The organism is Pseudomonas sp. SORGH_AS_0199, from assembly GCF_031453735.1.
GTDB classification, from domain to species: Bacteria; Pseudomonadota; Gammaproteobacteria; order Pseudomonadales; family Pseudomonadaceae; genus Chryseomonas; species Chryseomonas aestiva.
Genome location: NZ_JAVJAE010000001.1, coordinates 3,229,559 through 3,285,263 on the forward strand (window position 1 = coordinate 3,229,559; position 55,705 = coordinate 3,285,263).

General features: G+C 68.4%; 54 protein-coding genes and 2 pseudogenes (2 of these 56 cut by a window edge). 41 read left to right on the forward strand and 15 right to left on the reverse strand.

Annotation, left to right across the window (positions count from 1 at the left end; all coding sequences use genetic code 11):
• From QE444_RS15220 to QE444_RS15235, 4 genes are all read left to right on the forward strand, one after another.
• Nucleotides 1-456 carry the 3' portion of an alpha/beta fold hydrolase gene (locus QE444_RS15220; RefSeq protein ID WP_187979411.1) on the forward strand. Its footprint begins 384 nt before the window's first position, so only the last 456 of its 840 coding nucleotides appear in the window; the start codon falls outside the window, past its left edge; the stop codon is at nt 454-456.
• Nucleotides 453-1,934 (forward strand): aldehyde dehydrogenase, encoded by a 1,482-nt coding sequence (locus QE444_RS15225; RefSeq protein ID WP_187979412.1) that lies wholly within the window; start codon nt 453-455, stop codon nt 1,932-1,934. Before QE444_RS15220 ends, QE444_RS15225 begins: the two co-directional genes overlap by 4 nt.
• 15 nt (nt 1,935-1,949) lie before the next feature.
• Entirely contained in the window at nt 1,950-2,435 is a 486-nt protein-coding gene (locus QE444_RS15230) for a flavin reductase family protein (protein WP_059315038.1), read from the forward strand.
• A gap of 128 nt (nt 2,436-2,563) precedes the next feature.
• A complete protein-coding gene (locus QE444_RS15235) occupies nt 2,564-3,319 on the forward strand; it encodes a GntR family transcriptional regulator (protein ID WP_133860693.1) in 756 nt (251 codons plus the stop codon).
• Between the two features lie 44 nt (nt 3,320-3,363).
• On the opposite strand, the gene QE444_RS15240 is transcribed toward QE444_RS15235, so the two are convergent.
• Nucleotides 3,364-3,651, reverse strand: coding sequence for a DUF1330 domain-containing protein (locus QE444_RS15240; RefSeq protein WP_059315040.1), 288 nt, complete (start codon nt 3,649-3,651; stop codon nt 3,364-3,366).
• A gap of 78 nt (nt 3,652-3,729) precedes the next feature.
• Between QE444_RS15240 and ribBA the strand changes: the two genes are divergently transcribed.
• From ribBA to QE444_RS15265, 5 genes are all read left to right on the forward strand, one after another.
• A complete protein-coding gene (gene ribBA / locus QE444_RS15245) occupies nt 3,730-4,839 on the forward strand; it encodes a bifunctional 3,4-dihydroxy-2-butanone-4-phosphate synthase/GTP cyclohydrolase II (protein WP_309739539.1) in 1,110 nt (369 codons plus the stop codon).
• A 194-nt stretch (nt 4,840-5,033) separates the two neighbouring features.
• Entirely contained in the window at nt 5,034-6,056 is a 1,023-nt protein-coding gene (locus tag QE444_RS15250) for an ABC transporter substrate-binding protein (RefSeq protein WP_309739541.1), read from the forward strand.
• 1 nt (nt 6,057) lies between these two features.
• The gene (locus QE444_RS15255) at nt 6,058-6,984 is read left to right on the forward strand and encodes an ABC transporter permease (protein ID WP_309739543.1); all 927 of its coding nucleotides are present in this window, start codon (nt 6,058-6,060) and stop codon (nt 6,982-6,984) included.
• A 4-nt stretch (nt 6,985-6,988) separates the two neighbouring features.
• Nucleotides 6,989-7,798, forward strand: coding sequence for an ABC transporter permease (locus QE444_RS15260; protein ID WP_133860698.1), 810 nt, complete (start codon nt 6,989-6,991; stop codon nt 7,796-7,798).
• 16 nt (nt 7,799-7,814) lie between these two features.
• The gene (locus tag QE444_RS15265) at nt 7,815-8,957 is read left to right on the forward strand and encodes an ABC transporter ATP-binding protein (protein WP_133860699.1); all 1,143 of its coding nucleotides are present in this window, start codon (nt 7,815-7,817) and stop codon (nt 8,955-8,957) included.
• A 282-nt stretch (nt 8,958-9,239) separates the two neighbouring features.
• Here the strand turns inward: QE444_RS15265 and QE444_RS23645 are convergent, their stop codons facing one another.
• The 3 genes and pseudogenes from QE444_RS23645 to QE444_RS15275 all read right to left on the reverse strand — a co-directional run bounded on the left by QE444_RS23645 (nt 9,240) and on the right by QE444_RS15275 (nt 12,248).
• Complete coding sequence (locus tag QE444_RS23645) at nt 9,240-10,112, reverse strand: methyl-accepting chemotaxis protein (protein WP_405046474.1); 873 nt, start codon at nt 10,110-10,112, stop codon at nt 9,240-9,242.
• Nucleotides 10,095-11,291 (reverse strand): annotated as a pseudogene (locus QE444_RS23650) (methyl-accepting chemotaxis protein); the annotation flags it as partial. The pseudogene QE444_RS23650 and the gene QE444_RS23645, both read right to left, overlap by 18 nt.
• Before the next feature lie 33 nt (nt 11,292-11,324).
• Entirely contained in the window at nt 11,325-12,248 is a 924-nt protein-coding gene (locus QE444_RS15275; protein WP_187979418.1) for a LysR family transcriptional regulator, read from the reverse strand.
• Nucleotides 12,249-12,615: 367 nt separating this feature from the next.
• Here QE444_RS15275 and QE444_RS15280 point away from each other — a divergent pair, with 367 nt between their 5' ends.
• The 18 genes from QE444_RS15280 to madM all read left to right on the forward strand — a co-directional run bounded on the left by QE444_RS15280 (nt 12,616) and on the right by madM (nt 31,533).
• Entirely contained in the window at nt 12,616-13,779 is a 1,164-nt protein-coding gene (locus QE444_RS15280; RefSeq protein WP_309739548.1) for an isovaleryl-CoA dehydrogenase, read from the forward strand.
• 10 nt (nt 13,780-13,789) lie between these two features.
• Entirely contained in the window at nt 13,790-15,397 is a 1,608-nt protein-coding gene (locus QE444_RS15285; protein ID WP_187979420.1) for a carboxyl transferase domain-containing protein, read from the forward strand.
• Between the two features lie 3 nt (nt 15,398-15,400).
• Nucleotides 15,401-16,201 (forward strand): enoyl-CoA hydratase-related protein, encoded by an 801-nt coding sequence (locus tag QE444_RS15290; RefSeq protein WP_187979421.1) that lies wholly within the window; start codon nt 15,401-15,403, stop codon nt 16,199-16,201.
• The gene (locus QE444_RS15295) at nt 16,198-18,132 is read left to right on the forward strand and encodes an acetyl/propionyl/methylcrotonyl-CoA carboxylase subunit alpha (RefSeq protein ID WP_309739552.1); all 1,935 of its coding nucleotides are present in this window, start codon (nt 16,198-16,200) and stop codon (nt 18,130-18,132) included. The genes QE444_RS15290 and QE444_RS15295 overlap by 4 nt, the downstream gene beginning before the upstream one ends.
• On the forward strand, nt 18,129-19,043 hold the full coding sequence (locus QE444_RS15300) for a hydroxymethylglutaryl-CoA lyase (protein WP_309739554.1): 915 nt from the start codon (nt 18,129-18,131) through the stop codon (nt 19,041-19,043). The genes QE444_RS15295 and QE444_RS15300 overlap by 4 nt, the downstream gene beginning before the upstream one ends.
• A gap of 79 nt (nt 19,044-19,122) precedes the next feature.
• Nucleotides 19,123-20,157, forward strand: coding sequence for a LacI family DNA-binding transcriptional regulator (locus QE444_RS15305; protein WP_309739556.1), 1,035 nt, complete (start codon nt 19,123-19,125; stop codon nt 20,155-20,157).
• Nucleotides 20,158-20,305: 148 nt separating this feature from the next.
• Nucleotides 20,306-21,661, forward strand: a complete 1,356-nt coding sequence (locus tag QE444_RS15310; RefSeq protein WP_133860710.1) for an MFS transporter — start codon at nt 20,306-20,308, stop codon at nt 21,659-21,661.
• An 18-nt stretch (nt 21,662-21,679) separates the two neighbouring features.
• Nucleotides 21,680-23,038 carry a glucarate dehydratase gene (gudD, locus tag QE444_RS15315; RefSeq protein WP_187979425.1) on the forward strand — a complete coding sequence of 453 codons (1,359 nt, stop codon included), beginning with the start codon at nt 21,680-21,682 and terminating at the stop codon, nt 23,036-23,038.
• A 205-nt stretch (nt 23,039-23,243) separates the two neighbouring features.
• Complete coding sequence (locus QE444_RS15320; protein WP_285388985.1) at nt 23,244-23,954, forward strand: YfdX family protein; 711 nt, start codon at nt 23,244-23,246, stop codon at nt 23,952-23,954.
• Nucleotides 23,955-24,083: 129 nt separating this feature from the next.
• Nucleotides 24,084-25,760, forward strand: coding sequence for a malonate decarboxylase subunit alpha (gene mdcA / locus QE444_RS15325; RefSeq protein ID WP_158896446.1), 1,677 nt, complete (start codon nt 24,084-24,086; stop codon nt 25,758-25,760).
• Entirely contained in the window at nt 25,760-26,617 is an 858-nt protein-coding gene (locus tag QE444_RS15330) for a triphosphoribosyl-dephospho-CoA synthase (RefSeq protein ID WP_273862057.1), read from the forward strand. Before mdcA ends, QE444_RS15330 begins: the two co-directional genes overlap by 1 nt.
• The gene (locus QE444_RS15335) at nt 26,617-26,931 is read left to right on the forward strand and encodes a malonate decarboxylase subunit delta (RefSeq protein ID WP_133860715.1); all 315 of its coding nucleotides are present in this window, start codon (nt 26,617-26,619) and stop codon (nt 26,929-26,931) included. Before QE444_RS15330 ends, QE444_RS15335 begins: the two co-directional genes overlap by 1 nt.
• Nucleotides 26,924-27,790, forward strand: a complete 867-nt coding sequence (locus QE444_RS15340; protein ID WP_309739562.1) for a biotin-independent malonate decarboxylase subunit beta — start codon at nt 26,924-26,926, stop codon at nt 27,788-27,790. Before QE444_RS15335 ends, QE444_RS15340 begins: the two co-directional genes overlap by 8 nt.
• Nucleotides 27,787-28,602 (forward strand): biotin-independent malonate decarboxylase subunit gamma, encoded by an 816-nt coding sequence (gene mdcE / locus QE444_RS15345; protein WP_280307615.1) that lies wholly within the window; start codon nt 27,787-27,789, stop codon nt 28,600-28,602. The genes QE444_RS15340 and mdcE overlap by 4 nt, the downstream gene beginning before the upstream one ends.
• A gap of 11 nt (nt 28,603-28,613) precedes the next feature.
• Nucleotides 28,614-29,303, forward strand: coding sequence for a malonate decarboxylase holo-ACP synthase (locus QE444_RS15350; protein WP_309739566.1), 690 nt, complete (start codon nt 28,614-28,616; stop codon nt 29,301-29,303).
• Nucleotides 29,300-30,235, forward strand: coding sequence for a malonate decarboxylase subunit epsilon (mdcH, locus tag QE444_RS15355; protein ID WP_309739568.1), 936 nt, complete (start codon nt 29,300-29,302; stop codon nt 30,233-30,235). Before QE444_RS15350 ends, mdcH begins: the two co-directional genes overlap by 4 nt.
• Before the next feature lie 117 nt (nt 30,236-30,352).
• The gene (gene madL / locus QE444_RS15360) at nt 30,353-30,757 is read left to right on the forward strand and encodes a malonate transporter subunit MadL (RefSeq protein WP_187979432.1); all 405 of its coding nucleotides are present in this window, start codon (nt 30,353-30,355) and stop codon (nt 30,755-30,757) included.
• A gap of 8 nt (nt 30,758-30,765) precedes the next feature.
• Nucleotides 30,766-31,533: a malonate transporter subunit MadM gene (gene madM / locus QE444_RS15365; protein WP_187981361.1), complete on the forward strand. Its 768-nt coding sequence runs from the start codon at nt 30,766-30,768 to the stop codon at nt 31,531-31,533.
• Nucleotides 31,534-31,542: 9 nt separating this feature from the next.
• Here madM and QE444_RS15370 read toward each other — a convergent pair whose 3' ends face one another.
• Nucleotides 31,543-32,451, reverse strand: coding sequence for a LysR family transcriptional regulator (locus QE444_RS15370; protein WP_158891024.1), 909 nt, complete (start codon nt 32,449-32,451; stop codon nt 31,543-31,545).
• 133 nt (nt 32,452-32,584) lie between these two features.
• Here QE444_RS15370 and QE444_RS15375 point away from each other — a divergent pair, with 133 nt between their 5' ends.
• The 3 genes from QE444_RS15375 (at nt 32,585) to QE444_RS15385 (ending at nt 36,035) form a co-directional block, all read left to right on the forward strand.
• The gene (locus tag QE444_RS15375; RefSeq protein ID WP_309739572.1) at nt 32,585-33,484 is read left to right on the forward strand and encodes a LysR substrate-binding domain-containing protein; all 900 of its coding nucleotides are present in this window, start codon (nt 32,585-32,587) and stop codon (nt 33,482-33,484) included.
• Nucleotides 33,485-33,672: 188 nt separating this feature from the next.
• On the forward strand, nt 33,673-34,989 hold the full coding sequence (locus tag QE444_RS15380) for an MFS transporter (protein WP_285388274.1): 1,317 nt from the start codon (nt 33,673-33,675) through the stop codon (nt 34,987-34,989).
• Nucleotides 34,990-35,036: 47 nt separating this feature from the next.
• Entirely contained in the window at nt 35,037-36,035 is a 999-nt protein-coding gene (locus tag QE444_RS15385) for a succinylglutamate desuccinylase/aspartoacylase family protein (RefSeq protein ID WP_309739575.1), read from the forward strand.
• A 54-nt stretch (nt 36,036-36,089) separates the two neighbouring features.
• On the opposite strand, the gene QE444_RS15390 is transcribed toward QE444_RS15385, so the two are convergent.
• The 4 genes from QE444_RS15390 to QE444_RS15405 form a co-directional block, all read right to left on the reverse strand.
• Nucleotides 36,090-37,088 (reverse strand): transketolase family protein, encoded by a 999-nt coding sequence (locus tag QE444_RS15390; RefSeq protein WP_133860726.1) that lies wholly within the window; start codon nt 37,086-37,088, stop codon nt 36,090-36,092.
• Nucleotides 37,088-37,936, reverse strand: a complete 849-nt coding sequence (locus QE444_RS15395) for a transketolase (RefSeq protein WP_309739579.1) — start codon at nt 37,934-37,936, stop codon at nt 37,088-37,090. Before QE444_RS15395 ends, QE444_RS15390 begins: the two co-directional genes overlap by 1 nt.
• A gap of 14 nt (nt 37,937-37,950) precedes the next feature.
• Entirely contained in the window at nt 37,951-39,249 is a 1,299-nt protein-coding gene (locus tag QE444_RS15400) for an MFS transporter (RefSeq protein WP_187979434.1), read from the reverse strand.
• Nucleotides 39,250-39,327: 78 nt separating this feature from the next.
• Nucleotides 39,328-40,077, reverse strand: a complete 750-nt coding sequence (locus QE444_RS15405; RefSeq protein ID WP_187981362.1) for an SDR family NAD(P)-dependent oxidoreductase — start codon at nt 40,075-40,077, stop codon at nt 39,328-39,330.
• 194 nt (nt 40,078-40,271) lie between these two features.
• On the opposite strand from QE444_RS15405, the gene QE444_RS15410 reads away from it, so the two are divergent.
• Nucleotides 40,272-41,183, forward strand: coding sequence for a LysR substrate-binding domain-containing protein (locus QE444_RS15410; protein ID WP_273862061.1), 912 nt, complete (start codon nt 40,272-40,274; stop codon nt 41,181-41,183).
• On the opposite strand, the gene QE444_RS15415 is transcribed toward QE444_RS15410, so the two are convergent.
• Entirely contained in the window at nt 41,180-42,061 is an 882-nt protein-coding gene (locus QE444_RS15415) for a LysR family transcriptional regulator (RefSeq protein ID WP_309739581.1), read from the reverse strand. The two genes, QE444_RS15410 and QE444_RS15415, sit on opposite strands and share 4 nt — an antisense overlap.
• Nucleotides 42,062-42,189: 128 nt before the next feature.
• On the opposite strand from QE444_RS15415, the gene QE444_RS15420 reads away from it, so the two are divergent.
• Genes QE444_RS15420 through QE444_RS15430 form a run of 3 tightly spaced genes read left to right on the forward strand, consistent with a single transcriptional unit; the run spans nt 42,190 to nt 45,164 of the window.
• Entirely contained in the window at nt 42,190-43,500 is a 1,311-nt protein-coding gene (locus tag QE444_RS15420) for a citrate:proton symporter (protein ID WP_309739583.1), read from the forward strand.
• The gene (locus QE444_RS15425) at nt 43,501-44,853 is read left to right on the forward strand and encodes an acyclic terpene utilization AtuA family protein (RefSeq protein ID WP_309739585.1); all 1,353 of its coding nucleotides are present in this window, start codon (nt 43,501-43,503) and stop codon (nt 44,851-44,853) included.
• A complete protein-coding gene (locus QE444_RS15430) occupies nt 44,850-45,164 on the forward strand; it encodes a hypothetical protein (RefSeq protein ID WP_309739588.1) in 315 nt (104 codons plus the stop codon). Before QE444_RS15425 ends, QE444_RS15430 begins: the two co-directional genes overlap by 4 nt.
• On the opposite strand, the gene QE444_RS15435 is transcribed toward QE444_RS15430, so the two are convergent.
• Nucleotides 45,161-45,454 (reverse strand): hypothetical protein, encoded by a 294-nt coding sequence (locus QE444_RS15435; protein ID WP_187979439.1) that lies wholly within the window; start codon nt 45,452-45,454, stop codon nt 45,161-45,163. The two genes, QE444_RS15430 and QE444_RS15435, sit on opposite strands and share 4 nt — an antisense overlap.
• 263 nt (nt 45,455-45,717) lie before the next feature.
• Here QE444_RS15435 and QE444_RS15440 point away from each other — a divergent pair, with 263 nt between their 5' ends.
• Nucleotides 45,718-46,113 (forward strand): hypothetical protein, encoded by a 396-nt coding sequence (locus QE444_RS15440; protein ID WP_309739590.1) that lies wholly within the window; start codon nt 45,718-45,720, stop codon nt 46,111-46,113.
• Nucleotides 46,114-46,129: 16 nt separating this feature from the next.
• On the opposite strand, the gene QE444_RS15445 is transcribed toward QE444_RS15440, so the two are convergent.
• Nucleotides 46,130-47,101 carry an SDR family NAD(P)-dependent oxidoreductase gene (locus QE444_RS15445; protein ID WP_309739593.1) on the reverse strand — a complete coding sequence of 324 codons (972 nt, stop codon included), beginning with the start codon at nt 47,099-47,101 and terminating at the stop codon, nt 46,130-46,132.
• A 169-nt stretch (nt 47,102-47,270) separates the two neighbouring features.
• Nucleotides 47,271-49,155, reverse strand: a pseudogene (locus QE444_RS15450) (sigma-54-dependent Fis family transcriptional regulator).
• Nucleotides 49,156-49,520: 365 nt separating this feature from the next.
• Here QE444_RS15450 and QE444_RS15455 point away from each other — a divergent pair.
• Genes QE444_RS15455 through QE444_RS15480 form a run of 6 tightly spaced genes read left to right on the forward strand, consistent with a single transcriptional unit; the run spans nt 49,521 to nt 54,789 of the window.
• The gene (locus tag QE444_RS15455) at nt 49,521-50,570 is read left to right on the forward strand and encodes an ATP-NAD kinase family protein (protein WP_273862069.1); all 1,050 of its coding nucleotides are present in this window, start codon (nt 49,521-49,523) and stop codon (nt 50,568-50,570) included.
• A 1-nt stretch (nt 50,571) separates the two neighbouring features.
• On the forward strand, nt 50,572-51,549 hold the full coding sequence (locus tag QE444_RS15460) for a thiamine pyrophosphate-dependent dehydrogenase E1 component subunit alpha (RefSeq protein ID WP_133860739.1): 978 nt from the start codon (nt 50,572-50,574) through the stop codon (nt 51,547-51,549).
• Between the two features lie 25 nt (nt 51,550-51,574).
• Nucleotides 51,575-52,594: an alpha-ketoacid dehydrogenase subunit beta gene (locus QE444_RS15465; protein ID WP_059229698.1), complete on the forward strand. Its 1,020-nt coding sequence runs from the start codon at nt 51,575-51,577 to the stop codon at nt 52,592-52,594.
• Complete coding sequence (locus QE444_RS15470) at nt 52,591-53,712, forward strand: acetoin dehydrogenase dihydrolipoyllysine-residue acetyltransferase subunit (RefSeq protein ID WP_285388246.1); 1,122 nt, start codon at nt 52,591-52,593, stop codon at nt 53,710-53,712. The genes QE444_RS15465 and QE444_RS15470 overlap by 4 nt, the downstream gene beginning before the upstream one ends.
• 12 nt (nt 53,713-53,724) lie before the next feature.
• Nucleotides 53,725-54,645 carry a zinc-binding dehydrogenase gene (locus tag QE444_RS15475; protein ID WP_309739602.1) on the forward strand — a complete coding sequence of 307 codons (921 nt, stop codon included), beginning with the start codon at nt 53,725-53,727 and terminating at the stop codon, nt 54,643-54,645.
• Nucleotides 54,646-54,789: a hypothetical protein gene (locus QE444_RS15480; RefSeq protein ID WP_309739604.1), complete on the forward strand. Its 144-nt coding sequence runs from the start codon at nt 54,646-54,648 to the stop codon at nt 54,787-54,789.
• Nucleotides 54,790-54,835: 46 nt separating this feature from the next.
• Here the strand turns inward: QE444_RS15480 and QE444_RS15485 are convergent, their stop codons facing one another.
• Nucleotides 54,836-55,414, reverse strand: a complete 579-nt coding sequence (locus QE444_RS15485; protein WP_309739606.1) for a glutathione S-transferase N-terminal domain-containing protein — start codon at nt 55,412-55,414, stop codon at nt 54,836-54,838.
• Nucleotides 55,415-55,478: 64 nt separating this feature from the next.
• Nucleotides 55,479-55,705, reverse strand: partial view of a class I SAM-dependent methyltransferase gene (locus QE444_RS15490; protein WP_309739608.1) — the 3' end only. The gene runs 745 nt beyond the window's last position; 227 of the gene's 972 nt are visible here — the last part of the coding sequence; the start codon falls outside the window, past its right edge; its stop codon occupies nt 55,479-55,481.

The window sequence follows — 55,705 nt, forward strand, 5'->3', positions numbered from 1 at the left end:
CGTAGCGGGGTCCTGGAGCGAACCCGCCAGGCCGAACTCGAAGGCCCTGACGCTAACCTGGATAGCGCCCTGGCGCGCTGGTTCAGCCGCGAGTACCAGGGCGCCAACCCGGCGCAGATCCAGGCGCTGCGGCAGGCCTTCGCCAGCAATGACCCCCAGGGCTATCTGACCACCTATGCCCTGTTCGCCACCCAGGACCGCTATGGCGCCGAGCGCCTGGACAGCATCCAGGTGCCCACCCTGGTGGCCACTGGCGAACTGGACAGCGGCTCGACCCCGGAGATGGCGCGCCAGCTGGCCGCCCGGATTCCGCGCGCGCGCACTGCCGTGCTGGCCGACCAGCGCCATATGATGCCGGTCGAGTCACCCAAGCTGGTCAACGCCCTGCTACTGGACTTCCTCGACGAAGCCCTGGCCAAGGCCCCTTCCACTTCCATCAAGGGATACGTGGCATGACCCTGCAACGTTTTCAGATGTGCATCGACGGCGAATGGACCGCGGCCCAGTCGGGCCGTACCTTCGCCAGTCTCGATCCGGCCACCGCGACCGCCTGGGCGGAATTGCCCGACGCCGATGCCGACGACGTCGACCGCGCGGTCCAGGCCGCCCAGCGGGCCTTCGAGGCGCCGGCCTGGCGTGGCCTGACCGCCAGCGCCCGCGGCAAGCTCCTGCGCCGGCTGGGCGATCTCATCGCCGCCAACAAGGAAGCCCTGGCCCAGCTGGAAAGCCGCGACAACGGCAAGCTGATCCGCGAGACCCGCGGCCAGGTCGGCTACCTGCCGGAATTCTTCCACTACACGGCGGGCCTCGCCGACAAGCTCGAAGGCGGCACCCTGCCCCTCGACAAGACCGACCTCTTCGCCTACACCGTGCACGAACCGCTGGGCGTGATCGCCGGCATCGTGCCCTGGAACAGCCCGCTGTACCTGACCGCCATCAAGGTCGCCCCGGCCCTGGCCGCCGGCAACACCGTGGTGATCAAGCCGTCCGAGCATGCCTCGGCCACCATCCTGGAGCTGGCGCGACTGGCCCTGGAAGCCGGCATTCCGCCGGGCGTGTTCAACGTGGTGACCGGTTATGGTCCGGGCGCCGGCGCGGCCCTCACCCGCCATCCGCTGGTGCGCAAGATCGCCTTTACCGGCGGTGCCGCCACGGCCCGCCATGTGGTCCGCGCCAGCGCCGAGAACTTCGCCAAGCTGAGCCTGGAGCTGGGCGGCAAGTCGCCCAACATCATCTTCGCCGACGCCGACCTCGATAGCGCGGTCAACGGCGCGGTGGCCGGTATCTATGCCGCCTCCGGGCAGAGTTGCGTGGCCGGCTCGCGGCTGCTGGTGCAGGACGAGATCTACGACGAATTCGTCACCCGACTGGTGGAGCGTGCCCAGCGCATCCGCATCGGCAATCCCCAGGACGACGCCAGCGAGATGGGCCCCATGGCCACCGAGCAGCAGCTCGCCATCGTCGAGCGGCTGGTGGAGGCGGCCCTGGCCGAAGGCGCCACCCTGCGCCTGGGCGGCAAGCGACCCGACACCGGCAGCGCCGGCTGGTACTACGAACCCACCCTGCTGGAATGCGACCGGCACTCGCTGCGCATCATGCAGGAGGAAGTCTTCGGCCCGGTGGCCGCGGTGATCCGCTTCAAGGACGAGGCCGAGGCCCTGCGCCTGGCCAACGACAGCGAGCTGGGACTCGCCGCCGGTATCTGGACCCGCGACCTGGGTCGTGCCCATCGCCTGGCGCGGGATATCCGCTCCGGCATCATCTGGGTCAACACCTATCGCGCGGTCTCGGCCATGGCGCCGATCGGCGGTTTCAAGAACAGCGGCTACGGCCGCGAGAGCGGCATCGACTCGGTTCTGGCCTATACCGAAACCAAAACGGTATGGATCAATCTGTCCCAGGCGCCGATGCCCGATCCCTTTGTAATGCGTTAAACGAGGTTGGCAGTCATGATCGATCCCGCAATCTACAAGCAAGTGATGGGCGCCTTTCCGTCCGGCGTCACCGTGGTCACCACGCTGGACGCCGAGGGCAACCTCGCCGGCCTGACCGCCAGCGCCTTCAGCGCCCTGTCGCTGGACCCGGCGCTGGTGCTCTTCTGCCCCAACTACAGCTCCGACACCTATCCCCTGCTGCGTGACGGCAAGGGCTTCGCCATCCACCTGCTGAGCGCCGAACAGCAGCGTATCGCCTACGCCTTCGCCAGCAAGGGCAAGGACAAGACCCAGGGTATCGAATGGACGCGCAGCGCCCTGGGCAATCCGCTGCTGGCGGACGCCACCGCGGTGATCGAGTGCGAGCTGTGGCGCGAGTACGACGGCGGCGACCACGCCATCATCGTCGGGGCGGTGAAGAATCTCATCGTGCCGGACCAGGAGGTGATCCCGATGCTCTATCACCGGGGCCGGATGGGCGCCGCACCGATCTATGCCTGAGCGGACGGGCCCATGAACGCCTGCAGGGGGCATGCTAGACTTGCCCTCTTCCGCCCTGGCGAGCACGCAGGCCCCATGTAGTCGCGTGCCTCGTCGTCGCCTGTAGAACCGGTCCGCCAGAGAGCCCCATGAGACGCGCGCAACTAGACGACAGCTTCAAGATCACCCGCAGCCCGGTCACCCTGCGTGAAATGGTGTGCAATCGCCTGCGCCAGGCGATCCTGAACTTCCAGTTGCTGCCGGGCGATCGCCTGGTGGAGCGCGATCTCTGCGACCGCCTGGGCGTCAGCCGCACCTCGGTGCGCGAGGCCCTGCGTCATCTCGAATCCGAAGGCCTGGTGGAGTTCGCCGATGCCCGTGGGCCGCGCGTCGCCATCATCACCCTGGAGGATGCCTGCGACCTCTATGAGCTGCGCTGCGTGCTGGAAGGCCTGATCGTGCAACTCTTCACCTTGCGCGCCGGCCCCAAGGAGATCGCCGCGCTGGAACAGGCCCTGGCGGAAAACCGCGAGGCCCTGGAGGGCGCCGAACTGCCGGAGGTGATCGAGACCGTGCAGAATTTCTACGACGTGCTCATGGAAGGCTGCGGCAACCGCGTCGCCGCCACCCAGCTGCGCCAGTTGCAGGCGCGGGTCAGCTACCTGAGAGCCACCTCGGTCTCCCAGGCCAATCGCCGTCAGGCGAGCAATGCCGAGATGGAGCGCATGGTCGCGGCGATCCGCAGCGGTGATGCCCTGGCCGCCCACCAGGCATCGGTGGATCACGTGCGCGCCGCCGCCAAGGTGGCCCTCGACTACCTGCAGCGGCAGCAGGAGCACCAGGGCGAACAGGCGCGCGAGCTGTTCATCCCCCGCGTGCAGGACGAGCCGCGCATCGAACGCTAGCCGTCTTCGGCCAGACGCGGCAGTGCCGTGCCTGGCCGCCTCTCTCAGAGTCCTTCGACGATGAAGATCTCGGCCCGAGCCGCCGTCTGCCGGTGCCCGCAGGCGTCCTGATACTCCGCCGAGCGATAGCAGGCCAGGGCCTGTTCGTAGGAATCGAATTCGATCACCACCCGGCGCGTCGCCCAGCCTTCGCCTTCCAGCTGCTCGGCGCGTCCGCCCCGGGCGAGGAAGCGACCGCCATAGCGGGCGAAGGCCGCCGGGGCGCGCTCCGTATAGCCGCGATAAGCCTCGGGATCGGTCACATCGACCTCTGCAATCCAATAACCTTTCATGGCACCTTGCCTCTTTCGCTGCGATTTGTCTCATGGTATACCAGATTACATAGCAATCCAGAACCCTGAGAGGTTGTCGTGGCCATCCATCCCATCGAAGCGATCATCGAGGATTTCCGTGCCGGCAAGATGGTCATCCTGGTCGATGACGAAGACCGCGAGAACGAGGGCGACATCCTGCTCGCCGCCGATGCCTGCACCCCGGCGGCGATCAGCTTCATGGCGCGCGAAGCCCGCGGCCTGATCTGCCTGACGCTGACCGAAGAACGCTGCCGCCAGCTCAACCTGATGCAGATGGTCAGCGACAACGGCACCGTCCACGGCACCGCCTTCACCGTGTCCATCGAAGCCGCCACGGGCGTCACCACCGGTATCTCGGCGGCGGACCGAGCGCGCACCATCGAAGCGGCGGTGGCGCCGGATGCCACCCCGCGCGATCTGGTCCAGCCCGGCCACATCTTTCCCCTGCGCGCTCGCGACGGCGGCGTGCTGACTCGCGCCGGCCATACCGAGGCCGGGTGCGACCTGGCACGGCTGGCCGGTCGCGATCCTTCGGCCGTGATCGTCGAGGTGATGAACGACGATGGCAGCATGGCCCGCCGACCGGACCTGGAGCGCTTCGGCGAACGCCACGGCATCAAGCTGGGCACCATCGCCGACCTCATCCATTACCGACTGCGCCATGAACACACCGTCACCCGCATCGGCGAAAGCGAATTGCCGACGGTGCACGGCACCTTCCGCCTGCTGACCTACGAGGACCGTATCGAGGGCGGCGTGCACCTGGCCATGGTGATGGGCGACATCGACCGCGAGACCCCCACCCTGGTCCGCGTCCATGCCCTGGACCCGTTGCGCGACCTGGTCGGCGCCGAATACAGCGGCCCGCCGAGCTGGACCCTGTGGGCTGCCCTGGAACGCGTCGCCCAGGAAGGCCACGGCATCGTGGTGGTGCTCGCCAACCATGAATCCTCCCAGGCATTGCTGGCCAGGGTGCCCTCGCTGACCCAACCCAAGCGGCTGTTCGAGCGCTCCCAGTCGCGCATCTATGCCGAGGTGGGCACCGGGGCGCAAATCCTGCAAGACCTGGGCATCGGGCGTATCCGCCACCTGGGTCTGCCGCTGCGCTATGCCGGCCTGACCGGGTACGAACTGGAGATCGTCGAGACCCTGCCGTTCCCTGGCTGAAGCGCCTTTCAGAGGCCTTTGACAGGCTTGTAAAAAGTTTGGAATACCATAATATCGGATTATGCCAGGGCTCGTGACAAACGGGCCCGATAGAACAAGTCCAAGGCCTCCCTATTCTGGCCCCTGGCCGCACTGCTCTTAGAACGGACGAGGCATCCCTGCCGCGTCGATCCAATAACAGAGAGGGCATCAAGATGTTGCTGAAGCGCAAAGTCGTATCCATTGCCGTCGCCGGCCTGCTCGCCACCCTGGGCGTCCAGGCCCAGGCGGAAAGCCTCAACTTCACCAGCTGGGGCGGCACTACCCAGGACGCTCAGAAGAAAGCCTGGGCCGGCCCCTTCACCCAGCAGACCGGCATCCAGGTGGTGCAGGACGGCCCCACCGACTACGGCAAGCTGCAGGCCATGGTGCAGAGTGGCAATGTGCAATGGGACGTGGTCGACGTGGAGGCGGACTTCGCCCTGCGCGCCGCCCAGCAGGGCCTGCTGGAGCCGCTGGACTTCAAGACCATCGACCGCAGCAGGATCGATCCGCGCTTCGTCAACGATCATGCCGTGGGCTCCTTCTTCTTCTCCTTCGTGCTCGGCTACAACCAGGGCAAGCTGGGCAGCAAGCAGCCACAGGACTGGTCGGCGCTGTTCGACACCACCACCTACCCCGGCAAGCGGGCACTCTACAAATGGCCGAGCCCCGGCGTGCTGGAACTGGCCCTGCTGGCCGATGGGGTGCCCAAGGACAAGCTCTATCCGCTGGACCTGGATCGCGCCTTCAAGAAGCTCGACACCATCAAGAAGGACATCGTCTGGTGGGGCGGCGGCGCCCAGTCGCAGCAGCTGCTCGCCTCTGGTGAAGCGACCCTGGGGCAGTTCTGGAACGGCCGGGTCTATGCCCTGCAGCAGGACGGCGCGCCGGTGGGCGTGAGCTGGAAGCAGAATCTGGTCATGGCCGACATGCTGGTGGTGCCCAAGGGGGCCAAGAACAAGGAGGCGGCGATGAAATTTCTCGCCGAGGCCAGCGGTGCCCGCGGTCAGGCCGAGTTCGCCAACCTCACCGCCTACGCGCCGGTCAACCTCGACAGCGTCGCCAAACTGACCCCGGACCTGGCCAAGAATTTGCCCACCGCCTACGGCAGCGAGCAGGTCACTCTGGACTTCGCCTATTGGGCCCAGCATGGCGGCGAGATCGCCAGTCGCTGGAACGAATGGCTGGTGAAATGACATGTCCGCCTCCAGCTCCAGCCGGGCGGTGCTCGGCTCCGCCAAGGGCACCCCGCGTCCGCTGAGCGACCCGGCGCGGACCCGGGGTGAACGCGCCGTACGCTGGAAGGGGGCGAGTCACCTCGTCCCTGCCCTGCTGTTCCTCGGGCTGTTCTTCCTGGTGCCGTTGATCGGTCTGCTGCTGCGCGGGTTCCTCGAACCCGTGCCGGGCCTCGGCAACTACCAGACGCTGTTCGCCAACGGTGCCTATGCCCAGGTGTTGCTCAACACCTTCGGCGTCGCCGCGCTGGTGACCTTCTTCAGCGTGCTGATCGGCTTTCCGCTGGCCTGGACCATTACCCTGATGCCACGCGGCTGGGGCCGCTGGCTGTTCAACATCGTGCTGCTGTCGATGTGGACCAGCCTGCTGGCCCGCACCTACGCCTGGCTGGTGCTGCTGCAGGGTTCCGGCGTGATCAACAAGCTGCTCATGGCGATGGGGCTGATCGACGAGCCTTTGGCCATGGTCAACAACCTGACCGGGGTGGTGATCGGCATGATCTACATCATGATCCCCTTCATCGTGCTGCCCTTGCAGGCGACCCTGCAGGCCATGGACCCCATGGTGCTGCAGGCCGGCGCCATCTGCGGCGCCAGTCCCTGGACCAACTTCCGCAAGGTGTTCCTGCCGATGTGCCGTTCCGGCCTGGGCTCGGGTGCGCTGATGGTGTTCGTCATGTCGCTCGGCTACTACGTCACCCCCGCACTGCTGGGTGGGGCGCAGAACATGATGCTGCCGGAATTCATCATCCAGCAGGTGCAGTCGTTCCTCAACTGGGGCCTGGCCAGCGCCGCCGCGGCGTTGCTCATCGTCATCGCCCTGGTGCTGTTCGCCCTCTATCTCAGGCTGCAACCGGAATCCCCGGTCGACCCCCAGAACGCGAGGTAACCCCATGCTGCTCACTCCAAGTGCCCTCGGCTGGCGGCTGCGCGGTGGCCTGCTGCTGGTCACCGGCGCCATCGCCGCGGTGCTCCTGCTGCCCATCGTCTTCATCGTGCTGCTGTCGTTCGGCTCCTCCCAGTGGCTGGTCTTCCCGCCACCGGGCTGGACGCTGAAGTGGTACCAGCAATTCTTCGCCAACCCGGAATGGATGCAGGCGGCGCTGGCCAGCCTCAAGGTGGCGCTGCTGACCACCCTGGTCTCGGTGGCCCTGGCGGTACCCTGCGCCTTCGCCCTGGTACGCGGCAAATTTCCCGGGCGCAAGACGCTCTATGCGGTCTTCACCCTGCCGATGATCGTGCCGCTGGTGGTGATCGCCGTGGCCATCTATGCGCTGTTCCTGCGTCTGGGCTACACCGGCACCCTGCTGGCCTTCGTGGTCAGCCACGTGATCGTCGCCCTGCCCTTCGCGCTGATCGCCGTCATCAATTCGCTCAAGCTGTTCGATCAGTCCATCGAGGATGCCGCGGTGATCTGCGGTGCCTCGCGCCTGCAGGCGATCTACCGGGTGACCCTGCCTGGCATCTGGCCGGGGGTGTTCGCCGGGGCTCTATTTGCCTTCCTGGTGTCCTGGGACGAGGTGGTGCTGAGCGTGATGATGGCCAGCCCCAACCTGCAGACCCTGCCGGTGAAGATGTGGGCGACCCTGCGCCAGGACCTGACGCCGGTGATCGCCGTGGCCTCCACCGTGCTGATCGGCCTTTCCCTGCTGGTGATGCTCGCGGCTGCCCTGCTGCGCCGCCGCCAACCCCTTTCCCGCTGAGCTCCCGGAGCCTGCCATGAGCGCCGTACTCCAGAACCACACCCCCGCGGCCCCGCTGGTCCGCCTGCAGAACCTCAACAAGCACTACGGCGACTTCACCGCCGTGGACGATCTCACGCTGGACATCCAGGAGGGTGAATTCCTCACCTTCCTCGGCTCCAGCGGTTCCGGCAAGTCCACCACCCTGTCGATGCTGGCCGGCTTCGAGACCCCCAGCTCCGGTGCCATCAGCGTCGCCGGTCGCTCGCTGCTGCGGGTGCCGCCGCACCAGCGCGACATCGGCATGGTGTTCCAGCGCTATTCGCTGTTTCCGCACCTCTCGGTACGCGACAACATCGGTTTCCCCCTGGACATCCGCAAGGTCGGTGCGGCCGAGCGCAACCAGCGGGTCGACGCCATGCTGCGCCTGGTGCAGCTGGATGCCTTCGCCCATCGGCGGCCGGCGCAGCTCTCCGGCGGCCAGCAGCAGCGGGTGGCCATCGCCCGGGCGCTGGTCTATGAACCGCGCATCCTGCTGATGGACGAACCCCTCGGCGCCCTGGACAAGAAGCTCCGCGAAGACCTGCAGGACGAATTGCGCCAGTTGCACCGGCGACTGGGAATCACCATCGTCTACGTGACCCACGACCAGGAAGAAGCCCTGCGGCTGTCGCAGCGCATCGCCATCTTCAGTCACGGGCGCATCGTCGGCCTGGGCAGTGGCTACGACCTCTACCAGAATCCGCCGAATGCCTTCGTCGCGGCCTTCCTCGGCAACTCCAACTTTCTCAAGGTCACCGCCCGGGCCCAGGCCCATTGCACCTTCGAAGGTCAGGAGCTGGCGATGCGCCCGACCGCCGGCGTCAGACCGGAACAGGCGTTGCTGCTGATGCTGCGGCCGGAAAAGCTGCAGCTGCTGACTACCGAACAGGCCGCGACCCTGCCCATGCCGGCGGGCTGGAACGAGATCCCGGCACGGGTCGGCGAGGCGCTGTTCCTGGGCGAGAGCCAGAGCTGCATGCTGCAGACCGCGGGGGGCGCCCAGCTGATGGTCAAGTCGCTGGCCCATGCCCAGGGCCTGCAGCCTGGCCAGGTGGTACGGCTGCGCTGGGCGGCCAGCGATGCCTGCGTCTATACCGAGTGGAACGAAGCTGACCTGAGCAAGGCCGCCGCGCACTGAAGTCCCTGCAGGGCAGCGCGGATCGCCGCCCTGCCTTCGTTACCCGCCGAGCGCGATCCGACCGGCCAGGTCAGCGGCCTCACCTCCCAGCGCGCGGCGTTCCTCCCTGCATGACCCACCTCGCGCGTCCGGATCCGGGCGCGCGCAGCACGCCGGATCGCCGGCAGCGGGTTGGCGAAGGCCAGGACCCGCACTGACGTTCGCGAGGAGAGCGCTCGCCGCAGCCGCCTTCGCCCGGCGAGCCTCATCCGCCCCTGTGGAGGGTCGAGGCCTTTGACGTGCCTACAGGCGGAAGCGACTGATCCGGGCGGTCAATTCCGCACCCAGCTGTCCCAGTTCCGCGCTGGCCGCGGACATCTCCTGGCTGGAACTGACACTGGCTTCCGCCAGGGCCTCGACGACGGCGACGCTCTGCCCGACCTCACCGGCGACCCGGCTCTGCTCTTCGGCGGCGGCCGCGATCTGCAGGTTCATCGCCTGCATGCTCGTGACCTGGCTGCCGATGAGTTGCAACGCCTCGCCAGCGTGCTGGATCAGGGTCACCGCCTGGCCGGTCTGCGAACGACTGGCGTCCATGCGCGCCGCGGCCTGAGCGGCGCGGCCACGCAGATCGGCGACGCTGCGCTCGATCTCGGTGACCGACTGCTGGGTGCTACGAGCCAGGTTGCGCACCTCGTCCGCCACCACCGCGAAGCCACGTCCGGCCTCCCCGGCGCGGGCCGCCTCGATGGCCGCGTTGAGCGCCAGCAGGTTGGTCTGCTCGGCGACCGCCTTGATGACCCCGGTGACCGCGCCGATACGCTCGCTCTCGCGCAACAGCGCATCCATCGCCGTGGCGGCCTGCACCATCTCCTGCACCAGCGCGTCAACCGCGGTGATCGCCTGGCGTACCCGTGCATCGCCATCGTCCGCCGCGCGCTCGACCTGCCGAGAGGTCTGGGACGCCATTTCGGCATGGGTGGCCACCTCCTGGGCACTGGCGGTCAACTGCACGATGGCGGTAGCCACCAGGCGCGTTTCCTGGCCCTGGCGTTCCACTCCGTCACGCGTCCGCTCGGCGCTGCCGGTGAGCCCCTGAGCCGCGCCTTGCAGCTGCGTGGTGCTCTCCCGGACCTGGCCGACCAGCTCGCGCAAGCCGGCGGTCATCTCGCCCATGCTGGCCTGCAACTGACCGAGTTCGTCCCGCCGCGTCACCGGCGGCACGGACGACAGATCACCACCGGCGATGCGCCGGGCCTGCTGCAGCGAGGCGCGCAGCGGCTGCATCAGTTGGCGGGTGATGAGCCAGCCGGCCAGCAGACCGGCCAGCAACGCCAGCACGCTGATCAGCGCCAGCCAGCGATAGGCCTGCTCGCTGGCCGCCTCGCGCTGGACGATGGTCTGGCGCACCAGCTGGCGCCCGGTGTCGAGCAGGCGGTCTTCCAGGCCGCGCAGTGCCTCGGCGGCCTGGGCGGCCTGCTGGTTGGCCTGCTGGAAGGTGCCGATGGAGTCCTGGTAATGCAGCAGTGCCTCTTCGGCCCGCCGCAGGATGGGCGCGTCGCGGCTGGAGGCACTGGCCAGGCGGCGTTGCAGTTCGGCGACCGTGGCCGTCATGTCGGCATTCGCCTTGGCCTCCTGGGCGGGATCGCCACCGAGCAGGTAGCGCTGCAGGCTGTACCTCACCTCGCGCAGGCGGCGCTCCAGTACGCCGATGGCCCGGAATTGGCCGAGTCGCTGGCCGGGATAGAGTTCGGGTGCTTCGTTGGTGGCCAGGTTCTGCTCGATCTCACCCACGCCCTGCAACGCTTCGTCGGCACGGGTGCCGAGCAGGGTCGCCGCTTCACCGCGCCGCTTATAGGCGCTCACCTGAGCGGTAAAGGTCTGCGCATAGGCAGCGGCCAATTCGCTCTGCGCGTCGAGCAGGTGCTGGCTGGCGGCGTCCAGGCCCAGCCGCTGCAATGCCGCCTGCTGCTCGCGCAAGGCGGCCAGACGCGCCGTCACAGGCTGGGCCACGGCTTCGCCGACCGCCTGGGCATCGGCCTGCCGGGCGATGCCCAGGTCCTTCGCCGCCTCGGTGAGTTCACCGATGGCCGCCAGGCGGTCGCCGCTGCGCGCCAGCAGGCCGATGGTGCTCCACCCGGTCGCGGCGATGGTCAGGGTCAGCAGCAGGACGCTGCCAAAACCCAGGGCCAGCTTGAGGGTCGTCTTCAGATCCTTGAACCAGGTGCGCATACGCATCTCCTTATCGAAGCGAGGCTCTTGGCAAGCCCCGGCTGAACCGCCCAATAGATGGATTATGGTATACCAGCCGACATTCAAGACGTTTTCCTTCGTCTCCGCCAGCGCCACGTTCATCCGGTCCGGCGGAAGCCCTGTTGCGGGGTGCGCCTAACGTTCACGGGCCTCGCCACTCGCCGACACCAGGAACTGGCGAAACGCCTGGGCACCGGCCCCCAGGCGGTCTTCGGGACTCCAGATCAGGCCCAGCTCCATGGGCGGGATGGCGTCGGCCACCGGCCGGGCTTCCAGTTTGCGGCCTTCCAGCGACCAGCCGCGATAGAGCATGTCGGAGAGGATGGTCACGCCGAAGCCATGGGCGACCAGGCCGCGCAGGGACTCCATGGACGAAGTCTTGAACACCACGTTGGGCGCAAGACCCGCCGCGTGCCAGTAGCGCAGGGTCGAGGTCTCCCCTTCGTCCACCGTGGCGAGGATGTAGGGATAGGGAGCGATGTCGGCCAGGGTGACGCGCTCCGCTGCCAGCAGCGGATGGGCGATGGGCAGCCAGAGCTGGCGCGGCGAGCGCATCAGCAGGTGGCGCTCGAAGGGCTGGGTGGCGTCGACGTTGGAGATGACGGTGAGGCCCAGCTCCAGGGTGCCATCGGTGATGCCGGCCTCGATGCTGGGCCGGTCCATGTCGCGCAGGTCGATGTCGATCTGCGGATAGCTGCGCTTGAAGCGCGCCAGCAGGGTCGGCAGGTAGTAGCCGAGCACCGCATAGGAGGCGCCGACGCGCGCCTGGCCGGTCAGGGCATGGCTCTGGAACAGCGGCTGGCTGACGGCGTCCTGCAGGGTATCGAGGATATGCCGGGCATGGTGATAGAACTGATGCCCCTCGGCCGTGAGCTTGACGCCGTGGGGCAGGCGCTCGAATAGCCGCACGGCGAGCAGCGCCTCCAGCTGGCTGACCGCCGTGGTGACCGCCGACTGGCTGACGTTGACCGCGCTGGCGGCCAGGGAAAACTGGCTGTTCTCGGCGGCGGCGACGAAGTAGCGCAGCTGCCGCATCGAAATGTCCTTGAGCACTGCCATCTGATTTTCCAATACCTGGATTCTATTTTTATCGTTTCACGATAGCGCATTTCCTCTCCTAGACTCAGAGGCACAGGCGCGCCGCCTTCCTCTCGCGGTCGCCATGACAAGAATAATGAACAGGAGGACGGACCATGCGCGCCCTGGCGCCCGCGTTCCTCAGCCGCGCTCCGCGCGCACCCTTGTCCTGCCGTCGGCCGCCCTGCCCGACGGTTTTCCAGCGTCCACCTGCGCGCCACGCCCGCGCCTGGCCATCAGCGCTGCCCCGTCCTGTTTCTTTCAGCTCCGCGCCGTACCGGGTGGCCGCCCCATGCGCGCCCGATCGGCCGACCGCTCTCACCCGACAATCCCAACAACAGGTGACCCCATGAGCTACCCGAGTCTCAACTTCGCCCTGGGCGAGACCCTCGATCTGCTGCGCGATCAGGTGCGCACCCTGGTCGCCCGCGAGGTAGCGCCTCGCGCGGGCGAGATCGATGCCAGCAACAGCTTTCCCATGGACCTGTGGCGCACCTTTGGTGACCTGGGCTTGCTCGGCATCACCGTGGGCGAGGAATACGGCGGCGCAGGACTCGGCTATCTGGCCCATGCGGTGGCCATGGAGGAGATCAGCCGCGGCTCCGCCTCGGTCGCCCTGTCCTATGGCGCTCACTCCAATCTCTGTGTCAACCAGATCCACCGCAACGGCAGCGCCGAGCAGAAGGCGCGCTACCTGCCCCGGCTGGTCAGCGGCGAGCACATTGGCGCCCTGGCCATGAGCGAACCCAATGCCGGCTCGGACGTGGTCTCCATGAAGCTGCGCGCCGACCGCCGCGGCGATCGCTTCGTGCTCAACGGCAGCAAGACCTGGATCACCAACGGGCCCGATGCCCACACCTATGTCATCTATGCCAAGACCGAGCCGGAGAAGGCTGCCCATGGCATCACCACCTTCATCGTCGAGCGTGACTGGACCGGTTTCAGCCGCGGCAGCAAGTTCGACAAGCTGGGCATGCGCGGCTCCAACACCTGCGAGCTGTTCTTCGACGACGTGGAGGTGCCGGAGGAAAACGTGCTGGGCCAGGTCAATGGCGGGGTCAGGGTGCTGATGAGCGGCCTGGACTACGAGCGCGTGGTCCTCGCCGGCGGCCCGGTGGGCATCATGCAGGCCTGCCTGGACGTGGTCCTGCCCTACGTCCATGACCGCAAGCAATTCGGCCAGAGCATCGGCGAATTCCAGCTGATCCAGGGTAAGGTGGCCGACCTCTATACCGGCCTCGCCGCCAGCCGCGCCTATCTCTATGCGGTGGCTCAGGCCTGCGACCGCGGCGAGACCACCCGCAAGGACGCTGCCGGGGTGATCCTCTATACCGCCGAGAAGGCTACCCAGATGGCGCTGGAAGCCATCCAGATCCTGGGTGGCAACGGCTATATCAACGAATACCCCACCGGCCGCCTGCTGCGCGACGCCAAGCTCTACGAGATCGGCGCCGGCACCAGCGAGATTCGCCGCATGCTGATCGGCCGCGAGCTGTTCAACGAAACCCGGTGAGGACGCCTTAATGACCGTGCTGACCTCCACGCTGAACCGGCGCACCCCGGACTACCAGCGCAACGCCGCCGCCATGGCCGCGCAGCTGGCCCGGCTCGACCAATTGCTGGCGCGCATCCGCGAAGGCGGCGGTGCCAAGGCCCAGGCGCGCCATACCGCGCGCGGCAAGCTGCTGCCCCGCCAGCGCATCGATCTCCTGCTGGACCCGGGCTCGCCCTTCCTGGAGATCGGCGCCCTGGCCGCCCTCGACGTCTACGAGGAAGAGGTACCGGCCGCCGGGGTGGTGGCCGGCATCGGCCGCATCGAGGGCGTCGAGTGCATGATCATCGCCAACGACGCCACCGTGAAAGGCGGCTCCTACTATCCGCTGACGGTGAAGAAGCACCTGCGCGCCCAGGCCATCGCCCTGCAGAATCGCCTGCCCTGCCTTTATCTGGTGGATTCCGGCGGCGCCAACCTGCCCCGCCAGGAAGACGTCTTCCCCGACCGGGAGCACTTCGGGCGGATCTTCTTCAACCAGGCGACCATGAGCGCCCAGGGCATCCCGCAGATCGCCGTGGTCATGGGCTCCTGCACCGCCGGCGGCGCCTATGTGCCGGCCATGAGCGACGAGACCATCATGGTGCGCCAGCAGGCCACCATCTTTCTCGCCGGCCCGCCACTGGTGAAGGCCGCCACCGGCGAGGTGGTCAGCGCCGAGGAACTAGGCGGCGCCGATGTCCACTGCCGTACCTCCGGCGTGGCCGATCACTACGCCGAGAACGACGCCCATGCCCTGGCCCTGGCGCGGCGCTGCATCGCCAACCTCAACTGGCGCAAGCTGGGCGAGCTGCAACTGAAGACGCCCAGCGCACCGCTGTATCCGGCCGAGGAGCTGCACGGCCTGGTCCCGGTCGACCCCAAGCAGCCGCTGGAGGTGCGCGAGGTGATCGCGCGGCTGGTGGACGGCAGCGTCTTCGATGAATTCAAGGCGCAATTCGGTACCACCCTGGTCTGCGGCTTCGCTCATCTGCACGGCCATCCGGTGGCCATCCTCGGCAACAACGGCATCCTCTTCGCCGAATCGGCGCAGAAAGGCGCGCACTTCATCGAACTGGCCTGCCAGAGACGCATCCCGCTGCTGTTCCTGCAGAACATCACCGGCTTCATGGTCGGCAAGAAATATGAAGAAGGCGGCATCGCCAAGCACGGCGCCAAGCTGGTTACCGCGGTGGCCTGCGCCCGGGTGCCCAAGTTCACCGTGATCATCGGCGGCAGCTTTGGCGCCGGCAACTACGGCATGTGCGGTCGCGCCTACGATCCACGCTTCCTGTGGATGTGGCCCAACGCGCGTATCGGCGTGATGGGCGCCGAGCAGGCGGCCGGGGTGCTGGTGCAGGTCAAGCGCGAGCAGGCCGAACGTGCCGGCGAGGTCTTCGACGACGAAGAGGCGGCGCGCATCAAGGGCCCCATCGTCGAGCAGTACGAGCGCCAGGCCCATGCCCATTACTCCAGCGCGCGGTTGTGGGATGACGGGGTGATCGACCCGGCCCAGACCCGCGAGGTCCTCGCCCTGGCCCTGTCGGCCAGTCTCAACGCCCCGCTCGAGCCGACGACCTTCGGCATCTTCCGGATGTAGGCCATGACTGACTTCCACACCCTGGAACTGATCCGCGATCCGCGCGGCTTCGCCACCCTCTGGCTCGACCGTCCGGATCGCCACAATGCCCTGGATGCGCAGCTGATCGCCGAGCTGGGCACCGTGCTGGCCGAGATCGCCAGCGATCAGGAACTGCGCTTCCTGCTCCTGCGCGGCCGCGGGCGGCACTTCTGCGCCGGCGCCGACCTGGCCTGGATGCAGGCCTCGGCCAATCTGGACGCCGCCGCCAACCGCGCCGACAGCGAGCGGCTGGCCGAGGTTATGTATCGCCTGCAGGCCCTGCCGCTGCCCACCCTGGCGGTGGTCCAAGGCGCGGCCTTTGGCGGCGCCGTGGGCCTGGTCAGCTGCTGCGACCTGGCCCTGGCCGCCAGTGACGCTACCTTCTGCCTGTCGGAGGTGCGCATCGGCCTGGTGCCGGCGGTCATCGGCCCCTTCGTGATCCGCGCCCTGGGCGAGCGGGCAGCGCGGCGCTACATGCTCGGCGCCGAGCGCTTCTCCGGCGAACGCGCCGCCGAGCTGGGCCTGGTGGCCGAGACCGCCGCGGCCGCCGACCTGGAGGCACTGGTCGAGGCCTGGATCGCCCGACTGCTGGACAACGGCCCCCAGGCATTGCGCGCCTGCAAGCGGCTGCTGGACGGCGCTGGCGAAGGCACACCCAGCGCCCAGGTGCGCTCGTTCACCGAGAGCCTGATCGCCGCCGTGCGTGTCACCCCCGAAGCCCAGGAAGGCCTGCAGGCCTTCCTGGAAAAACGTCGCCCCGCCTGGCAGGAGAACTCGCCATGACCTTCGACCGTCTGCTGGTCGCCAACCGCGGCGAGATCGCCTGTCGGGTGATGCGCACCGCCAAGGCCCTCGGCCTGGGCACCGTCGCCGTGCACAGCGCCATCGATGCTGGCGCCCGTCACGTGCGCCAGGCCGACCAGGCGGTGGACCTGGGCGGGACCAAGCCGGCCGACAGCTATCTGCTGGGCGAGCGCATCATCGCCGCTGCCCTGACCACCGGCGCCCAGGCGATCCATCCCGGCTACGGCTTTCTCTCCGAGAACGCCGCCTTCGCCGAGGCGGTGGCCGCGGCCGGGCTGGTCTTCGTCGGGCCACCCGCGGCAGCGATCCGCGCCATGGGCAGCAAGTCCGCGGCCAAGGCGCTGATGACCGACGCCGGAGTGCCCCTGGTGCCGGGGTATCACGGCGAGGACCAGTCCCTGGCCAGCTTTCGCGACGCCGCGGCGCGCATCGGCTATCCGGTGCTGCTCAAGGCCACCGCCGGCGGCGGCGGCAAGGGCATGAAGATCGTCGAGCGCGAAGCCGACCTGGCCGAAGGCCTCGCCTCGGCCCAGCGCGAAGCGCGCGCCGCCTTTGGCGATGCGCGGATGCTGGTGGAGAAATACGTGCTGCAACCGCGCCACGTGGAGATCCAGGTCTTCGCCGACGGGCACGGCCACTGCCTCTATCTCAACGAACGCGACTGTTCCATCCAGCGCCGTCACCAGAAGGTGATCGAGGAAGCCCCCGCGCCGGGTCTTACGCCCGCGTTGCGCCGGGCTATGGGCGAGGCGGCGGTGCAGGCGGCCCAGGCCATCGGCTACGTCGGCGCCGGCACCGTGGAATTCCTGCTCGACGCCCGCGGCGACTTCTTCTTCATGGAGATGAATACCCGGTTGCAGGTGGAGCACCCGGTCACCGAGGCCATCACCGGTCTGGACCTGGTGGCCTGGCAGCTGCGCGTGGCCGCTGGCGAGCCCCTGCCCCTCACCCAGGCCCAGGTGCCGCTGCACGGCCATGCCATCGAGGTACGGCTCTATGCCGAGGACACCGACCAGGGCTTCCTGCCGGCCTCGGGCACCCTGCAGCTCTATCGCGAGCCGGCGGCCGGTCCGGGGCGGCGGGTGGACAGCGGCGTGGAGGAAGGCGACGAGGTGTCGCCCTTCTACGATCCCATGCTGGCCAAGCTGATCGCCTGGGGCGACAACCGCGAACAGGCGCGCAAGCGCTTGCTGGCCATGCTCGACGACACCGCGGTGGGCGGCTTCGCCACCAACCTCGCCTTCCTGCAGCGCCTGCTCGCCCATCCGGCCTTTGCCGCGGCCGAGCTGGACACCGGCTTCATCGAGCGTCACCGGGATGCCTTGCTGCCCGCACCCGGAGAGCTGACCGACGCCTTCTGGACATTGGCGGCCCAGGCCTGGCTGGCAACGCTGCCGGCCCATGCCGATTCGACGTCACCCTGGGCTTCCCGCCAGGGCTGGCGCCTGGGTGGGCCATCACTTGTCTCGCTACGCCTGGCCTGTCGCGGAGAGGTGCGCGCCGTCGCCCTGCCCGGTTCGGCGGCGGTCGAGCTGAATGGTGATCGCCTCCACTGGCAGGCCGAGGGCATCCGTCAGAGCACACACCTCCATCGCCGTGGGCAAACGCTGTTTATGGAGTGGCAGAACCGCCTCGAAGTCGTCACCTGGGCCGATCCGCTGGCCGAGGTCAAGCGCCAGGCCGATGCAGGCGGACTCACGGCACCGATGAACGCCAGCGTGGTCGCCGTACCGGTGGCCGTCGGCGACACCGTGGAAGCCGGTACCCCGCTGGTGATACTGGAGGCGATGAAGATGGAGCACAGCATCCGCGCGCCCCGTGCGGGCGTCGTGGCCGCGCTGTTCTGCAGCCCTGGCGAACTGGTGGCCGAGGGCACTGCCCTGGTGGAACTGGAGGAGGCCGCACCATGAGCGAGGGCCTGCCGTCCCGGGTGCGGGTGGTCGAGGTCGGGCCACGCGATGGCCTGCAGAACGAACCCCAGGCGCTGGACGTCGCCGAGCGCATCCAGCTGTGCAAGGCGCTGATCGCTAGCGGCGTGCAGCATCTGGAGGTGGGCAGCTTCGTCTCGCCCCGCTGGGTGCCGCAGATGGCCGGGACCGCCGAGGTACTGGCGGGACTCGGGCGGCCGCCGGGCGTGGTCCGTTCGGTGCTGGTGCCCAATATGCAGGGCTTCGAGGCCGCCCTGGCTACGGGAGTGGATGAGATCGCCGTCTTCGCCGCTGCCTCGGAGGGCTTCTCCGAGCGCAATATCAATTGCTCCATCGCCGAGAGCCTGGCGCGCTTCGTGCCCGTGGTCGAGGGCGCGCGGGCGGCGGGCATCCGGGTCCGCGGCTATGTGTCCTGTGTGCTGGGCTGCCCCTACGACGGCGCGATCGCCCCGGACCAGGTGGCCACCGTGACCCGCGAGCTGCTGGAGCTGGGCTGCGCCGAGGTCTCCCTGGGCGATACCATCGGCGTCGGCACCCCGGGCCGCACCCGGGCGCTCTGGCAGCGAGTCGGTCGGGAGGTGCCGCTCGGCCGCCTGGCCGGGCATTTCCACGACACCTATGGCCAGGCCCTGGCCAACGTCTACGCCAGCCTGCTCGAAGGCATCGCGGTGTTCGACAGCTCCATCGCCGGGCTGGGCGGCTGTCCCTATGCCCGGGGCGCCAGCGGCAATGTCGCCAGCGAAGACCTGGTCTATCTGCTGGATGGGCTGGGCCTGGCGACCGGCGTCGACCTCGCCAGACTGGTCGAGGCCGGGCAGGACGTCTCCGCCCTGCTGGGTCGATCCAATCAGTCGCGGGTCGGCCGCGCCCGGGCGGCGCGAGCGGTCGACTAGCAGGGGCACTGGCGAGCGCCCATGGCAACCGCCGGGGCTTGCTCCCATAATGGCGGCCTCTCTCACCCAAGGACCCGCTTTGGCCAGGAAGTCCCGACGCGAACTTGCCCAGCTCGATGGCACCACCGAGCTGCCCCTCACCGTGCGCGAGGTCGCCCTCGCCGCCGGGGTGTCGCCCATTACCGTATCCCGGGCCCTGCACCGACCGAGCCTGGTGAGCGCCGCCACCCGCGAGCATGTCCTGGCCGTGGTCAAGGAGCTGGGCTACGTGCCCAATCTGCTGGCGGGCAGCCTCGCCTCCAGCAAGAGCCGGCTGGTGGCCATCCTCCTCCCCACCATCGCCAATTCCATCTACGCCACCGTGGTGCAGGCGATCATGGATCGCCTCACCGAGGCGGGCTACCAGGCGCTGATCGGTCCCACCGGCTATTCGCCGGAAAAGGAAGAGGAATTGCTGGAAGCCATCCTTGGCCGCCGCCCCGATGGCATCGTCCTCACCGGCACCCTGCACACCCCGGCCAGTCGCGCACGGCTGGCGGCGCTGAACATCCCGGTGGTGGAAGCCTGGGACCTGAGCGCCGAGGCCCTGGACATGCAGGTGGGCTTTTCCCACGAGCAGGTCGGCGTCGCCCTGGCGGAGCACTTCGTCGCCCGTGGCTATCGCCGCTTTGGGGTGATCTCGGTGGACGATCCCCGCGCCATGCGCCGCAACCTGGCCCTGCAGGCCCGCCTGGTGGCGCTGGGCATCCCCGAACTGCCCATGGAGGTGCTGCCGCTGCCCGCCACCTGGGAAGTCGGCCGGATCGGCCTGGCGCGCCTGCTGGAACGCCCCGAGCCGCCGGAGCTGGTGCTGTGCAGCTCTGACACCCTGGCCCTGGGCGTGGTCGCCGAAGCCAGCAGCCGCGGCCTGCGCATTCCCGCGCAACTGGCGGTGGTCGGCTTCGGCGACACCACCAATGGCCGCTTCGCCACCCCGGCGCTGTCCACGGTCAGCGTCAATGCCGACGCCATGGGCCAGCGGGTCGCCCAGGCGCTGCTCGACCGTCTCGCGGGCGAGCGGACCGCGGTAAGTCTCGATACCGGTTTCGCCCTGATCGAGCGCCAGAGCTCCTAGCGGATTTTTTGCACGCGGCCACAGATTTAGCGGTTGAATGATAACGTTATCTGTTTAATGATAGCGCTATCGTTGTCAGACGACTTACAACATAAGCCCGCTACACGATGTCAGCCCGCACACAAAAACAAACCAGTGGGAGCTTTCCATGCACGAAACCAAGCAGACGCGCGTCCGCTATCTGATCCTGTTCATGCTGTTCGTCGTGACCACGATCAACTACGCCGACCGCGCCACCATTTCCATCGCCGGCTCCGCCCTGCAAAAAGACCTCGGCATCAGTGCCGTCTCTCTCGGCTTCATCTTCTCCGCCTTCGGTTGGGCCTATGTGCTCGGCCAGATCCCCGGCGGCTGGCTGCTCGATCGCTTCGGTTCGAAGAAGGTCTATGCGGCGAGCATCTTCACCTGGTCGGTGTTCACCATGCTGCAAGGCTACATCGGTGAATTCGGCATCGGCACCGCGGTATTCCTGCTGTTCGCCCTGAGATTCATGGTCGGCCTGGCCGAAGCACCCTCCTTCCCCGGCAACGCCCGTATCGTCGCCGCCTGGTTCCCCACCAAGGAGCGCGGCACCGCCTCGGCGATCTTCAACTCGGCGCAGTACTTCGCCACCGTGCTGTTCGCGCCGCTGATGGGCTGGATCGTCTACCACTTCGGCTGGCAGCACGTCTTCGTGGTGATGGGCGCCCTGGGTATCGCCTTCTCGGCGGTCTGGCTGGCGGTGATCTACAGCCCCCGCGAACATCCCCGCGCCAATGCCGCCGAGATCGACTACATCGCCAGCAACGGCGGCCTGGTCGACCTGGACACTCCCGGCAAGAAGAGCGAAGGCCCGAAGTGGAGCTACATCGGCCAGCTGCTGACCAATCGCATGATGGCCGGCATCTACCTGGGCCAGTTCTGCATCAACGCCCTCACCTACTTCTTCCTCACCTGGTTCCCCGTCTACCTGGTGCAGGAACGCGGCATGACCATCCTCAAGGCCGGCATCATCGCCTCCCTGCCGGCCATCTGCGGCTTCATCGGCGGCGTGCTCGGCGGGGTCATCTCCGACTACCTGCTGCGCCGCGGCAGCAGCCTGAGCGTGGCGCGCAAGACCCCCATCGTCGCCGGCATGCTGCTGTCGATGAGCATGATCCTCTGCAACTACGTCGACGCCGACTGGATGGTGGTGGGCTTCATGGCCATGGCCTTCTTCGGCAAGGGCATCGGCGCCCTGGGCTGGGCGGTGGTTTCCGACACCTCGCCCAAGCAGATCGCCGGCCTCTCCGGTGGCCTGTTCAACACCATCGGCAACCTGTCCTCCATCACCACCCCGATCATCATCGGCTACATCATCGCCGCCACCGGCTCGTTCAAGATGGCCCTGGTGTTCGTCGGTGCCAACGCCCTGGTGGCGGCCATAAGTTACCTGTTCGTCGTCGGCGAGATCAAGCGTGTCGAGTTGCGCGGTGTGCCCACGCCGCCCGCCGAAGCCCCGCTCGCCGCTGAAACCCCTCGCTGATCACCAAGGAGCCCGACCATGACGCAATTCAACGCCACGCCTGCCCTGCACACCGGCACCCCGGTGGTCACCTCGCTGGAAGTCGTGCCCGTCGCCGGCCAGGACAGCATGCTGCTCAACCTCAGCGGCGCCCACGGTCCCTACTTCACCCGCAACGTGCTGATCCTCAAGGACAACGCCGGTCGCACCGGCGTCGGCGAGGTGCCCGGCGGCGAGACCATCCGCCAGACGCTGGAAGACGCCCGCCAGTTCCTGATCGGCCAGCCACTGGGCCAGTACCAGCGCATCCTCGGCCAGGTCCGCCAGGCCTTCGCCGGGCGTGATGCCAGCGGTCGTGGCCTGCAGACCTTCGACCTGCGCGTCACCATCCATGCGGTGACCGCCATCGAAGCCGCCCTGCTCGACCTGCTCGGTCAGCACCTGGAGGTTCCGGTAGCCGCCCTGCTCGGCGAAGGCCAGCAGCGCGATGCCGTGGAGATGCTTGGCTACCTGTTCTATGTCGGCGACCGCAACAAGACCACGCTGGACTACCGCAGCGAAGCCGACAGCGACGACGCCTGGTTCCGCGTGCGCAACGAAGAGGCCCTGAGCCCGGAGACCGTGGTGCGCCTGGCCGAGGCCGCCTATGACCGCTACGGCTTCAAGGACTTCAAGCTCAAGGGTGGCGTGCTCAGTGGCGATGCCGAGATCGAGGCGGTCACCGCCCTGGCCGAGCGCTTCCCGGAGGCGCGCGTGACCCTGGACCCCAATGGCGCCTGGTCGCTCAAGGAAGCCATCCGCCTGTGCCGCGACCAGCACCAGGTGCTGGCCTACGCCGAGGACCCCTGTGGCGCCGAGAACGGCTATTCCGGACGCGAGGTGATGGCCGAATTCCGCCGCGCCACCGGCCTGCCTACCGCCACCAACATGATCGCCACCGACTGGCGCCAGATGGGTCACGCCATCCAGCTGCAATCGGTGGACATCCCCCTGGCCGATCCGCACTTCTGGACCATGCAGGGCTCGGTGCGGGTGGCGCAGATGTGCAACGACTGGGGCCTGACCTGGGGTTCGCACTCCAACAACCACTTCGACATCTCCCTGGCCATGTTCACCCATGTCGCCGCCGCGGCGCCGGGCAAGATCACCGCCATCGACACCCACTGGATCTGGCAGGATGGTCAACGCCTCACCCGCCAGCCGCTGGAGATCAAGGGCGGCCTGGTCGCGGTGCCGCAGCAGGGTGGCCTTGGCGTGGAGCTGGATCTGGACGCCCTCGCCCGCGCCCACGAGCTGTACAAGACCAAGGGCCTGGGCGCGCGGGACGACGCCATGGCCATGCAATTCCTCTCGCCCAACTGGACCTTCGATAACAAGAAGCCCTGCCTGGTGCGCTGAGACGCCCCAGCCCGCCAGCAGCGCCCGCTCCGGAATCTCCGGGGCGGGCGCTGCTTCCGTTTCAGCGTCCGACACATCGGATTACACCTACTGATAGCCTGCTAAGCGATCGTTAAGCTCACCGGATCGACACTAACCCCAAGGTATCTCGCAGCCCCGCCCGATACCCCGCGGTTCCAGTCACTTTCGTATCCGGGAGAAGCACATGAACCTCAATCGTCGTATCGCCAAGAGCCTTCTCGTCCTGACCATCGCCTCGGTGTTTTCCACCGCCGCCCTGGCCGACACCCGACCCGATGTCGCCACCCAGCAGGTCGCCACCCTGCCGGCGATATCCCAGCAGGGCCAATCGGCCTTCAGGGACGTGATCGCCGCGCGCCAGGATCTCTTCGGAGGTCACGTCGATCAGGCCAAGCAGCAGCTGGGTGCCGCCGAGAGCGCCCTGCAAACGGCCCAGACCGACAAGACCGCCTATCTCAAGTCGGCCAAAGACCTGCGGGGTCAGGACGGCAAACTCATGCAGGTCTCCGCGCAGGACGCCAAGGCCACGTCCTGGCTGCCGATCTGGAGCGGTATGGCGCTGCGTGACGACTATGTCGCCACCCCGGCCAAGAATCAGGCCGTGGCCCAGGCCAACGAGAAGATCCAGCAGGGTGACACCCAGGGCGCTGGCGCGATCCTCAAGGTGGCCGGCGTCGACGTCGACTACTCCACCGCAGTGCTGCCGGCCCAGGAAACCCTGGACCTGGTGCACAGGGCCAACCAGGAGCTGGGCCACGAGCAATACTGGCAGGCGAACCTCACGCTCAAGCAGGTGCAGAACAGCCTGAGATTCGACAACGCCAATGTCGACGTGACCCCCACCAGCTGGTTCTCCAGGACCACCACGGTCTTCACCCCGGTCGACAAGACCTGAGCCGGGCGCAGACCCCTGAGGCCAATGGAATCGTTAACTTCAGCGTAACGATTCCGTCCTCAGGTTGATTGAACGCCCGGCAGTCGAGGTCTAGGGTGACTCCACGACAGGTGATTCGTGGAGATCCCAATGACAACGACATCCTCCCCACCGGCTCGGATCGCCAGGCGCCGCAGCGACAAGCAGCAGCGCCTGGACCGGGTGGCCACGCTGGCCGATGGCAAGGTGTTGCCCACCGCCTCCATCGTCGCGGCCCTGGAACAGCTGCTGGCCCCCGGCGACCGGGTGGTGCTGGAAGGCAACAACCAGAAGCAGGCCGACTTCCTCTCCCGCAGCCTTGCCCAGGTCGATCCGGCCCGGCTGCACGACCTGCACATGATCATGCCCAGCGTAGGTCGCGCCGAGCACCTGGACCTGTTCGAGCGCGGCATCGCCCGCAAGCTGGACTTCTCCTTTGCCGGCACCCAGAGCCTGAGGATCAGCCAGCTGCTGGAGGACGGGCTGCTCGAAGTCGGCGCCATCCACACCTACATCGAACTCTATGCCCGGCTGCTGGTGGACCTGATTCCCAAGGTGGTACTCAGCGCCGGCTTCATGGCCGATCGCGCCGGCAATATCTACACCGGTCCCAGTACCGAGGACAGCCCGGCGCTGATCGAGCCGGCGGCCTTCAGCGACGGCATCGTCATCGTCCAGGTCAACCAGCTGGTGGACGACGTGTCCGAACTGCCGCGAGTCGACATCCCCGCGGACTGGGTGGATTTCGTGGTGGTGGCCGACCGGCCCTTCTATATCGAGCCGCTGTTCACCCGCGATCCGCGCCACATCAAGCCGGTGCACGTGCTGATGGCGATGATGGCGATCCGCGGCATCTATGAACGCCACCAGGTGCAGTCGCTCAACCATGGCATCGGCTTCAACACCGCGGCCATCGAGCTGATCCTGCCCACCTACGGCGAGCGCCTGGGCCTCAAGGGCAAGATCTGCCGGCACTGGACGCTCAATCCCCACCCCACGCTGATCCCGGCCATCGAGAGCGGCTGGGTGGAAAGCGTGCACTGCTTCGGCACCGAACTGGGCATGGAGGGCTATATCGCCCAGCGCCCGGACGTCTTCTTCACCGGTCGCGATGGCTCGCTCCGCTCCAACCGGCTGCTCTGCCAGCTGGCCGGTCAGTACGCCGTGGACCTGTTCATCGGCGCCACCCTGCAGGTGGATGGCGACGGCCATTCCTCCACCGTGACGCGGGGGCGCCTGGCCGGCTTCGGTGGCGCGCCGAACATGGGCCATGATCCGCACGGTCGGCGTCACCCCACCCCGGCCTGGCTGGACATGCGGCAGCAGACCGGCGACGGCGCACCGGCCCTGCTCGAACGCGGCAGGAAGCTGGTGGTGCAGATGGTCGAGACCTTCCAGGAAGGCGGCAAGCCCACCTTCGTCGACACCCTGGACGCCGTGGAGGTGGCGCGCAAGAGCGGCATGCCGCTGGCGCCCATCATGGTCTATGGCGACGACGTCACCCACCTGCTCACCGAGGAAGGCATCGCCTATCTCTACCGCGCCCGCTCCCTGGAAGAGCGCCGGGCGATGATCGCCGCCGTGGCCGGGGTCACCGCCATCGGCCTGCGCAGCGATCCGGCCGAGGCCCGCCGCCTGCGCCAGGAAGGCCTGGTGGCCCTGCCCGAGGACCTCGGCATCCGCCGCACCGATGCCAGTCGCGAGCTGCTCGCCGCCAAGAGCATCGGCGAGCTGGTGGAATGGTCCGGCGGCCTCTATCAACCCCCGGCCAAGTTCAGGAGCTGGTGATGCGCGCCCTCGCCCGCCGTACCTCATCGCCCGCCGAGCGCCTGGCCGAGTGGGCCGTATCCGCCCTGGTGGACGAAGCCGAACTCTCGCCCAAGCCGGCCCTGGTGGATCGCCGCGGCCAGGGCGCCCACGGTGATCTCAGCCTTGGCCTGATGCTGACCTCGGCCCAGGCCCTGCAGCCCTGCTTCCAGGCCATGGCCGAAGCCGCAGAGCGAGGGCTGCCCGCCGCCGAACTGCGCCGCCTGATCGGCCAACTGGGGCGTGACGGCGAAGCCGCCATGCTGCAGGTCACCCACGGGGTCAACACTCACCGCGGCGCCATCTGGGCGCTGGGGCTGCTGGTGACGGCGACCGTGCATGAACGTCCGACTTCCACCCAGGCGCTGTGCCTGGCGGCCGGGCGCCTGGCCAGCCTGCCCGATCCGGACGTGCCCCAGGCAGCGCCCAGCCATGGCCAGCGCGTCGCCCAGCGCTATGGCGTCGGCGGCGCCCGGGCCGAGGCCGCCGCGGGCTTTCCTGCCATCCACCAGCGCGGTCTGCCGCAGTTGCGCGCCAGCCGCCAGGCCGGTGCGGGCGAACAGAACGCTCGCCTGGATGCGCTCCTGGCCATCATGACCGCGCTGGACGATACCTGCGTGCTGCACCGGGGCGGCCCGGCGGCCCTCACCACCATGCAGCAGGGCGCCCGCGCCGTGCTGCAGGCCGGGGGCAGCGCCAGTCTCGCCGGGCGGCGCCAGCTGCTGACCCTGGATCGCCAGTTGCTGGCCGCCAACGCCTCTCCCGGCGGCGCCGCCGATCTCTTGGCCGCTACCCTTCTCGTCGATCGCCTGGAGCCATGGCTCCCTGGAGACCTCTGATGGAACACTTCACCTGCCGCTATCCGGCCAGCCAGCGCCGCCAGGGCCGTGCCCTGGTGGGCTGCGTCGGCTCGGGGGACCTGGAAGTCCTCCTCGAACCCGCCAACGCCGACTTCACCCTCAAGGTGACCACCTCGGTCAACGGCAGCGAACCGCGCTGGCGTGCCCTCTTCGACCGGCTGTTCGCCACCCGTGAGGACCTGCCGGCCCTGACCCTCGACATCCATGACTTCGGCGCCACCCCGGGCGTGGTGCGCCTGCGCCTGGAGCAGGGTCTGGAAACCCTCGACCTGGAGGACAGCACCCATGGCTGAAGCCACCCTTCCCGATGTCCAGGAGCTGCTGCACAGCCGCAGCTTCGTCGAACTCGGCGCCCGCGAGCGGGCCCGTGTGGTACTCGATGCCGGCAGCTTTCGCGAGCTGGTCGGTCCCTTCGAACGGCTGATGTCGCCGTGGCTGCCCAAGCAGGGCATCGTCTGCCAGGCCGATGACGGCGTGGTGGTGGCCAAGGGGCTGATCGACGGCCAGCCCGCGGTGGTCTGCGCCATCGAGGGCGCCTTCCAGGGTGGCAGCATGGGCGAAGTGGGCGGCGCCAAGATCGCCGGTGCCCTGGAGCTGGCGCTGGAAGACAATCTCGCCGGCACCCCGACCCGCGCCGTGCTGCTGCTGGAAACCGGCGGCGTGCGCCTGCAGGAAGCCAATCTGGGGCTGGCCGCCATCGCCGAGATCCAGGCGGGCATCGTCGCCTTGCGCGCGCACCAGCCGGTCATTGGCGTCATCGCTGGCAGCGTCGGCTGCTTTGGGGGCATGTCCATCGCCGCGGGTCTGTGCAGTCAGCTGATCGTCACCCGCGAGGCCCGCCTGGGACTCAATGGGCCCCAGGTGATCGAACAGGAAGCCGGCATCGAGGAATACGATTCCCGCGACCGCCCCTTCATCTGGAGTCTGACCGGCGGCGAACAGCGGGTCGCCACGGGCCTGGCCGATATCTTCGTCGCCGACGACAGCGCCGCCGTGACTGCCGCCATCCGCCAGAGCTTTACCCAGGGCGCTGCCGACGCCTACCGCAGCCAGCAAGCCGAACACTACCTGACGCGCCTCGAGGATCTCGACACCCGTCCCCAGGCGGACGCCGCCGCGGTCCGCCACCTCTATGCCGGAGACCAGCCATGAGCACCCAGCCTTCGCAACGCGGCCTGACCTGGTTCCAGGCCCTGGCCGGCCAGGGTGAGGCCGTCGCCGGCCTGCCCGCCTCCCTGCGCGTCGCCGACCTCGAACTGGCCGGACGCCCCGCGCGCTGGCTGGCGGTGGTAGCGGATGCCGAGAATCCCTTTCCCCGGGCCCGCCAGGGCGAGGTCGGTCTGCTGGAGGGTTGGGGCCTGGCCCGGGCCATCCAGCAGTCCATTGCCGAGGATCGTGACGCCGCGGTGAAACGCACCCTGATCGCCCTGGTGGACGTGCCCAGCCAGGCCTACGGTCGCCGCGAGGAAGCCTATGGCATCCACCAGGCCCTGGCCGGGGCCGCCGGGGCCTACGCCGAGGCGCGCTTGGCCGGCCACCCGGTACTGGGCCTGCTGGTGGGCAAGGCCATGTCCGGCGGCTTTCTCGCCCATGGCTACCAGGCCAATCGCCTGCTGGCCCTGCGCGATCCCCAGGTGCAGGTGCATGCCATGGGCAAGGCCTCGGCCGCGCGGGTCACCCTGCGCAGTGTCGAGGAGCTGGAACGCCTGGCGGCGGACATCCCCCCCATGGCCTACGACCTGGACAGCTATGCCTCCCTGGGCCTGCTCTGGCGCCAGCTGGAGGTGGCCCAGCCCGACCAGCCCTCGACTGCAGATCTGCAGCAGGTACGCCAGGCCCTGGTCGAGGCCCAGGCCGATGTGCTCGCCAGCGGTACCACCGATCTCAAACTCCGGCTGGACGGCGCCAACCGCGCGGCCTCTCGCGCAGTACGTGAACGCCTGCGGGCGGGATGGAGCGCGTGATGAGCGGGCGGATGGCGGGATCGTTGGGCTTCGCTGCGCTCAACCCAACCTGCGAGGCTCAGGTAGGTTGGGTTGAGCGCAGCGAAGCCCAACACCGGCCCCACGACCTCCTCTGGGGCCTCACCCCGGACGCCCTGCCCGCGCGCGCCCCCAGTTGGGCCCACCAGGTCGCCCAAACCGGCCTGCCCGTCGTCGTCCGCCGCGCGACACCTGAGCCCGGCCGCATCCCGGTCGGCCTGCGCGGCACCACCCGCGCCGAGCGGCTGGCGGCCTGGCTGGAGCCTGCTGTCGTACTGCAGCGGCGGTCTCCCGAGGCGCTGCGGATCACGAACGGCTGCCGCGATCTGCCCGTCTTCGACACCCTTGGCCGCTTACAAACCCGGCTGGATGACCTGGGCCTGCCCTGGGGCCCCACCGGCGCCGCGGGCTACGAACTGGCCTCTGGCTGGCCAGCCCTGCATGCGGGGAGCGATCTGGATCTGCTGATCCGTTGCGCAGCCCCGCTGCCACGCGAGCAGGCGCGGGCCCTGCTGGCGTCCCTGCAAACACAGGCGCTCTGTCGCCTGGATATCCTGCTGGAGACCCCGCTCGGCGGCGTGGCCCTGGCGGATTGGGCGGCGAACGCGCCCAGGGTGCTGCTCAAGACCGCTGCCGGTCCCCAGCTGGTAGGCGATCCCTGGCCAGAGGCACGCGCCGCATGAGTACCCTCTTCCAGTTTCCCGGCCAGGGTGCCCAGCGTTCCGGCATGCTGCATGCCCTGCCCGACGACGCCGAGGTCCGGCGGACGTTGGCGGAAGCCGCCGCGGTGCTGGACCTCGATCCCTTGAACCTGGACTCCGTCCAGGCCCTGGAACATACCCGCGCCGTGCAGCTCTGCCTGCTGATCGCCGGCGTCGCCACGGCGCGCCTGCTGCTGAGCCGCGGACCGGCGCCACAGCTGGTGGCGGGCTTGTCCATCGGAGCCTATGCCGCCGCGGTGGTGGCCGAGGCCCTGGACTTCGCCGATGCGCTGCGCCTGGTGGCCCGTCGCGGCGAATTGATGCAGGTGGCCTACCCGTCCGGCTACGGCATGCTGGCGATCCTGGGCCTGGGGCGTGGCGCGGTGGAGAGCCTGGTCGCTGACCACCATCGCCCTGCCGCGCCGCTGTACCTGGCCAATGCCAATGCCGAGCAGCAATACGTGGTCGCGGGCAGCGATGCCGGCCTGGCCGCGCTGGCCGAAGCCGCGCGCGCCCAGGGTGCCGCAGCGGCCAAGCGCCTGGCCATGAGCGTGCCGTCCCACTGCCCGCTCCTCGCCGAAGCCGCCCAGACTCTGAATAAGGCCTTTGCCGAGGTCGAGCTACGCGCGCCCCGGCTGGCCTATCTGAGCGGTACCTCGGCAAGACGGCTGGTGCGTGCCGAGCAGTTGCGCGACGACCTGGCCTTCAACATGGCGCGGACCATCGAATGGCACGCCACCCTGGAAGCCGCCCGCGAGCGCGGCGTGCGCCTGGCCATCGAGCTGGCGCCGGGCAGCGTGCTCAGCCAACTGGCCAGGCGCGTACTGCCCGCCAGCGGCGTACTGGCCTGGCAGGATACCCACCCCGAAACCCTGGACGCGCTGCGGCGCGAGGAGGCGGCGCGACCGGACTGAACATTCCCCATACGGCGGCTGCCCTCACCCCCGCCCTCTCCCCGCGGGAGAGGGGGTAAAAGCGCGAGCAGCGGCCAGGCTTCACCCCACCCCCAAGCACAACCGAGGACAACAACAATGATCATCTACGGTGTCGCTTTACTTTCCCTCTGCACCCTGGCCGGCATCTTCGCCGGCGAAGTCCTGGGCCGGCTCATCGGCGTGCCCGCCAACGTCGGCGGTGTCGGCATCGCCATGTTGCTGCTGATCTTCTTCAGCAGCTGGATCAGCAATCGCGGCACCGGCCTCAAGCCCAAGACCGAACAGGGCGTGGAGTTCTGGAGTGCCATCTACATCCCCATCGTGGTCGCCATGGCGGCGCAGCAGAACGTGGTGGGAGCCCTGCACAGCGGCCCCATGGCCATCCTCGCCGGCCTGACGGCAGTGGGTATCGCCTTCGCCCTGGTGCCGGTGCTCGATCGCCTGGGTCGCAAGAAGCCTGCCACAGCCACCCCCGCTTCCCTTAGCCAGACCGCCCGGTGACCGCCATGCTGATCGAAGCCCTGAGCAAGACCACCCAGTCCTACGGTTTGATCGCCTCCTTCGCCGTGATCGGCGTCATCATGTGGGTTTCCTACTGGCTCTCCGACAAACTCACCCGCGGTCGCCTGCACGGCTCGGCCATCGCCATCTTTCTCGGCCTGCTGCTCGCCTATGTCGGCGGGGTCGTCAGCGGTGGCCAGAAGGGCCTGGTCGACCTGCCGCTGCTGGGCGGCCTGGGCCTGCTCGGCGGCGCCATGCTGCGCGACTTCGCCATCGCCGCGACGGCCTTTGGCGTCAACATGCGCGAGCTGCGCGAAGCGGGCATCGCCGGAGTCATCGCCCTGCTGATGGGGGTGTTCTCTTCCTTCATCGCTGGCGTCGCCATCGCCCTGGCCTTTGGCTACACCGACGCCGTGAGCCTCACCACCATCGGCGCGGGCGCGGTGACCTACATCGTCGGTCCGGTCACCGGCGCGGCCATCGGCGCCAGCTCCGACGTCATGGCGCTGTCCATCGCCGCCGGCCTGGTGAAGTCCATCGTGGTGATGATCGCCACGCCCTTCCTGGCGCCCTACATCGGCCTGAATAATCCGCGCACGGCGGTGATCTTTGGCGGCCTGATGGGCACCTCCAGCGGCGTGGCCGGAGGCCTCGCCGCCACCGATCCGCGCCTGGTGCCCTATGGTTGCCTGACGGCGGCCTTCTACACGGCCCTGGGATGTCTGCTCGGCCCTTCGCTGCTGTTCCTGGCGACCCGCGCCGTCGTCGGCGGTTGAGACGCGGAGTCAGCCGCGCGCGTACATCCGGCATTCGGCGACGAAGGCCAGCAGATTGGGATCGCGCTCGCGGCTGCGCAGGAACACCGCGCCGATGCGCTGCTGCAGCCGGTAGCGCGGCGCCAGGGGCAGCAGCTTGAGGCGACTCTGGTAGACCGCCTCGACCCGCCCGGGCAACAGCGCGTAGCCCACCCCGGAGCTGACCATGCTCATCAGCGAGAAGATGTCGTTGACCTGCATGATCACCTCCGGCTCGAACCCGGCCTGGGCGAACACCTGGCGGCCGTCGCGAAAGGTGGCGAAGCCCTGGGTCAGGGTCACGAAGGGCACCCCCGCGAGGTCGCGCAGGTCCACCTCGGCCTGGTCGGCGAAGGGCGAGTCGCTGGGCGCGGCGAGAAAGATGTCGTCACTGAACAGCTCGACGCTCTCGCAGTCAGCATCCACCACGGCGTCGTCCAGGGCCACCAGCATGGCGTCCAGCTTGAAGTCGTGCAGCTGCACGGCGAGGTCGGCGTTGGAGCCCAGCACCAGGTCAATGTTGAGTTCGCTGCGCCTGAGCTTGAGGCCCATGATCAGCTGGGGCACGGTCTTGACCGTCAGCGAATAGAGCGCGCCCAGGCGGAAGCGATCGGCCGAAAAGCCGGCCGCCTGCCGCGTGAGGCGTACCGTCTCGGCCAGGTCCTGCATCAGTCGTTCGGCCCGTGCCTCCAGCACGAAGGCGCCATCCAGCGGCGTCAGGGTGCGCCCCTCGTGCTTGAACAGCGGACAGCGCAGGGCGTTCTCCAGCGAATGGATGGCGCGGTGCACGCTGACATGGCTGGTACCCAGCTCGGCGGCGGCCCGCGCCAGGTTCCGGCTGCGCATGAAGGCCAGGAAGATCTCCAGCTTGCGCAGGGTGAGTTCATCGGTATCGGACATGGCAGCCAGCAGGCGATGGAAGACAGCTGCCCACCTTGCCCGGATGGGCGGGCGGCGTCGAGTCCCGGCCCGGACTGGTCGTGAACGCTGCCAGGCCGTACCCTGCCCTGGCTCCGAAACAGGTCTGGGATCTATGCAACTGGAATGGCTGGAAGACTTCATCGAATTGGCCCGCACCCGTAGTTTCTCGCGGGCGGCGGAAAACCGTTTCGTCACCCACCCGGCGTTCGGTCGACGTATCCGAGCCCTGGAAGACTGGTGCGGAGCTCCGCTGATCCGTCGTCAGCAGCCCATCAGCCTGACGCCCGAGGGCCTGCTGCTGCTGGAAACAGCGCGCGAGGTGGTCGACCGGCTGAGCGAATGCCGCTCGCTGTTCCAGGGCACCGCCCTGCAGCGCGAGCAGCCGATCCGCATTGCCACGGGCCGTACGCTGGCCAGCGACTTCTTTCCAGAGTGGTACGACAGCCTCAGTGCGCGCTTCGGAGAGTTTCCCGTCTCGCTCATTACCAGCGGTGCCCAGGAAGCCATCAGCCGACTGGCCGCGGGCGATGCCGATCTGATGCTGATCTTCAGCAGTCCGCTGACCGAACGACTGCTCGATCCCGTACGCTTCGACACCCTGGTCATCAGCCAGGACGAGCTGCTGCCGGTCAGTGCGCCGGATGCCAGCGGGCAACCCCGCCACCGTCTGGACGATGGCGCTCGCGTCGTACCCTGGCTGGCCTTCGCACCGTCGCTGGCGCTGCGTGGCGTCCTGGCCCGGCATCTCGCCCGCCTGCCGGGCAAGCTGGCCATGCGCATGATCTACCAGGCCGACTCCTACCCCGCCATCCACCAGATGGCGCGGCGCGGCCACGGCCTGGCCTGGCTGCCCCGCATGGTGGTACGCGAGTCCCTGGCCCAGGGCAGTCTGGTGCTAGCGGGATCGGCCAGTCTGGTCGCCACCTTCGACATCTGCCTGCACCGGCTGCGCGGTCGCCACGATGAACGCCTCGAACGCATCTGGCAGACCCTGGTGGAAACTGCCTCATAACGGTGCACGGCGAAATAATCGGCTCCAGGCATTCGGCCAGCACGCAGGCTCTTGAGCCCCTGTGCCCACTTGGCCCTCAGTTGTGCCGAAACGGCAATTGAGCCACTGCCCAACCATGACCCAAGGTTGAACCTCACTCGTGAAGGCGCCGCCACCCTCGGCCGCGCTCCGCCAAGGGGAACCAGGCCATGTCGCACTCCATATCGACCCTTGCCAGCGCCGAGGCTGGCGCACCAGCCCGGCGTGGCTCCTGGAAGGAAATCTGCGCGGCCGGCATCGGCAACGCCCTGGAATTCTACGACCTGCTGATCTACGGCTATTTCGCCGTCATTATCAGCCGGCAGTTCTTTCCGGCGGAAAATGAAACCACCTCCCTGCTGCTGAGCGTGGCCACCTTCGCCATCTCCTTCATCATGCGGCCGCTGGGCGCCGTGGTACTGGGCTCCTACACCGACCGCCGCGGTCGCAAGGCCTCGCTAACGCTGTCCATCGCCCTGATGATGATCGGCACCCTGCTGATGACCTGCGTGCCCACCTACGGCCAGATCGGCCTGCTGGCGCCGCTGATCGTGATCATCGCGCGGATGCTGCAGGGCTTTTCCAGCGGCGGCGAGTTCGGCGCCTGCACCGCCTTCATGGCCGAGAACGCCACTGAGGGTCGGCGCGGCTTCTTCGCCAGTTGGCAGCTGTCCACTCAGGGCCTGGCCACGGTCTTCGCCGCTGGCGTAGCGGCGGTCCTGAGCTATGTGCTCAGCCCGGCGCAGCTGGACGACTGGGGCTGGCGCCTGGCCTTCGGCATCGGTCTGCTGATTGGTCCGATCGGCCTCTATATCCGCCGGCAGATGGATGAAACGCCTGAATTCAAGGCGCTGGCCCGCCGCGAAGGCCCGGACCCGACCCCAGTGCGGGATCTGCTGCAGGCCGACTGGCGCGTGCTGCTGCTGTGCATCGGCGTGGTGTCCGGCGCCACTGCCTTCAACTACGTGCACAAGCTGTACATGCCCACCTACGCCATGAAGCAGCTGCACATCGCCGCCACCTCCTCCTTTCTGGGCGCCTTCATCACTGGCCTTGCCATCATGCTGATGTCTCCGGTGTTCGGCATCCTGTCCGATCGCTTCGGCCGCCTGCGGGTGCTGGGCATCGCCATGACCCTGGTCGGCCTGTCGTCCTACCCGCTGTTCCTGCTGCTCAACGCCCTGCCCTCCATCACCACCCTGCTGCTGGTGCAGGCGCTCGTGGGCGTCTTGATCGCCGCATCCCTCGGGCCGATCCCGGCCATGCTGGCCGACGCCTTTCCCACCCGCACCCGCGGCTCGGGCCTGTCGCTGAGCTACAACTTCTCGGTCACGGCCTTTGGCGGCTTCGCCCCGTTGGTGGTGACCTGGATGATCAACAGCAGTGGTGACAATCTGGCCCCCAGCTATTACGTGATGGCCACCGCCGCCCTGAGCCTGGTATCGATCCTGGCGCTGACCCGCGCCCGGCGCCACGTCCCGTCCTGATCCACCGCCGGGGCCCGGCCCCGGCCTGCCCACCCTAGGAGCCTGCCATGACCACTCTCGCCCAGATCCGTGCCGGTCTGCCCCGCTACCCCATCGAAGTCGCGTTTCCGGACGTCGACCGCTGGAAGACCGGCAACACCGGCATCGACTATGTCCACACCTTCGACAGCGGCGTCGCAGGTCCTCACGTGGCCATCATGGCCCTGACCCACGGCAACGAGGTCAGCGGCGCCATCGCCGTCGACGAATTGCTGCGCCGAGGTATCCGTCCGCAACGCGGCAAGCTGACCCTGGCCTTTGGCAACGTGGCCGCCTACCACGCCTTTGACCCGGACGACATCGACGCCACCCGCTACATGGAGGAGGACATGAATCGCGTCTGGCTGCCACAGCGCCTCCAGGGTCCGGCCACCACGGCAGATCTGGCGCGCGCCCAGCAACTGCGCCCGCTGATCGACGAGATCGACTGGCTGCTGGATATTCATTCCATGCACGAGCATTCCGCGCCGCTGATGATGACCGGTCCCCTGGAAAAAGGGCTGCATCTGGCTGCCCAGCTGGGTACACCGGAATTCGTCATCGCCGACGCCGGGCATCAGAACGGTCGGCGCCTGCGTGACTTTGGCGGCTTTGGCGAAGGCGATAGTCCCAAGAACGCCCTGCTGATCGAAACCGGCCAGCACGTGCTGGCCGTGAGCCGCCAGATCGCCCTCGATTGCGTCGCGCGCTTCCTGCTATTGGCCGAGGTGGTGGATGAAGCTGCGGTGGCCGACCTGCTGCAGGTGGCCAAGCCGGCGCGCCAGCGCTTCCTGCGGGTGACCGATGCCATCGTCGCGGACACCCTGGACTTTCGCTTCACCCAGGACTTCAAGGGCCTTGAGACCATCGCCGAAGCGGGCACGCTCATCGCCACCGACGGCGAGCGCGAGATCCGTACGCCCTACGCCAACTGCGTGCTGATCCAGCCCTCGATCCGCCACCTGGGTAGCGGTGTCACTGTCGTGCGCCTGGCGCGGGAGCTGGGTGAAGACGAAGTGCCCCACTGAGATAGTGAGGCGCTGGGCTGCGGCGCCGCTGAGCGCGATCCGCAGCCCTATTCCCTACAACCAGCCCTTGATCTGCTGGCAGACCGCCGTGGTGGAGATGCCGTAGCGGTCGTGCAGGGTCGGCAGCGCCCCGGCGTCGAGGAAGGCGTCGGGCAATGCGATCTGGCGGAAGGTGGGCGTCACGCCGTTGCGCAGCAGGGTGGTCGCCACCGCCTCCCCCAGGCCACCGATCAGCGAATGGTTCTCCGCCGCCACCACCAGCCGCCCCGGCTTGCGGGCTTCCGCCAGGATCGTCGCCTCGTCCAGCGGCTTGATGGTCGGCACGTGCAGCACCGAGACGTCCACGCCATCCGCGGCCAGGGCCTCGGCGGCCTCCAGGGCGCGCATGGTCATCAGGCCGGTGGACACCACCAGCACGTCGCGACCGGGGCGCACCACCTGGGCCTTGCCGAGCTGGAACCGGTAGTCGTAGCGGTCCAGCACCAGGGGCACGTTGCCGCGCAGGAGGCGCATGTAGACCGGCCCCTGGTGGGCGGCGATGGCCGGCACCGCCTGCTCGATCTCCAGGGCGTCGCAGGGGTCGATGACCATGAGGTTGGGCATGGCGCGAAAGATCGCCAGGTCGTCGGTGGCCTGGTGGCTGGGGCCGTAGCCGGTGGTCAGCCCCGGCAGCCCGCAGACGATCTTGACGTTGAGATTCTCCTCGGCGATGGCCATGCAGATGAAGTCGTAGGCGCGGCGCGAGGCGAATACCGCATAGGTGGTGGCGAAGGGCACGCAGCCTTCGCGGGCCAGGCCGGCGGCGGCGCTCATCAGCAGCTGCTCGGCCATGCCCATCTGGTAGAAGCGCTCGGGATGGGCCTTGGCGAAGATGTGCAGGTCGGTGTACTTGGCCAGGTCGGCGGTGAGGCCGACGATGTCCTGGCGCTGCTCGGCCAGGGCCGCCAGGGCGTGACCGAACGGAGCCGGTCGCGTCGGCTGGCCCTCGGCGGCGATGCTGGCGATCATCGCCGAGGTGGTCAGGCGTGGCTTGGTGGCGGTGCTGGTAGTCATCAGAAGTCCCTCCCGGCATCCAGGGCATTGAGGGCCAGGGCCCATTCGTGCGCCTCGACGCGGATGAAGTGAGTCTTGTCGCGGGTTTCCAGGAAGGGCACGCCCTTGCCCATGCGGGTATCGCAGAGAATGATCCGGGGCTGTCGGCCGGGGTGCTGGCGGGCGCGATCGAAGGCGGCAACCAGTGCCGCGCGGTCGTTGCCGTCGACGCGCTGGACGAACCAGCCGAAGGCCTGCCAGCGCTCGGCCAGGGGTTCGAAGGCCAGGATCTCGCGGCAATGGCCGTCGGCCTGCTGGTTGTTCACGTCCACCAGGGCGATGAGATTGTCCAACTGCCAGTGGGAGGCCGACATGGCCGCTTCCCAGGTGGCGCCCTCGTTGAGTTCGCCATCGGACAGCAGGTTGTAGACGAAGGCGCCGGACTGCTTGCGCTTGAGACCGAGGCAGGCGCCCACGGCGATGCCCAGGCCCTGGCCGAGGGAACCGCCGGTGATCTCCATGCCCGGGGTGTAGGCGGCCATGCCCGACATGGGCAGGCGGCTGTCGTCGCAGCCATAGGTTTCCAGCTCTTCCTGCGGCACGATGCCGGCCTCGATCAGCGCGGCGTAGAGGGCTATCGCGTAGTGGCCGATGGACAGGTAGAAGCGGTCGCGCCCTTCCCACTCGGGGTCCTGTGGCTGGTAGCTCAGGGCGTGGAAGTAGGCGACGGCCAGGACGTCGGCGACGCCCAGGGCCTGGCCGACATAACCCTGGCCCTGGATCTGGCCCATGCGCAGGGCATGGCGGCGGATGTTGTGGGCGCGCTCGGCCAGCGAGAGCGGTGCGAGCTGTGGCGAAGAAGCGGTCATGATCTGTACCTCGATTAGCGATTGACCAGGGCGGCAGGAATGCGCAGGACCAGCGTGGCGCCTATCACCAGCACCCCGGTGATGAGGAACATGCCGATGGCGCTGGAGCCGGTGCTGGTGGTGATCCAGCCGATCAGGTAGGGCGAGCAGAAGCCGGCCAGGTTGGCGAAGCTATTCACCGCGGCGATGCCGGCGGCGGCGGTGACCCCGCCCAGCAGCGTGGTGGGCAGCATCCAGAACAGCGAGGACGCCGAAAGGACGCCGGCCGCAGCCAGGCACAGGCTGAGGATCGACAGGGTGACGTTGTGGCCGAAGACCGCGGCGAGGCTGAGTCCGCAGGCGCCCAGCAGCATGGGAATCACCAGATGCCAGCGGCGCTCCCGGTGCCGGTCGCCGCTGCGCCCGGCCAGCAGCATGGCGACGATGGCGCACATGTAGGGCAGGCTGGTGAGCAGGCCGATGTGCAGTGGATCGGCGACCCCCGAATTGCGCACCAGGGTCGGCAGCCAGAAGGTGATGGCGTACTGGCCCATGACCACGCAGAAGTAGATGGCGGCCAGCAGCCACAGCCGGCGATCACGGATGAAGTCGCGCACGCTGGCGTGCTCGGTCTTGTGCTGGTTGTCCTCGGCCAGTTCCTTCTGGATCAGCGCCTTTTCCTCGTCGTCCAGCCAGGTCGCCTGGTGCACGCCGTCCTTGAGATAGCCGAGCACCAACACCCCCACCAGCACCGTGGGGATGGCTTCGATGACGAACATCCACTGCCAGCCGGCCCAGCCGTGGACGCCGGCGAACTGATTCATGATCCAGCCCGAAAGCGGCCCGCCGATCATGCCCGACAGGGGAATGGCGACGAACCAGAGCACCGTCATGCGGGCGCGGCGGTAGGTGGGAAACCAGTAGGTGAGATAGAGCAGCAGACCGGGCGCCAGGCCCGCCTCAGCCACGCCGAGCAGGAAGCGCAGCAGATAGAACTGCCAGGCCGTCTCGACGAAGGCGAACAGCCCCGAAAGGATGCCCCAGGTGATCATGATGCGGGCGATCCAGCGTCGCGCGCCGACCTTGTGCAGGATGATGTTGCTGGGCACCTCGCAGAGGAAATAGCCAATGAAGAACATGCCGGCGCCGAGGCCGTAGACGGCTTCGCTCAGCGCCAGGTCGTTCATCATCTGCAGTTTGGCGAAGCCGACGTTGACCCGGTCCAGATAGGCGCAGAAGTAGCACAGCATCAGGAAGGGCATCAGCCGCCAGGCGGTCTTGCGATAGGCATTGGCGCGCGCCGAGGTGGCCGCTGCCAGGGTGAGCGTAGTCATGGTCTGATCTCTTGTTGTTATGGGCGCCGCAGCCGCGGGCCCCCTTGTCGATGCAGAGCGTTGAAAACGAGGGGGCGATCAGTGGATCAGCATGCCGCCGTTGACGTCCAGGGTGACGCCGGTCAGGTAGCCGGAGAGATCGCTGGCCAGGAACAGCGCGGCATTGGCCACGTCTTTGGGCTCGCCGAGGCGACCCAGCGGGATGCCGTCGATGATCGACTGGCGGCGCTCGTCGTGCATCAGTCCGCCGGTGATGTCGGTCTGGATCAGGCCTGGGGTCAGGGCATTCACGCGGACGCCGTCCGGCCCGAATTCCCGCGCCATCGCCCTGGTCAGGCCCAGCACCCCGGCCTTGGCGGCGCTGTAGTGCGGTCCGCCGAAGATGCCACCGCCACGCTGGGCGGACACCGAGGACAGGCAGACGATGCTGCCAGCGCCCTGCGCGCGCATGGCCGGGATCACCGCCTGGGACATCAGCAGGGTGCCGCGCAGGTTGACGTCGAGGATGCGGTCGTAGTCGGCGCGGCCGATCTCCAGGGTCTTCACCGGCTGGGTGATGCCGGCATTGTTGACCAGCACGTCGAGGCGACCGTACTGGGCGAGCGCCTGGTCGACCGCGGCCTTGACCTGGGCTTCGTCGGCCACGTTGGCCGCCAGGCCCAGGTGACCTTCGCCGAGGCTGGCGGCGGCATCCCGCGCGGCACTGGCATCGAGGTCGAGGATGATGACCCGCGCGCCCTGGGCGGCGAAGGCCTGGGCCGTGGCGCGACCGATGCCGCGCGCGGAGGCGGCGCCGGTGATGAGGGCGATCTTGTCTTGCAGCAGCAGGGCATTCAGGGGCATGACGCTATCCTTCTTGTTGTTGTGGAGGGCTGTCGCTGAGGGCCAGAGTGCCCCTGCCCCAGGGCCCCAGCAACGCAGCCTGCGTCAGACCGTGCTGAAAAAAATTCATGCCTGTGGCTTGGCAGATCGGCCAGGCCTGTCGACAATCAGCCTCGAACTGGCCACAGAAGCCGCGCCCCATGGATTCCGCCAAGACGCTTTCCCTGCCACCCCTGAAAGCCCTTCAAGCCTTCGAGCAGACCGCCCGCTTCGCCAACGTCGCCCGCGCCGCCGAGCAACTGGCGCTGACGCCCTCGGCGGTCAGCCATCAGCTGGCCAAGCTGGAAGCCCTGGTGGGTCGCGCCCTCTTCGTCCGCGGCGCGCGCGGCATGACCCTGACCCCGGCCGGGGAGCAATACCTGGAAGAGGTCAGCGAGGTGCTGCACCGGCTGGCCATGGCCACGGATCGCGCGGCCAGCGATGCCGGCCTGGAATGCCTGCGCCTGCACTCGGCGCCGAGCTTCGGCCTGCTCTGGCTGATGCCGCGGCTGGAGCTGTTTCGCCAGAGTCATCCCGACCTGCAGATCAATCTCTCCTGCTCCTACGAATCCCTGCACTTCAGCCGCGACAAGGTCGACATCGACATCCGCCACGGCCTGCCCAGTTGGCCGAACCTGGAGATCCGCACCCTGCAGCGCGAACGCCTGGCGGTACTGGCCGCGCCGCAGTTGCTGGAAAAACGCCCGGTCCGGTCGCCGGCGGATCTGCTGCACAGTGAGCTGATCCTGTCCGAAGCCACCCTGATGAAGTGGCCCAACTGGTTCGCCCAGCAGGGCCTGGCGCTGCCGGAACGGCCCTACACCCTGAGTTTCGATCGCTCCTACATGACCCTGGAAGCCGCCCGCCATGGCCTGGGCTTCGCCCTGGAGAGCACGGTGCTGGCGGCGGACTATCTGGCTCGCGGCGATCTGGTGCGGGTGCTGCCCCAGGACGACGACCTGCCGGTGGCCGCGCACCACCTGGTGTTTCCCCGGGCGCACTCGCGCTACGCCCGGGTGCGGCGCTTTCTCGACTGGCTGCAACAGGAGCTGGGGCAGCCCTTCGACTATTAGCCTGCCTGCAGCCGCTGCCGAAGCAAGGCGACGAAGGCCTGGGCCGCCGGGGTGAGGCTGCGGCCGCTGGGGGTCAGGATGCCCAGCGGCCGGGCCAGGCTCTCGCCACGGACCGGCAGGGCCACCACCGGGGCCTCGCCGCCCGCCGATTCCGGCAGCAGGGCGAGGCCCTGGCCGGCCGCCACCAGGGCCAGCAGGGTGCTCATGTAGTTGGCTTCCAGCGCCGCCACCAGGCGCAGGCCGGCGGCGGCGAAGGCGAAGTCCAGGCATTCGCGCACGCTGCTGTCGCGACCGGTGAGCAGCAGGGGTATGGCGTCGAGTTCGCCCAGGGTGATTTCGGCGCGGCCTGCCCAGGGATGGTCGCGAGGGACGAACAGCTGCAGGTGATCGACGTACAGCGGCTGGAACTCCAGGCCCACGGCCCGTGGCCGGACGCCGATGCCCAGATCCACCTGCCCTTCCCGGACCAGCGCCTCGACTCTACCGGCCACCACGTCCTGCAGGCGGACCTCGATGGCCGGATGACGGGCCTGGAAGGTCTTCAGCAATTCGGAAAAGGGACCCATGAAGAAGGACGGCAAGGCCGCCAGGGTGATCCGCCCGCGGCGCAGACCCGCCAGGTCCCGGGCATGGGTCTGGACATCGCCCAGGTCTACCAGGACGCGTTCCAGGGGCCCACGCAGTTCTTCGCCGGCGGTGGTGAGCTGGACCCTTCGCGGGGTGCGTTCGAGCAGTTGCACCTCCAGCCAGGCTTCGAGTTGCTGGATCTGCACGGTGAGCGCCGGAGGGGACAGGTGCAACTCCTCGGCCGCGCGGGCGAAGGAGCCCTGGCGGGCCACGGCGAGAAAGGCCTGCACGTGTTGGAGCAGATTCTTCATTTTGTTTTTCTGAACGCTGCTTCGGAAGATTCCAATTTACAGGACATCGGACGTCTTCGAATACTGGACCCACAACAACAAAACCTCCCGTGCGCCCGCTTGCCGCGCCACGGTCCAAGGAGTCCGCCATGCTCGCCCTGCTCGGTGTCGTCACCATTCTTGCGTTGCTCGTCGCGGTCATGAGCAAACGCGTCTCGCCCCTGGTCGCCCTGATCGTCATTCCCATCGCCGCGGCCCTGATCGGTGGCTTCGGCCTGGGCACCAGCGCCTTCATCATCGCCGGTATCAAGGGCGTCGCCCCGGTGATCGGCATGTTCGTCTTCGCCATCCTGTTCTTCGGCATCATGACCGACGCCGGGATGCTCGATCCCATCATCGACCGCATCCTGCGCACCGTCGGCACTCGGCCGACGCGCATCGTCTGCGGCAGCGCCCTGCTCGCCCTGCTGGTGCACCTGGACGGCTCCGGCGCGGTGACCTTCCTGGTGACCATACCCGCCATGCTGCCGCTCTATACCCGCCTCGGGCTGGACCGGCGCATCCTGGCCTGCGTGGCCGCCATGGCCGCCGGGGTCAACTTCCTGCCGTGGACGGGCCCGGTGCTGCGCTCCTCCGCCGCCCTGCACGTGCCGGTGGCCGATCTGTTCCAGCCACTGATCCCGGTGCAGCTGGTGGGTCTGGCCTTTGTCTTCGCCAGTGCCTGGTGGCTCGGCCGCCGCGAGGAGAAGCGCCTGACCCTGGCCGGCCAGGCGCCCTGGCTGAATGCCGAAGGTGCCGGTGCCGCACCGGAGCGGGTACTCAGCGATGCCGAGCGCGCCCTGCGCCGCCCCGGGCGTTTCTGGATCAACCTGCTGCTGACCCTGGTGGTGATGGGCGTGATGATCGCCGGCTGGGTCGATCCGGTGGTGATGTTCATGCTCGGCACCGTCGCCGCGCTGTGCCTGAACTACCCCTCGGTGGACGCCCAGAAGGCGCGCATCGACGCCCATGCCAAGACCGCCCTGACCATGGCCAGCATCCTGTTCGCCGCCGGGGTCTTCACCGGCATCATGCAGGGCAGCGGCATGCTCAAGGCCATGGCCCAGGTAGCGGTGGCGGGCATCCCGGCTGGCCACGGGCAATTGATCCCGGCGGTGGTGGGCTTCCTGTCCATGCCGCTGAGCCTGCTGTTCGATCCGGATTCCTTCTACTTCGGCGTCATGCCGGTGATCGCCGAGGTCGGCCGCAACCTGGGGGTCGATCCGGTGCAGGTGGCTCAGGCCTCGCTGCTCGGCGTGCACACCACCGGCTTCCCGGTCAGCCCCCTGACCCCGGCGACCTTCCTGCTGGTAGGCCTGTGCAAGCTGGACCTGGCCGATCACCAGCGCTTCACCATCCCCTTCCTGTTCGCGGCCTCGGTGCTGATGACCCTGACCGCCCTGCTCCTGGGAGTCTTCTAGATGAGCCGTCTTCTTCGCATTGGCTGCGGCGCCGGCTATTCCGGTGATCGCATCGAACCCGCCGTGGAGCTGGCCGAGCATGGCCGCCTCGACTACCTGGTGTTCGAATGCCTGGCCGAACGCACCATCGCCCTGGCGCAACAGGCGCGGCTGGCCGATCCCGAGGCCGGTTTCGATCCGCTGCTGGAGGCACGGATGCGGCGCATCCTGCCGCTGCTGAATCAGGCGGATCGTCCGCGCCTGCGGGTGATCACCAACATGGGCGCCGCCCATCCCTCCGCCGCGGCGCGCAAGGTCGCGGCCCTGGCGCGAGAGCTGGGCGTCACCGGGCTGAAGATCGCTGCGGTGGCCGGCGACGACGTGCTGGCCCAGCTGCCCGCCGACGCCCTGCTGGACAGCGGCCAGACCCTGGCCGAACTGGGCGACCGGGTGATCTCGGCCAATGCCTACCTGGGGGTGGAAGGCATCGTCCAGGCCCTGGAAGCGAATGCCGATGTCATCATCACCAGCCGGGTAGCCGATCCCTCGCTGTTCCTCGCGCCCCTGGTGCATGAATTCGGCTGGGCGGCGGATGACTGGGAACGTCGCGGGCGCGGCACCCTGGTCGGTCATCTGTTGGAATGCGCCGGTCAGGTCACCGGCGGCTACTTCGCCGATCCCGGTTACAAGAACGTACCCGACCTCGCTCGCCTGGGCTTTCCCCTGGCCGAGGTGGACGCCGAGGGCCAGGCGACCCTCACCAAGGTCGCGGGCTCCGGCGGCTGCGTGACGCCGGCGACCTGCACCGAGCAACTGCTCTATGAAGTACACGATCCGGCGGCCTATCTGACGCCGGACGTCACCGCCGACTTTTCCGGCGTTGCCCTGCAGCAGTCCGCGCCGGACCGGGTCGCGGTCAGCGGAGCCCGGGGCAAGGCGCGACCCGCGCAGCTCAAGGTCTCGGTGGGTTATCGCGACGGCTGGCATGGCGAAGGCCAGCTGTCCTACGCCGGACCAGGCGCCCTGGCCCGCGCCCGCCTGGCGGCTGAGGTGGTGCGCGAGCGTCTGCAACTCTGTGGCGTACCGGTTCAGGAGCTGCGCTGCGAACTGATCGGCTGCGACGCCCTGCACGGCGAGACGCTGGCCGCGCGCGCTACCGGCGAACCCTGGGAGGTCCGCTTGCGGGTGGTCGGGCGCTGCGCTACCCGCGCGGCGGCGGTGCAGATCGGCAACGAGGTGGAAACCCTCTATACCAATGGGCCGGCCGGCGGCGGTGGCGCCACCAAGGCGGTCCGCGAGGTGATCGCCGTGGCCTCGCTGCTGTGGCCGCGTGCGGCCGTCACCCCTACCCTGGAGCTGGAGACGCTGCCATGAAACTGCGTGAGATCGCCCATGTCCGTACCGGCGACAAGGGAGACACTTCGAACATGGCGGTGATCGCCTATCGCCGTGAAGATTTCGAGCGCCTGCGCCAGGCGCTGACCGCGGAACGGGTCGCCGCCTGGTTCGCCGGCAGCCGACCCGCCGACGCCGCGCCTGTGCGCCGCTACGAGTTGCCCGCCTTGGGCGCGCTGAATTTCGTGCTGCCCGGCGCCCTGCGCGGCGGCGTCACCCGCTCGCTGGCGCTGGATGCCCATGGCAAGGGGCTGGGCGCGGCCTTGCTGGATCTGGAGCTGACGGACTAGCCGCACGGCTCAACCCGGGTGCCGACACCCGCGCCGGGCAGGCGCGTCAGCAGGATGGTGTCCTTGTCGAGAGGCACCTGGGCACCCTTGCGTCTGAGTTCGTTGATGGCATGCAACAGGATCAGATTCACCTGCTCGACCTCGCGCATGTCGTCCGCCTTGAGCAGCCGCGACACCCGCACATTGTGATCGGCCTCGATGAGCGTGATCAGCAGGCCGTCACTGCGCCGCTCCAGCTCATGGCGCACGGGTGGATCGAGTTGGGCCAAGCGTTCATGCAACCTGTTCATCTGCAGGCTCCCGAAGGAACGTTACCCACTTGAGGCTAGCCGCCGCGGTAGAGAACGCAAGGCGTCCGTGTCGCTGTGTCATACCAGGGTCAGGAGAGGGTGTACCGCGGCCAAGAAGCGGCTGAGGTCTGTCACGAAGCTGCCATCAGTATCCGGCAGGCTGGGCCTCCTGACCGCCACGTCGTGGCAGAGGCCGATCCATGGATACCCGCCCCGCCCTCCGCCACCGCACCCCGGCAGTCTCTCCTTCGACGCGCGCGGCCTTGTCTGCCAGGACGGCCTGCCATCGTCACGCCGAGGCGCATAGTCAACGCATCGCCCTGGCCACCCGGCATCTGATAGCGCTCGGGCATCTGCAGATCCTCTTGGTGACAGCCCGGCAACGGTCGGTCGCCGAGGCCGACGCCGAATTACAGGCACATTGCCAGGTCATGCTGGCGGAGGGGCTGCCACTGCTGCCGCGTCTGGAGCTCGACCTGGCGGCTCCCCCATACGGGCCGGAGCTTGCCGCCAGCCTGGCCGGCATCGCCCCGACCGCCCTGCTCTGCACCCAGCCGGCCCTGGCCAGGGCGCTGCAGACCGCCCTTGCGTCCCAGGGAGAGCTGACCATCATGGGTCCCGAAACACGGGATGGGGCGCAGTACGCATCCTGGCACTAGCTCGGACGGTCACCTTTCAGAAATTCGTACCCCGTACGCCCTGCCCCGCCTGATCGGGCTGCTGCAGGTTGCCCGAAGTAGCGGTCTTGACCGGGTTCCAGTCGATCTCGGCGCGCTGCACCGCATCGGCGGTGAAGCGTTCATTGAGTTCCGGCGCCAGGCGATGGCTCCAGTAGGCCAGCTTCGCCTTGTAGCCTACGGTGATTTCCTTTTGCGGTTGCACCAGCGCCTTGACGATGGCCTGCACCGCCTTGTCCGGTGCGTCCTTGGTCGGCAGATCGGGACGGTGGCCGGTATAGGTGGCCGCATGGCCCCAGATCGGCGTATCCAGCGCCCAGGGCAGCACCGTCGACAGCTGAATGTTGGGCTGGCGTCCACGCCGCAGTTCCTGCTGGAGCACCCGGCCGAGGCTGAGCACCGCGGCCTTGGACGCCGAATAGGAGGCCTGATAGGCGTGGGGGATCTCGCCGTCGACCGACGCCACATTGACCAGCCGGCCATAGCCCTGGCGACGGAAGCGCTGCAGGGCCAGGTGAGTGCCAATGACCACGCCTTTCACATTGGTATCCAGCAGACGCAGATGATCGTCCAGCGGGATCTCCTCGAAGCGGCCCACCGCCACGACACCGGCATTGTTGATCCAGCCGTCGATGCGACCGAAGCGCTGCTCGGCCTGCTTGGCCAGGGCAGTCATCTGCGCCATGTCGGCGACATCGGTGGGCACTGCCAGGGCGGCCACGCCCAGGGCCTGGACCTCGACCGCCAGGGCTTCCAGCGCCTCGCTGCGCCGCGCTGCCAGCACCAGATTGGCACCGTGCCGGGCCAGCGCCAGAGCCACGCCACGACCGACACCACTGGAGGCGCCGGTGACGACGATGGTCCGGCCGCTCAGTTGCGGGTGATCAGGCCGCCCGGAACGCCGGGGCGAGGTGCGGTTCAACAGGGCCAGGGCGGCAGGCAGGGCAAGGAGCAGTGGCAGGGTACGCATCAGGGATCTTCCTCGGTTCTGTGTCTGAGGTGTGACCCATGGCCGACCGCACTGACGTCCCGCCTGGGACGACCGGGGCCCGGCGCGCCGACGGCAAGCGCTTCGCTTGATCGCCGGGATCGCCGCGCCAGGGCAGCCGCCGTGCCCCACGACCGTTCGGCGGAAGAGCTCAGTCTTCGGTCTGGCGATGCGGCATGACGATGCCGTGCAGCTTGAGCCGCCGATAGAGGGTGGCCCGGGAAACGCCCAGGGCACGGGCGGCGGGGATGGCCTTCCAGCGGTGCCGCACCAGGGCCGCCAGGATCGACCGTCGCTCCGGGCTGTCGACCTGGGGCTCAGGTTCGGTGAGCAACGCGCGTCCGGGGCGCAGGCTGGCCGGCAGGTGATCGAGGGTGATGCGGGCACCGTCGCACAGGGCGCAGGCGTAACGCAGCGCGTTGCGCAACTCGCGCACGTTGCCCGGCCAGTCATGTGCCAGGATGGCCTCCTGCGCCTGGGGCGTCAGCGCCGGCGCAGGACGCTCGCCGCTTTCCTCTTCGAGCAGCCGCCGCGCCAGCGCCAGGCGGTCGACACGTTCGCGCAGTGGTGGCAGCTGGAAGACGGCGCCATTGAGGCGATAGAACAGGTCTTCGCGAAACAGTCCGGCGGCGACCCGCGCCTGGAGGTCGCGGTGGGTGGCGCAGACCAGCCGTACATCGACCCGCCGCGCCTGGGCGCTGCCCACCGGCAGCACCTCGCCCTCGGCCAGCACCCGCAGCAGGCGCGTCTGCAGGGCCAGGGGCATGTCGCCGATCTCGTCGAGAAACAGGGTGCCGCCATCGGCCGCCACGATCAGGCCGTCGCGACCCTGGCGCTGGGCGCCGGTAAAGGCCCCCGCGGCATGACCGAACAATTCGCTCTCGATCAGGCTTTCCGGCAGCGCCGCGCAATTGAGGGCAATGAAGGGCCGCGCGCTGCGATCGCCGCCCTGGTGCAGGCCGCGGGCAAAGACCTCCTTACCGGTGCCGGTCTCCCCGGTCACCAGGATCGGCAGGCCGTGGCGATAGAGCCGCAGGGCGGTCGCGAGCGCCTGGCTGACCTGCGGCTCCTGTTCGTCTTCGGTCTCCAGGGCTTCGCGCACCAGGGGAATCACCACACCCGTGCGCGGCCGCGGCGCCCGGACCCGGGCGTGGAACTGCGCCTCGCCCAGGCGCAGGGGTTCAGGATCGTCCTCCTGCAACCGCGCTGGGGCATCGCGACCGAATAGCTCGTCGAGGCGCTGCGGCAGGTAGCCCAGCTGAGTGAGGCAGAGTTGCCGGGCCGGACGATTCAGACCGGTCAGGCGGCCATTCGAATCCCAGGCCAGCAGGTATTCCGGCTGGGGTGTCGAGATAACTGGCCTGGGCATGGCCGCAGAGCACCCAGTCGCCCCGGGCGCTGTGCATGAAGTAGGCATTCTCGATGCGCCGGGCGCTGTCGCGGGTGAATTGCTGGATCAGCAGCTGGCTGCGCCGGTCGTCCGGCGAGCGCGGCGCCGAGACGTCCAGCACGCCGAGCACCTCGCCGCTCGGCGCGAACACCGGCGCCGCGGTGCAGGTCAGTCCGGTGAAGGCCACGCGGAAGTGATCGGCCTTGTGCACCGTGACCGGCGCCCGGTCGGTCAGTACCGCGGCCACGCCGCAGGTACCCTCCTCCTGCTCGGACCAGCAGGTACCCAGATAGAGCCCGACGCGGCGGCATTCCTCATCGAGCCGGTCGCTGACCCGGTAATCCAGGGTATGGCCCTGGGCGTCGGCCAGCAGCACACAGTAGTCGGCCGCCTCGACCCGCGCATGCAGGGCGCCCAGTTCGCCATCGGCGACGCGCAGGAAGTCTTCCGCCGCCTGCTGGTGCTGGCGCAATTCGTAGCGCGAAAGGATGCGCGGCCCCCGCAGAGAGCCCGGGTCGAGCTGATATTGCTCGAAGGAACGGCGCCAGGAATCGAGGATGCGCCCGGGCGGACTGGCCGCGCGCAAGGGCGCGCGCAGGGCCTGGTCGATGGCGCGGGCGTGATAGCGGGCCTGGGTAGACAACATGGACGTCTCTCCCTGAATTCCGGTCATGGCATGGAAGGCCGGTCATTGTTCTGCCCTTCATTTAGCGCCCCCTGGCCCCGGCCTTCAAGTCCGCCGCGTCGTGAGACGAATCGTCTCAGCGTCTCGCCCTCCCGTCGCAGGCGTGAGACGCCCCGGCGCGCGGAGTCGCCCCTCCTACGACCAGTCGCCTCCATTCAAACCCGCGCCTTGCCTGCACTGCAGCGGATTCATCACGGTTTGGCACCGGCCTTGCTCAGGGCTCTGCGAGGCGCCTATCACAACGACAAGAGGGCCAGACCCATGAGCGCACCCTGGCATCACCGCACGGCTGCCCTGACCACCGGCCCGTGCCTCGGAGCTCAGCCATGCCCGTAACCGTCGGCATCCTGCCCAACCCGGCCTCGGGCCGTGACCTGCGCCGGCTGACCGGCAACGCCGCCCTGACCTCCAGCACCGACAAGGCCGGGGTGGTGATGCGCCTGCTGGCGGCCTTTGGCGCCACCGGCGTAGAGCGGGTGCTGCTGCCGCCGGACATGACCGGCATCGCGGCCGCCGTGCTCAAGGCCAGCGGCAGTCGCCAGGCCCGCGAGCAGCGCTGGCCGGAGCTTAGGTTTCTCAACCTGCCGCTGACCCAGACCGTGGACGACACCCGGCGCGCCGCGCGGCTGTTGCTGGCCCAGGGCGCGGCGGTGATCGCCGTGCTCGGCGGCGACGGCACCCACAAGGCGGTGGCCGCCGAGGTGGGCGACCTGCCGCTGCTGACCCTGTCCACCGGCACCAACAATGCCTTTCCCGAATTGCGCGAGGCCACCAGCGCCGGCCTGGCCGGTGGCCTGGTGGCGAGCGGCCGCATCGACCCGGCGCTGGCGCTGCGGCGCAACAAGCGGCTGCGGGTGGAAGTGCCGGAACGCGACATCCGCGACTGGGCGCTGGTGGACGTGGCGGTCTGTCGCCAGACCTATCTCGGTGCCCGCGCGGTGACCCGGGTGGAGGATCTCGCGGAAGTCTTCACCACTTTCGCCGAGCCCTGGGCCATCGGCCTGTCGGCCCTCTGCGGTCTCTGGCACCCCGTCGCGCGCAGCGCTCCCCATGGCGGCTGGGTGCGACTGGAGCCGGAAGCCCCGGCGCAACTGACCGTTCCCCTCGCCCCCGGCGTGCTGGCCCAGGCCGGCATCGCCGCCAGTGGCCTGCTGCTGCCCGGCGAACCCCGGATGCTGTCGCTGGCCACCGGCACCCTGGCGCTGGACGGCGAGCGGGAAATCGAATTCGGCCCCGAGGAGCGTCCGCAGGTGACGCTGGACCTCGACGGCCCCCTGAGCATCGACGTGGAGCGGGTACTGGAGCTGGCGGCGCAGCAGCGCCTGCTGGTCCGCCGCCTGCCCGCGTCGGCCCTCGGCAATCCTGGAGAACAATAAGATGAGCGAGACCGTAAGCGTCGAAAACCTGAGCCATGCCTACCGGGTGATGCGCACCATCCGCGTCTTCGAAGAGCGGCTGCACGTGGAATTCGCCACCGGCGAGATTCCCGGCTTCGTCCACCTCTATGCCGGCGAGGAGGCCTCGGCCGCCGGTGTCATGGCTCACCTGGGCCACGAGGACAGCATCGCCTCCACCCACCGCGGCCACGGCCATTGCATCGCCAAGGGCGTGGACGTCTACGGCATGATGGCCGAGATCTACGGCAAGAAGACCGGGGTCTGCCAGGGCAAGGGTGGCTCCATGCACATCGCCGACCTGGAAAAGGGCATGCTCGGTGCCAACGGCATCGTCGGGGCCGGCGCCCCGCTGGCCGCCGGCGCCGCCCTGGCCGCCAAGCTCAAGGGCAGCGACGCCGTTGCCGTGGCCTTCTTCGGTGACGGCGGCTCCAACGAGGGTGCGGTGTTCGAGGCCATGAATCTGGCCTCGGTGTGGAATCTGCCGTGCATCTTCGTCGCCGAGAACAACGGCTACGCCGAGGCCACCGCCTCGAACTGGTCGGTGGCCTGCGACCACATCGCCGATCGCGCAGCCGGCTTCGGCATGCCCGGGGTGACGGTGGACGGCTTCGACTTCTTCGCCGTCCATGAAGCCGCCGCGGCCGCCGTGGCCCGCGCCCGGGCCGGCGAAGGCCCCTCGCTGATCGAGGTGAAGTTCACCCGCTACTTCGGCCACTTCGAGGGCGACGCCCAGACCTATCGCGATCCCAACGAGGTCAAGCAGGCCCGGGAGCAGCGCGACTGCCTGATGCAATTCCGCGAGCGGGTGACGCGCTCCGGCCAACTCCAGCCCGCCCTGCTCGACAGCATCGACCAGGAGGTGGAACAGCTCATCGAAGACGCCGTGCGCAAGGCCAAGGCCGATCCCAAGCCCGGCCCGGAAGACCTGCTCACCGACGTCTACGTCACCTACGCCTGATCGGAAAACAACAAGGAGCGCCACCATGGCCAGAAAGATCAGCTACCAGCAAGCCATCAACGAAGCCCTGGAACAGGAGATGCGCCGCGACCCCACCGTCTTCCTCATGGGCGAAGACAACGCCGGCGGTGCGGGCGCGCCTGGCGAGCAGGACGCCTGGGGCGGCGTGCTCGGGGTCACCAAGGGCCTCTACCACAAATTTCCCGGGCGGGTGCTGGACACCCCGCTGTCGGAGCTCGGCTACGTCGGCGCGGCGGTGGGCGCCGCCGCCCGCGGCACCCGGCCGGTATGCGAACTGATGTTCGTCGACTTCGCCGGCTGCTGCCTGGACCAGATCCTCAATCAGGCGGCCAAATTCCGCTACATGTTCGGCGGCAAGGCGGTCACCCCGCTGGTGCTGCGGACCATGGTCGGCGCGGGCCTCCGCGCCGCCGCCCAGCATTCGCAGATGCTCACTTCCTGGTGGACCCATATCCCCGGCCTCAAGGTGGTCTGCCCGGCCACCCCCTATGATGCCAAGGGCCTGCTGATCCAGGCCATCCGCGACAATGACCCGGTGATCTTCTGCGAGCACAAGCTGCTCTACGGGATGCAGGGCGAGGTGCCAGAGGAGTCCTACGCCATCCCCTTCGGCGAGGCCAGCTTCCTGCGTGAGGGCGACGACGTCAGCCTCATCACCTACGGCCGCATGGTGCACCTGGCCATGGAGGCCGCCAGCAACCTGGCGCGCCAGGGCGTCTCCTGCGAGGTGCTGGACCTGCGCACCACCAGCCCGCTGGATCGCGACAGCATCCTGGAAAGCGTCGAGAAGACCGGCCGCGCGGTGGTCATCGACGAGGCCAATCCGCGCTGCTCGGTGGCCACCGACATCGCCGCCCTGCTTGCCGAGCACGCCTTCGACGACCTGCGCGCCCCGGTACAGCTGGTCACGGCGCCGCACACCCCGGTGCCCTTCTCCGATGCGCTGGAAGACCTCTATATCCCCGACGCGGCCAAGATCGAGCGCGCCGTACTGAAGATCACCCAAGGGAGGCAGGCCGCATGAGCCAGATCCATACCCTGACCATGCCCAAGTGGGGCCTGTCCATGAGCGAAGGTCGGGTCAACGCCTGGCTCAAGACCGAAGGCGACAGCATCACCAAGGGCGACGAGGTGCTCGATGTCGAGACCGACAAGATCAGCAGCAGCGTCGAGGCGCCCTTCTCCGGCACCCTGCGCCGCTGCCTGGCCCGCGAGGACGAGACCCTTGCGGTAGGCGCCCTGCTGGCCATCGTGGTGGAAGGCGAGGCCAGCGACGAAGAGATCGAGGCGGTGATCGCGCGCTTCCAGGAGGAGTTCGTGCCTGGTGGCGAAGACGCCGCCGATGCCGGTCCCCAGGCCCAGCGCATCGAACTCGACGGCCGGCCGCTGCGCTATCTGGAGCGCGGTGCAGGCGGCCTGCCGCTGGTGCTGATCCACGGCTTTTCCGGCGATCTGGACAACTGGCTGTTCAACCACGAGGCGCTGGCCGCCGGGAGCCGGGTGATCGCCCTGGACCTGCCGGGTCACGGCCAGTCCGGCAAGACGCTCGCCACGGCGGATCTCGCCGAGCTGGGCGCCGCCGTGCTGGCTCTGCTCGACCATCTGGACATCCCCCGCGCCGTGCTCGTCGGCCACTCCATGGGTGGCGCCGTGGCCCTGCAACTGGCGCAGACGGCGCCGCAGCGGGTCGCCGGCCTGGTCCTGATCGGCAGTGCGGGACTGGGCCGGGACATCAATGGCGCCTACCTGGAAGGCTTCGTCGCCGCCACCAGCCGCAACCAGCTCAAGGGACCGGTCAGCCTGCTGTTCAGCGATCCCGGGCTGGTCACCCGGCCACTGCTGGAAGACCTGCTCAAGTACAAGCGCCTGGAAGGCGTGGACCAGGCTCTGAAGCGACTGGCCGGCACGCTCTTCCCCAATGGCCAGCAGGCCCAGGTGCTGCGCCAGGCACTCGACGGCGATCTGCCCGCCCTGGTGATCTGGGGCAAGGCCGACGCCATCATTCCGGTCCAGCATGCCGAAGGCCTGCCCGGAACCGTCCAGGTCGAGATCCTGGAAGGCCAGGGCCATATGGTGCAGATGGAGGCCGCGGACCGGGTCAATGTCCTGATCCAGGCCTTCCTGCCCCGCTGCGAACGCTAGAGGAGCCTCACGATGAAAGCAGCCCGTTTCCATGCCGCCCGCGACATCCGGGTGGAAGACGTCCCAGCCCCCGGCGAGCCGGGTCCTACCCAGGTCCTGGTGAAAAACCAGTTCTGCGGCATCTGCGGTACCGACCTGCACGAGTACCTTGGCGGTCCCATCTTCATTCCTACCGCGCCGCACAGCTACACCGGCGGTAAGGTGCCGCAGATCCTCGGCCACGAGTATTCCGGCGTGGTGGAGGCCGTGGGCAGCGAGGTGACGTCGGTGAAACCCGGTGACCGGGTCTCCATCCAGCCCATGGTCTCGCCACGGGACGACTACTATGGCCGCCGCGGCCAGTACCAGCTCAGCGAACAGCTGGCCATCATCGGCCTGTCCCATCCCTGGGGCGGGATGGCCGAGTACTCCCTGGTGGAGGACTACAACGCCATCCCCATGCCGGACGATCTCAGCACCGAGCACGCGGCGCTGATCGAACCCACGGCGGTGACCGTCTATGCCACTCACCGGGGCGGCGTGAAGCCCGGCGACAGCGTGCTGGTGGCCGGTGCCGGGCCCATCGGCCAGCTGCAGGTCATGGCTGCCCGCGCGGCGGGTGCCACGCGGATCTTCCTGGTGGACCTCAACGACAACCGCCTGGAGATGGCCCACCGCCTGGTGGAGGGGCTCATCACCCTGAATCCCGGCAGCACCGATGTGCTGCGCGAGGTGCGTGCCCGCACCGCCGGGGGCGTGGGGGTGGATGTGGCCTTCGAATGCGTGGGCGCCGAGGCACCGCTGGGGCTGTGCCTGGAGGCGGTCCGCCGCCAGGGCGTGGTGGTCCAGGTGGGGATGCAGGGCAAGCCCCCGGCGCTGGATGGCTTCACCCTGACCTACAAGGACGTCGACCTGCGCGGCTCCTGGTGCTACTCGACCCTGATGTGGCCTTAGATGGCGGCCCTGATCGCCAGCGGCCAACTGCCGGCCGAGAAAGTCGTGACCCGCCACATCGCGCTGGACGACGTGGTGGAACAGGGCTTCGAAGCCTTGCTGGACAAGGCCGGGACCCAGCTGAAGATCCTGATCGAGCTCTAGGGCTTGCCCACGCGGTTGGCGGGGGCCGCCGCGTGGGCTTTTTGCCTTACTGGAAGCTCGTCGCGGCAAAGCTGGGACGCGCCAGGAGCCGCTGGTGAAAGGCCACCAGCCGCAGGTGCGCGGACCCGTCGATTTCCGGCAGCCGAAAGCTCAGGTAGTCGAGCCCGACCGCTACCAGGTAGTGGCTGAAATCAAGGTCCTCTGCATCCAGGGTGGAAGACTGGTCCAGGCGCGTCAGCAGGCGCCCGATGGCCGCCAGCCGGCGAGCGCCCAGCACCGATTCATCCTGGGCCGCACCGCCCTGCTTGCGGGCGATCACCGTGCCGAAGGCGGCGTCGATCAGGCCCTGGCCCAGGCCGGCCAATTGCAGGCGTTCGGCCGCAAGCGGGTTGCCGCCGCCCAGCTGGTGCAAATGGATGCAGATCAGCAGAGTCTCGCCGAGGGTCACACCCTCATCGGTGATCAGCACCGGCACCTTGTTGGCCGGATTGGCGGCCAACAGCTGCGCGTCCTCGTTCCAGGGGTCGCTCCACACCAGCGCCAGTCGCTCGCCAAAGCCGGCTTCCAAAGCGGTGACGCGCGCGGCGCGGGCATAGGGCGAGGTCTGGTTCAGCAGCAGTTGCATGGCGGACTCCGGGACACGGGCGGGTAATAGCAGCGCCCGCCAGTGTAGCCGTTGGCGTACGCCTTCAGTGCGACCGGGTTACCGTAAGGACCACGGCGGCGATACGATCGGTATGGGCGTAGACCCCTGCCTCCAACTCTTCGCCGAAGACATCCGGATCCAGTTCGCGATAGCGCCAGGCCACGTCCTGGCCGTCCAGGCGGGTGCGGACTTCTTCCAGGAATGGATCACGGCCATCGACCATGGCGACGCCGGTATAGAGTAGCAGGGTGCCGCCTGGCGCCAGGCGCT

Bases quoted from the DNA above. Each gene is read 5' to 3' on its own strand.
- QE444_RS15275 (WP_187979418.1), bottom strand. From the start codon at position 12,248: ATGGCAGTGCTCAAGGACATTTCGATGCGGCAGCTGCGCTACTTCGTC.
- QE444_RS15280 (WP_309739548.1), top strand. From the start codon at position 12,616: ATGAGCTACCCGAGTCTCAACTTCGCCCTGGGCGAGACCCTCGATCTG.
- QE444_RS15415 (WP_309739581.1), bottom strand. From the start codon at position 42,061: ATGAAGAATCTGCTCCAACACGTGCAGGCCTTTCTCGCCGTGGCCCGC.
- QE444_RS15250 (WP_309739541.1), top strand. From the start codon at position 5,034: ATGTTGCTGAAGCGCAAAGTCGTATCCATTGCCGTCGCCGGCCTGCTC.
- QE444_RS15290 (WP_187979421.1), top strand. From the start codon at position 15,401: ATGACTGACTTCCACACCCTGGAACTGATCCGCGATCCGCGCGGCTTC.
- mdcA (WP_158896446.1), top strand. From the start codon at position 24,084: ATGACAACGACATCCTCCCCACCGGCTCGGATCGCCAGGCGCCGCAGC.
- QE444_RS15385 (WP_309739575.1), top strand. From the start codon at position 35,037: ATGACCACTCTCGCCCAGATCCGTGCCGGTCTGCCCCGCTACCCCATC.
- QE444_RS15410 (WP_273862061.1), top strand. From the start codon at position 40,272: ATGGATTCCGCCAAGACGCTTTCCCTGCCACCCCTGAAAGCCCTTCAA.
- QE444_RS15425 (WP_309739585.1), top strand. From the start codon at position 43,501: ATGAGCCGTCTTCTTCGCATTGGCTGCGGCGCCGGCTATTCCGGTGAT.
- QE444_RS15235 (WP_133860693.1), top strand. From the start codon at position 2,564: ATGAGACGCGCGCAACTAGACGACAGCTTCAAGATCACCCGCAGCCCG.
- QE444_RS15420 (WP_309739583.1), top strand. From the start codon at position 42,190: ATGCTCGCCCTGCTCGGTGTCGTCACCATTCTTGCGTTGCTCGTCGCG.
- QE444_RS15455 (WP_273862069.1), top strand. From the start codon at position 49,521: ATGCCCGTAACCGTCGGCATCCTGCCCAACCCGGCCTCGGGCCGTGAC.
- QE444_RS15380 (WP_285388274.1), top strand. From the start codon at position 33,673: ATGTCGCACTCCATATCGACCCTTGCCAGCGCCGAGGCTGGCGCACCA.
- QE444_RS15470 (WP_285388246.1), top strand. From the start codon at position 52,591: ATGAGCCAGATCCATACCCTGACCATGCCCAAGTGGGGCCTGTCCATG.
- QE444_RS15260 (WP_133860698.1), top strand. From the start codon at position 6,989: ATGCTGCTCACTCCAAGTGCCCTCGGCTGGCGGCTGCGCGGTGGCCTG.
- QE444_RS15285 (WP_187979420.1), top strand. From the start codon at position 13,790: ATGACCGTGCTGACCTCCACGCTGAACCGGCGCACCCCGGACTACCAG.
- QE444_RS15400 (WP_187979434.1), bottom strand. From the start codon at position 39,249: ATGACTACGCTCACCCTGGCAGCGGCCACCTCGGCGCGCGCCAATGCC.
- QE444_RS15390 (WP_133860726.1), bottom strand. From the start codon at position 37,088: ATGACTACCAGCACCGCCACCAAGCCACGCCTGACCACCTCGGCGATG.
- QE444_RS15295 (WP_309739552.1), top strand. From the start codon at position 16,198: ATGACCTTCGACCGTCTGCTGGTCGCCAACCGCGGCGAGATCGCCTGT.
- QE444_RS15265 (WP_133860699.1), top strand. From the start codon at position 7,815: ATGAGCGCCGTACTCCAGAACCACACCCCCGCGGCCCCGCTGGTCCGC.
- QE444_RS15370 (WP_158891024.1), bottom strand. From the start codon at position 32,451: ATGTCCGATACCGATGAACTCACCCTGCGCAAGCTGGAGATCTTCCTG.
- mdcH (WP_309739568.1), top strand. From the start codon at position 29,300: ATGAGTACCCTCTTCCAGTTTCCCGGCCAGGGTGCCCAGCGTTCCGGC.
- QE444_RS15395 (WP_309739579.1), bottom strand. From the start codon at position 37,936: ATGACCGCTTCTTCGCCACAGCTCGCACCGCTCTCGCTGGCCGAGCGC.
- QE444_RS15430 (WP_309739588.1), top strand. From the start codon at position 44,850: ATGAAACTGCGTGAGATCGCCCATGTCCGTACCGGCGACAAGGGAGAC.
- QE444_RS15460 (WP_133860739.1), top strand. From the start codon at position 50,572: ATGAGCGAGACCGTAAGCGTCGAAAACCTGAGCCATGCCTACCGGGTG.
- mdcE (WP_280307615.1), top strand. From the start codon at position 27,787: ATGAGCACCCAGCCTTCGCAACGCGGCCTGACCTGGTTCCAGGCCCTG.
- gudD (WP_187979425.1), top strand. From the start codon at position 21,680: ATGACGCAATTCAACGCCACGCCTGCCCTGCACACCGGCACCCCGGTG.
- QE444_RS15330 (WP_273862057.1), top strand. From the start codon at position 25,760: ATGCGCGCCCTCGCCCGCCGTACCTCATCGCCCGCCGAGCGCCTGGCC.
- QE444_RS15475 (WP_309739602.1), top strand. From the start codon at position 53,725: ATGAAAGCAGCCCGTTTCCATGCCGCCCGCGACATCCGGGTGGAAGAC.
- madL (WP_187979432.1), top strand. From the start codon at position 30,353: ATGATCATCTACGGTGTCGCTTTACTTTCCCTCTGCACCCTGGCCGGC.
- QE444_RS15375 (WP_309739572.1), top strand. From the start codon at position 32,585: ATGCAACTGGAATGGCTGGAAGACTTCATCGAATTGGCCCGCACCCGT.
- QE444_RS15340 (WP_309739562.1), top strand. From the start codon at position 26,924: ATGGCTGAAGCCACCCTTCCCGATGTCCAGGAGCTGCTGCACAGCCGC.
- QE444_RS15335 (WP_133860715.1), top strand. From the start codon at position 26,617: ATGGAACACTTCACCTGCCGCTATCCGGCCAGCCAGCGCCGCCAGGGC.
- QE444_RS15350 (WP_309739566.1), top strand. From the start codon at position 28,614: ATGGCGGGATCGTTGGGCTTCGCTGCGCTCAACCCAACCTGCGAGGCT.
- QE444_RS15320 (WP_285388985.1), top strand. From the start codon at position 23,244: ATGAACCTCAATCGTCGTATCGCCAAGAGCCTTCTCGTCCTGACCATC.
- QE444_RS23645 (WP_405046474.1), bottom strand. From the start codon at position 10,112: ATGGGCGAGATGACCGCCGGCTTGCGCGAGCTGGTCGGCCAGGTCCGG.
- QE444_RS15480 (WP_309739604.1), top strand. From the start codon at position 54,646: ATGGCGGCCCTGATCGCCAGCGGCCAACTGCCGGCCGAGAAAGTCGTG.
- QE444_RS15485 (WP_309739606.1), bottom strand. From the start codon at position 55,414: ATGCAACTGCTGCTGAACCAGACCTCGCCCTATGCCCGCGCCGCGCGC.
- QE444_RS15255 (WP_309739543.1), top strand. From the start codon at position 6,058: ATGTCCGCCTCCAGCTCCAGCCGGGCGGTGCTCGGCTCCGCCAAGGGC.
- QE444_RS15300 (WP_309739554.1), top strand. From the start codon at position 18,129: ATGAGCGAGGGCCTGCCGTCCCGGGTGCGGGTGGTCGAGGTCGGGCCA.
- QE444_RS15230 (WP_059315038.1), top strand. From the start codon at position 1,950: ATGATCGATCCCGCAATCTACAAGCAAGTGATGGGCGCCTTTCCGTCC.
- QE444_RS15445 (WP_309739593.1), bottom strand. From the start codon at position 47,101: ATGCGTACCCTGCCACTGCTCCTTGCCCTGCCTGCCGCCCTGGCCCTG.
- QE444_RS15310 (WP_133860710.1), top strand. From the start codon at position 20,306: ATGCACGAAACCAAGCAGACGCGCGTCCGCTATCTGATCCTGTTCATG.
- QE444_RS15240 (WP_059315040.1), bottom strand. From the start codon at position 3,651: ATGAAAGGTTATTGGATTGCAGAGGTCGATGTGACCGATCCCGAGGCT.
- QE444_RS15465 (WP_059229698.1), top strand. From the start codon at position 51,575: ATGGCCAGAAAGATCAGCTACCAGCAAGCCATCAACGAAGCCCTGGAA.
- QE444_RS15225 (WP_187979412.1), top strand. From the start codon at position 453: ATGACCCTGCAACGTTTTCAGATGTGCATCGACGGCGAATGGACCGCG.
- QE444_RS15435 (WP_187979439.1), bottom strand. From the start codon at position 45,454: ATGAACAGGTTGCATGAACGCTTGGCCCAACTCGATCCACCCGTGCGC.